The 57,671-nt window shown below is 53.8% G+C and carries 51 protein-coding genes and 1 pseudogene (2 of these 52 cut by a window edge); 16 read left to right on the forward strand and 36 right to left on the reverse strand.

The genetic code is table 11. The features are described from left to right. Together AC6RNO_RS11925 and AC6RNO_RS11930 are read right to left on the reverse strand one after the other, a co-directional pair. Nucleotides 1–1,670, reverse strand: partial view of an AAA family ATPase gene (locus AC6RNO_RS11925; RefSeq protein WP_497105562.1) — the 5' portion only. The gene continues 1,585 nt to the left of window position 1, outside the view; only the first 1,670 of its 3,255 coding nucleotides appear in the window; it begins with the start codon at nucleotides 1,668–1,670; its stop codon lies beyond the left edge, outside the window. After that, nucleotides 1,667–2,932, reverse strand: a complete 1,266-nt coding sequence (locus AC6RNO_RS11930; protein WP_497105563.1) for a metallophosphoesterase — start codon at nucleotides 2,930–2,932, stop codon at nucleotides 1,667–1,669. The genes AC6RNO_RS11925 and AC6RNO_RS11930 overlap by 4 nt, the downstream gene beginning before the upstream one ends. 255 nt (nucleotides 2,933–3,187) lie before the next feature. Between AC6RNO_RS11930 and AC6RNO_RS11935 the strand changes: the two are divergent. Beyond that, a pseudogene (locus tag AC6RNO_RS11935) lies at nucleotides 3,188–4,298 on the forward strand (LLM class flavin-dependent oxidoreductase); the annotation flags it as partial. Nucleotides 4,299–4,326: 28 nt separating this feature from the next. Next, on the forward strand, nucleotides 4,327–4,944 hold the full coding sequence (locus tag AC6RNO_RS11940; RefSeq protein ID WP_497105564.1) for an RraA family protein: 618 nt from the start codon (nucleotides 4,327–4,329) through the stop codon (nucleotides 4,942–4,944). 68 nt (nucleotides 4,945–5,012) lie between these two features. Here the strand turns inward: AC6RNO_RS11940 and AC6RNO_RS11945 are convergent, their stop codons facing one another. Further along, a complete protein-coding gene (locus AC6RNO_RS11945; protein ID WP_497105565.1) occupies nucleotides 5,013–5,294 on the reverse strand; it encodes a hypothetical protein in 282 nt (93 codons plus the stop codon). 160 nt (nucleotides 5,295–5,454) lie between these two features. Continuing rightward, nucleotides 5,455–6,585, reverse strand: coding sequence for a glycosyltransferase (locus AC6RNO_RS11950; protein ID WP_497105566.1), 1,131 nt, complete (start codon nucleotides 6,583–6,585; stop codon nucleotides 5,455–5,457). A gap of 173 nt (nucleotides 6,586–6,758) precedes the next feature. On the opposite strand from AC6RNO_RS11950, the gene AC6RNO_RS11955 reads away from it, so the two are divergent. The 5 genes from AC6RNO_RS11955 (at nucleotide 6,759) to AC6RNO_RS11975 (ending at nucleotide 10,958) form a co-directional block, all read left to right on the forward strand. Further along, nucleotides 6,759–7,895, forward strand: coding sequence for a diguanylate cyclase (locus AC6RNO_RS11955; RefSeq protein ID WP_497105567.1), 1,137 nt, complete (start codon nucleotides 6,759–6,761; stop codon nucleotides 7,893–7,895). Continuing rightward, nucleotides 7,895–8,665 carry a hypothetical protein gene (locus tag AC6RNO_RS11960; protein ID WP_474679385.1) on the forward strand — a complete coding sequence of 257 codons (771 nt, stop codon included), beginning with the start codon at nucleotides 7,895–7,897 and terminating at the stop codon, nucleotides 8,663–8,665. Before AC6RNO_RS11955 ends, AC6RNO_RS11960 begins: the two co-directional genes overlap by 1 nt. Nucleotides 8,666–8,728: 63 nt before the next feature. Continuing rightward, on the forward strand, nucleotides 8,729–9,115 hold the full coding sequence (locus AC6RNO_RS11965; protein WP_497105568.1) for a hypothetical protein: 387 nt from the start codon (nucleotides 8,729–8,731) through the stop codon (nucleotides 9,113–9,115). A gap of 90 nt (nucleotides 9,116–9,205) precedes the next feature. Continuing rightward, nucleotides 9,206–10,114, forward strand: coding sequence for an effector binding domain-containing protein (locus tag AC6RNO_RS11970; RefSeq protein ID WP_497105569.1), 909 nt, complete (start codon nucleotides 9,206–9,208; stop codon nucleotides 10,112–10,114). Nucleotides 10,115–10,664: 550 nt separating this feature from the next. Continuing rightward, nucleotides 10,665–10,958 (forward strand): hypothetical protein, encoded by a 294-nt coding sequence (locus tag AC6RNO_RS11975; protein ID WP_488434804.1) that lies wholly within the window; start codon nucleotides 10,665–10,667, stop codon nucleotides 10,956–10,958. A 30-nt stretch (nucleotides 10,959–10,988) separates the two neighbouring features. On the opposite strand, the gene AC6RNO_RS11980 is transcribed toward AC6RNO_RS11975, so the two are convergent. Continuing rightward, nucleotides 10,989–11,201, reverse strand: coding sequence for a helix-turn-helix domain-containing protein (locus tag AC6RNO_RS11980; RefSeq protein WP_474679389.1), 213 nt, complete (start codon nucleotides 11,199–11,201; stop codon nucleotides 10,989–10,991). A 1,042-nt stretch (nucleotides 11,202–12,243) separates the two neighbouring features. Beyond that, entirely contained in the window at nucleotides 12,244–13,092 is an 849-nt protein-coding gene (locus AC6RNO_RS11985) for a helix-turn-helix transcriptional regulator (RefSeq protein ID WP_474679390.1), read from the reverse strand. 106 nt (nucleotides 13,093–13,198) lie between these two features. On the opposite strand from AC6RNO_RS11985, the gene fabF reads away from it, so the two are divergent. Together fabF and AC6RNO_RS11995 are read left to right on the forward strand one after the other, a co-directional pair. After that, on the forward strand, nucleotides 13,199–14,434 hold the full coding sequence (gene fabF / locus AC6RNO_RS11990) for a beta-ketoacyl-ACP synthase II (protein WP_497105570.1): 1,236 nt from the start codon (nucleotides 13,199–13,201) through the stop codon (nucleotides 14,432–14,434). 140 nt (nucleotides 14,435–14,574) lie between these two features. Continuing rightward, on the forward strand, nucleotides 14,575–14,976 hold the full coding sequence (locus tag AC6RNO_RS11995) for a helix-turn-helix domain-containing protein (protein ID WP_474679392.1): 402 nt from the start codon (nucleotides 14,575–14,577) through the stop codon (nucleotides 14,974–14,976). Between the two features lie 122 nt (nucleotides 14,977–15,098). On the opposite strand, the gene AC6RNO_RS12000 is transcribed toward AC6RNO_RS11995, so the two are convergent. The 10 genes from AC6RNO_RS12000 to queD all read right to left on the reverse strand — a co-directional run bounded on the left by AC6RNO_RS12000 (nucleotide 15,099) and on the right by queD (nucleotide 28,940). After that, nucleotides 15,099–17,603 carry a hypothetical protein gene (locus AC6RNO_RS12000; RefSeq protein ID WP_497105571.1) on the reverse strand — a complete coding sequence of 835 codons (2,505 nt, stop codon included), beginning with the start codon at nucleotides 17,601–17,603 and terminating at the stop codon, nucleotides 15,099–15,101. Nucleotides 17,604–17,676: 73 nt separating this feature from the next. Further along, the gene (locus tag AC6RNO_RS12005; RefSeq protein ID WP_497105572.1) at nucleotides 17,677–17,913 is read right to left on the reverse strand and encodes a hypothetical protein; all 237 of its coding nucleotides are present in this window, start codon (nucleotides 17,911–17,913) and stop codon (nucleotides 17,677–17,679) included. A gap of 689 nt (nucleotides 17,914–18,602) precedes the next feature. Then, a complete protein-coding gene (locus tag AC6RNO_RS12010; RefSeq protein ID WP_497105573.1) occupies nucleotides 18,603–20,363 on the reverse strand; it encodes a hypothetical protein in 1,761 nt (586 codons plus the stop codon). 34 nt (nucleotides 20,364–20,397) lie between these two features. After that, nucleotides 20,398–21,690: an efflux RND transporter periplasmic adaptor subunit gene (locus AC6RNO_RS12015; protein WP_474679395.1), complete on the reverse strand. Its 1,293-nt coding sequence runs from the start codon at nucleotides 21,688–21,690 to the stop codon at nucleotides 20,398–20,400. 17 nt (nucleotides 21,691–21,707) lie between these two features. Continuing rightward, complete coding sequence (locus tag AC6RNO_RS12020) at nucleotides 21,708–24,824, reverse strand: efflux RND transporter permease subunit (protein WP_497105574.1); 3,117 nt, start codon at nucleotides 24,822–24,824, stop codon at nucleotides 21,708–21,710. Between the two features lie 145 nt (nucleotides 24,825–24,969). Beyond that, nucleotides 24,970–26,367 carry a sensor histidine kinase gene (locus tag AC6RNO_RS12025; protein ID WP_474679397.1) on the reverse strand — a complete coding sequence of 466 codons (1,398 nt, stop codon included), beginning with the start codon at nucleotides 26,365–26,367 and terminating at the stop codon, nucleotides 24,970–24,972. After that, a complete protein-coding gene (locus tag AC6RNO_RS12030) occupies nucleotides 26,364–27,041 on the reverse strand; it encodes a response regulator (RefSeq protein ID WP_497105575.1) in 678 nt (225 codons plus the stop codon). Before AC6RNO_RS12030 ends, AC6RNO_RS12025 begins: the two co-directional genes overlap by 4 nt. A gap of 1 nt (nucleotide 27,042) precedes the next feature. Further along, nucleotides 27,043–27,759 carry a 7-cyano-7-deazaguanine synthase QueC gene (queC, locus tag AC6RNO_RS12035; RefSeq protein WP_488434811.1) on the reverse strand — a complete coding sequence of 239 codons (717 nt, stop codon included), beginning with the start codon at nucleotides 27,757–27,759 and terminating at the stop codon, nucleotides 27,043–27,045. A gap of 27 nt (nucleotides 27,760–27,786) precedes the next feature. Then, nucleotides 27,787–28,467 (reverse strand): 7-carboxy-7-deazaguanine synthase QueE, encoded by a 681-nt coding sequence (locus tag AC6RNO_RS12040; protein WP_488434812.1) that lies wholly within the window; start codon nucleotides 28,465–28,467, stop codon nucleotides 27,787–27,789. Further along, the gene (queD, locus tag AC6RNO_RS12045; RefSeq protein ID WP_474679401.1) at nucleotides 28,467–28,940 is read right to left on the reverse strand and encodes a 6-carboxytetrahydropterin synthase QueD; all 474 of its coding nucleotides are present in this window, start codon (nucleotides 28,938–28,940) and stop codon (nucleotides 28,467–28,469) included. Before queD ends, AC6RNO_RS12040 begins: the two co-directional genes overlap by 1 nt. Nucleotides 28,941–29,085: 145 nt before the next feature. On the opposite strand from queD, the gene AC6RNO_RS12050 reads away from it, so the two are divergent. After that, complete coding sequence (locus AC6RNO_RS12050) at nucleotides 29,086–30,447, forward strand: RsmF rRNA methyltransferase first C-terminal domain-containing protein (protein ID WP_497105576.1); 1,362 nt, start codon at nucleotides 29,086–29,088, stop codon at nucleotides 30,445–30,447. Here the strand turns inward: AC6RNO_RS12050 and AC6RNO_RS12055 are convergent. Next, the gene (locus AC6RNO_RS12055) at nucleotides 30,420–30,692 is read right to left on the reverse strand and encodes a hypothetical protein (protein ID WP_474679403.1); all 273 of its coding nucleotides are present in this window, start codon (nucleotides 30,690–30,692) and stop codon (nucleotides 30,420–30,422) included. The genes AC6RNO_RS12050 and AC6RNO_RS12055 overlap by 28 nt on opposite strands. 219 nt (nucleotides 30,693–30,911) lie before the next feature. Here AC6RNO_RS12055 and AC6RNO_RS12060 point away from each other — a divergent pair, with 219 nt between their 5' ends. Further along, a complete protein-coding gene (locus AC6RNO_RS12060; RefSeq protein WP_488434814.1) occupies nucleotides 30,912–31,544 on the forward strand; it encodes a nitroreductase family protein in 633 nt (210 codons plus the stop codon). Between the two features lie 69 nt (nucleotides 31,545–31,613). Here the strand turns inward: AC6RNO_RS12060 and AC6RNO_RS12065 are convergent, their stop codons facing one another. The 4 genes from AC6RNO_RS12065 to AC6RNO_RS12080 form a co-directional block, all read right to left on the reverse strand. After that, on the reverse strand, nucleotides 31,614–32,684 hold the full coding sequence (locus AC6RNO_RS12065) for a hypothetical protein (protein ID WP_497105577.1): 1,071 nt from the start codon (nucleotides 32,682–32,684) through the stop codon (nucleotides 31,614–31,616). A gap of 175 nt (nucleotides 32,685–32,859) precedes the next feature. After that, nucleotides 32,860–33,660 (reverse strand): Cof-type HAD-IIB family hydrolase, encoded by an 801-nt coding sequence (locus AC6RNO_RS12070; protein WP_497105578.1) that lies wholly within the window; start codon nucleotides 33,658–33,660, stop codon nucleotides 32,860–32,862. Nucleotides 33,661–33,797: 137 nt separating this feature from the next. After that, nucleotides 33,798–34,565 (reverse strand): pseudouridine synthase, encoded by a 768-nt coding sequence (locus AC6RNO_RS12075; RefSeq protein WP_497105579.1) that lies wholly within the window; start codon nucleotides 34,563–34,565, stop codon nucleotides 33,798–33,800. 6 nt (nucleotides 34,566–34,571) lie between these two features. Then, complete coding sequence (locus tag AC6RNO_RS12080) at nucleotides 34,572–36,092, reverse strand: RsmF rRNA methyltransferase first C-terminal domain-containing protein (RefSeq protein WP_497105580.1); 1,521 nt, start codon at nucleotides 36,090–36,092, stop codon at nucleotides 34,572–34,574. Nucleotides 36,093–36,248: 156 nt separating this feature from the next. On the opposite strand from AC6RNO_RS12080, the gene AC6RNO_RS12085 reads away from it, so the two are divergent. After that, the gene (locus AC6RNO_RS12085) at nucleotides 36,249–36,758 is read left to right on the forward strand and encodes a thioredoxin family protein (RefSeq protein WP_474679409.1); all 510 of its coding nucleotides are present in this window, start codon (nucleotides 36,249–36,251) and stop codon (nucleotides 36,756–36,758) included. 549 nt (nucleotides 36,759–37,307) lie between these two features. Here AC6RNO_RS12085 and AC6RNO_RS12090 read toward each other — a convergent pair. From AC6RNO_RS12090 to AC6RNO_RS12115, 6 genes are read right to left on the reverse strand one after another with little or no spacing between them, the layout of a single operon-like run. Then, the gene (locus tag AC6RNO_RS12090) at nucleotides 37,308–38,093 is read right to left on the reverse strand and encodes an ABC transporter permease (RefSeq protein WP_474679411.1); all 786 of its coding nucleotides are present in this window, start codon (nucleotides 38,091–38,093) and stop codon (nucleotides 37,308–37,310) included. Nucleotides 38,094–38,139: 46 nt separating this feature from the next. Further along, nucleotides 38,140–38,955 (reverse strand): ABC-2 family transporter protein, encoded by an 816-nt coding sequence (locus AC6RNO_RS12095; protein WP_497105581.1) that lies wholly within the window; start codon nucleotides 38,953–38,955, stop codon nucleotides 38,140–38,142. Next, on the reverse strand, nucleotides 38,952–39,971 hold the full coding sequence (locus tag AC6RNO_RS12100; protein ID WP_497105582.1) for an ATP-binding cassette domain-containing protein: 1,020 nt from the start codon (nucleotides 39,969–39,971) through the stop codon (nucleotides 38,952–38,954). Before AC6RNO_RS12100 ends, AC6RNO_RS12095 begins: the two co-directional genes overlap by 4 nt. A 4-nt stretch (nucleotides 39,972–39,975) precedes the next feature. Beyond that, a complete protein-coding gene (locus tag AC6RNO_RS12105; protein WP_488434818.1) occupies nucleotides 39,976–40,395 on the reverse strand; it encodes a DUF309 domain-containing protein in 420 nt (139 codons plus the stop codon). A 4-nt stretch (nucleotides 40,396–40,399) separates the two neighbouring features. Beyond that, complete coding sequence (gene yjbM / locus AC6RNO_RS12110; RefSeq protein WP_474679836.1) at nucleotides 40,400–41,203, reverse strand: GTP diphosphokinase; 804 nt, start codon at nucleotides 41,201–41,203, stop codon at nucleotides 40,400–40,402. 28 nt (nucleotides 41,204–41,231) lie between these two features. Then, entirely contained in the window at nucleotides 41,232–42,329 is a 1,098-nt protein-coding gene (locus AC6RNO_RS12115; RefSeq protein ID WP_488434967.1) for a quinone-dependent dihydroorotate dehydrogenase, read from the reverse strand. A 261-nt stretch (nucleotides 42,330–42,590) separates the two neighbouring features. Here AC6RNO_RS12115 and AC6RNO_RS12120 point away from each other — a divergent pair, with 261 nt between their 5' ends. After that, nucleotides 42,591–42,725, forward strand: a complete 135-nt coding sequence (locus AC6RNO_RS12120; protein WP_474679415.1) for a hypothetical protein — start codon at nucleotides 42,591–42,593, stop codon at nucleotides 42,723–42,725. 120 nt (nucleotides 42,726–42,845) lie between these two features. Here AC6RNO_RS12120 and AC6RNO_RS12125 read toward each other — a convergent pair whose 3' ends face one another. Continuing rightward, nucleotides 42,846–44,426 (reverse strand): L,D-transpeptidase family protein, encoded by a 1,581-nt coding sequence (locus AC6RNO_RS12125; RefSeq protein WP_497105583.1) that lies wholly within the window; start codon nucleotides 44,424–44,426, stop codon nucleotides 42,846–42,848. Nucleotides 44,427–44,678: 252 nt separating this feature from the next. Continuing rightward, nucleotides 44,679–44,906, reverse strand: coding sequence for a hypothetical protein (locus tag AC6RNO_RS12130; protein ID WP_497105584.1), 228 nt, complete (start codon nucleotides 44,904–44,906; stop codon nucleotides 44,679–44,681). A gap of 592 nt (nucleotides 44,907–45,498) precedes the next feature. On the opposite strand from AC6RNO_RS12130, the gene AC6RNO_RS12135 reads away from it, so the two are divergent. Further along, nucleotides 45,499–46,374 (forward strand): EamA family transporter, encoded by an 876-nt coding sequence (locus AC6RNO_RS12135; RefSeq protein WP_497105585.1) that lies wholly within the window; start codon nucleotides 45,499–45,501, stop codon nucleotides 46,372–46,374. 71 nt (nucleotides 46,375–46,445) lie between these two features. Here AC6RNO_RS12135 and AC6RNO_RS12140 read toward each other — a convergent pair whose 3' ends face one another. The 6 genes from AC6RNO_RS12140 to AC6RNO_RS12165 all read right to left on the reverse strand — a co-directional run bounded on the left by AC6RNO_RS12140 (nucleotide 46,446) and on the right by AC6RNO_RS12165 (nucleotide 54,434). Then, nucleotides 46,446–48,068 carry an NHL domain-containing protein gene (locus AC6RNO_RS12140; protein ID WP_497105586.1) on the reverse strand — a complete coding sequence of 541 codons (1,623 nt, stop codon included), beginning with the start codon at nucleotides 48,066–48,068 and terminating at the stop codon, nucleotides 46,446–46,448. Between the two features lie 33 nt (nucleotides 48,069–48,101). After that, complete coding sequence (locus tag AC6RNO_RS12145; protein WP_497105587.1) at nucleotides 48,102–50,312, reverse strand: FecR domain-containing protein; 2,211 nt, start codon at nucleotides 50,310–50,312, stop codon at nucleotides 48,102–48,104. A 13-nt stretch (nucleotides 50,313–50,325) separates the two neighbouring features. Beyond that, nucleotides 50,326–52,182, reverse strand: a complete 1,857-nt coding sequence (locus AC6RNO_RS12150; RefSeq protein ID WP_497105588.1) for a CHASE2 domain-containing protein — start codon at nucleotides 52,180–52,182, stop codon at nucleotides 50,326–50,328. A gap of 143 nt (nucleotides 52,183–52,325) precedes the next feature. Further along, the gene (locus AC6RNO_RS12155; protein WP_474679422.1) at nucleotides 52,326–52,559 is read right to left on the reverse strand and encodes a ferredoxin; all 234 of its coding nucleotides are present in this window, start codon (nucleotides 52,557–52,559) and stop codon (nucleotides 52,326–52,328) included. A gap of 59 nt (nucleotides 52,560–52,618) precedes the next feature. Next, complete coding sequence (gene mobB / locus AC6RNO_RS12160) at nucleotides 52,619–53,122, reverse strand: molybdopterin-guanine dinucleotide biosynthesis protein B (protein WP_497105589.1); 504 nt, start codon at nucleotides 53,120–53,122, stop codon at nucleotides 52,619–52,621. Nucleotides 53,123–53,126: 4 nt separating this feature from the next. After that, nucleotides 53,127–54,434 carry a DNA polymerase IV gene (locus tag AC6RNO_RS12165; RefSeq protein ID WP_488434825.1) on the reverse strand — a complete coding sequence of 436 codons (1,308 nt, stop codon included), beginning with the start codon at nucleotides 54,432–54,434 and terminating at the stop codon, nucleotides 53,127–53,129. 214 nt (nucleotides 54,435–54,648) lie between these two features. Between AC6RNO_RS12165 and cimA the strand changes: the two genes are divergently transcribed. Further along, complete coding sequence (gene cimA / locus AC6RNO_RS12170) at nucleotides 54,649–56,268, forward strand: citramalate synthase (RefSeq protein WP_488434826.1); 1,620 nt, start codon at nucleotides 54,649–54,651, stop codon at nucleotides 56,266–56,268. Nucleotides 56,269–56,321: 53 nt separating this feature from the next. On the opposite strand, the gene AC6RNO_RS12175 is transcribed toward cimA, so the two are convergent. After that, nucleotides 56,322–56,864, reverse strand: a complete 543-nt coding sequence (locus AC6RNO_RS12175) for a redoxin domain-containing protein (protein ID WP_497105622.1) — start codon at nucleotides 56,862–56,864, stop codon at nucleotides 56,322–56,324. 124 nt (nucleotides 56,865–56,988) lie between these two features. On the opposite strand from AC6RNO_RS12175, the gene AC6RNO_RS12180 reads away from it, so the two are divergent. After that, on the forward strand, nucleotides 56,989–57,671 hold the 5' portion of the coding sequence (locus tag AC6RNO_RS12180) for an MFS transporter (RefSeq protein ID WP_497105590.1). Its footprint extends 622 nt past the window's final position; the window shows 683 of its 1,305 coding nt (coding positions 1–683); its start codon is at nucleotides 56,989–56,991; its stop codon lies off the right edge, out of view.

Genomic DNA, 57,671 nt, shown 5'->3' on the forward strand with positions numbered 1-57,671 from the left:
CTTTTCGGGGAATCCGCACGGCTGCCCATCAGCAAATAGATCGACAATGCGGCCAAAAGAACGAAGGAACCGATGCCGGCGACCGGGCTCCCGTTCCTTAGAAACCAGAGGGCAAGCGCGACAGCCGCTAAAGCCGACACAGCGGACATGCGGCGCTGCAGCCGTTTGGCCGATTCTTTGCTTTGAGCGGCGGCTTCCGCTACCGCCTGCGCATACCGCTGCCGTTCCGCCTCGCGCTCCTTCAAATGTCCGGCATCCCGGACCAGGAGCTGCCAGCGCGAATAGTCTTTGGCCAGCCGCTGCAAAGCAGCCCGTTCCTCCGCTTCGTTCCAGCCCGCGGCAGCGGCAGTACCGGCGGCCGCCGGTCCGCCATATTTCTTAAGCTCCTGCTCCAGAGCCTGGATATGATCCCGCTCTCTGCGCATTTGCAGCCGCAGGCTTTCCAGCTCGGTTTGCAGCCGCAATTCCTCCGTCCGGTCGTCCTGAAAATGTTCTTTAAACGCCCGCACCTGCTCCCTAAGCGATATCGACACCGGAAAAGCAGCCAGCGTAGCGATATCCCAGGCGGCATCGATTTGTCCGAGCAGCCTGCCGAGCCGTTCCCGCTGATGGTCCAGCTCGACATCCAGCTGCGTCAGCATGCGGCCGTTTTCCTCATATATGGAAGCTTGTTCCAGCAAAGCATTCAATTCGATTTGATGGGCGAGCGCTTCCGGCTGAATGTCCAGCGCGCCCAGCTTGTTCTGCAGCCCGCGCTGCTTCAGCTCCAGCCGGGCGAGCTCCCCGCGGAGGCGCTCCAGCTCCGCCTCCAGCGCTTCCAGCCTCGCCGAGGCGTGCTCGGGGAAGCTTTCCAGCTGCGGCAGCGCCGCCAGCTCCCGGCCGATCTGCTTCAAGCGGATCCATCCGCTTCTCGCCTTCCCGGCCAGGCCAAGCTTGTGCAGCTCCGCGCGCAGCGCCTCCTGCTGCCGCTCGGCGGCGGCAATGCGCCGCTCCGCGGAGCGGCGCTCCTCCTGCAGCCGGTCGTAGTCGGCTGCCTGGCCGCGGCTGCGGCGCAGCGCCTGCTCCAGCCCCTCCAGCTCCTTCAGGAGACCATTGATCTCCTGATTGCGCCCGCGGGGCTTGTACAGGCTCTCGGCCTGCGCCGTCAGCTTCCGTTCGGCCTCCATGATGGCCGAACCGCTCACGCCGAGACCGGCGCTGTACAAGTAGCCGCTGAGCTCTTCCGTCTGCAGGGTGCGCAGCTCCTGCAGCTCGGTAAGGCCAAAAGCGAACAAGCTGCGAAAAAGGTCGGCCGAAAGGCCGCCCAGCAGCGTGTTCAGCAGTTCCTCGCCGCCGGCGGAGCCGTCGCCGAGCGTGACCAGGACGCGCCCCGCCGAGGCGCGTTTGCCGCCTGCGGCGGGCGCGTCGTAGCGCTCGACGCGAATGCGCCGGCCCTGCTCGTCCAGCAGGGTCAGCGCTCCGCCGTGGACGCCGCCGCCCGGCGGCTCGTAGCGTTCCGCCGCCCGGCTCGACCGGGGCGGGAAGCCGAACAGCACCGCGCGGATGAAGCCCATCAGCGTGCTTTTGCCCGCTTCGTTGGGGCCGTGGAACAGCGTCAGCGGGCTGTCCGTGTCAAGTGTCCGCTCGCGGAGGACACCGAAGCCTTCGACATGGATGGAGGTGATTCTCATCCATCCCACCCCCCGTCCGCGGCCAGCAGGTCCGCGGCAAGTTCCTCCGCTGCGCGCAGCCATTCGCGCAGTTGTTCGGGCTCTGCGCCGGCCGCGTGCGGCAGACCGTGCAGCGCGGCGAGCGCCTCGTCCGCGAAGCCGGCAAGCGCGGCTCCGTCCTCGCGCAGCGCGCCGGAGAGGCGCAGCAGATCGCCGAGGAAGCTCTTCTGCCGGCGCAAAGCTTCAAGGTCGATCTCGCTGCCCGTGCGGTCCTCGATCGACTCGATCCAGACGAAGCGGCTCCGCTCCGCTTCGTCCTCGCGCAGCTCGGCGGCCAGCTCGTCCAGCGCCCGCCCTTTGCGCAGCAGGCCGTGCACGGCGCCGCGGCCTTCCAGCACGATGCGGACGACGGCGTCCCGCCCGTCCGCTTCCGCTCTCAGCCGGTCGAGCAGCTCTCCGAGCCGGTCTTTGAGCTCCTGCTCCGTCCGCATGCCGGAGACGGATACATGCTCCTGGAACCAGCGCACGCGGTCCAGAGCGTGAAACGCAAGCTCAGCCTTCGCATCTTCGCGCACATCAACGATGTAGCAGCCGCGCGGGCCGGTCTCGCGCACGCTTCTCCCCTGCGGATTGCCTGGATATACGATAGCGGGCTGCTCATGAAGCACTTTGCGGGTATGTACGTGGCCGAGGGCCCAGTAATCGATGCCGCTTGCCAGCAGATCCGCTTTGGAGCACGGCGCATAATTGTCATGTCCCGGATCGCCGTCCACATTCGTGTGCAGCAGTCCGATCTGATATACCCCATTGCCGGCTGCCTTGAACTTGACCGCCAAATTGTCCGTAACGGCGGAAGCGGCGTAAGATATGCCGTGAATGTGGGCAATGACGCCGAGGTCCGGTTTGGACACCTCGAACGTCTCCACCCGGTCGGACGCAAAAAAATGGGCGGCGTCCGGCCAAACCAGTTTAGCCGCGCCTCCATCGTCCGGGTCGTGGTTGCCATGAATGATATAAGCGGGAATGCCCTGCGACGAAAGCTGTTCCAGCGCTTTTTGGAAACGGATTTGCGCGCGCAGCGACCTGTCGGACAAGTCGTACACGTCCCCGCTGATAAGCACAAAATCGACCTGCTCCCGAACCGCGAGCAGGACCAATTCTTTCAGCGCTTCGAAGGTCGATTCCCTGACCCGCTCCCGAACCTGCTGAGGAAGCGCCGTCATTCCTTTGAACGGGCTGTCCAGGTGCAGGTCGGCCGCATGCAAGAACCGCAGTTTTTTCATTGGTTTAACGCCTTTCCTGTCAAAACTGTTTGATTACTAATAGACAGTTTACCATGGGAATGCCCGCTGTGGTGAAATGTTTATGTATTGACGTATAAAATAACGAATGTTGTATTATCCACAGTAATTTTATGTGAATTAAAATATTTATTCCATATATAATTTTTTCTTATCCACATGCAAACTGCCGATCAGTCGACTGAAGGACAGCGCAGCCTGCATATTCGTTGCGGGCTTCCCTTCCTCAGCCACTGGGTCAGCGCGCGTCTTGAGCCGATTACGCTGCTCTCCGCCCTCTCGACGGTTACGGAACGGATCGGTTTGGCGGTTACGGCAACGACGACGTACAACGAACCTTTTCATTATCGCGCGCATGTTTGCGTCGCTCGATCATCTTAGCGGCGGGCGTGCTGCGTGGAACGTCGTGACCTCCTCGACCGAAGCGGAAGCGCTGAATTTCGGCAAGGAAGAGCATCTGGAGCATTCGCTCCGTTACGAGCGCGCGCAAGAATTCGTGGAAGTTGCCCAAAAGCTTTGGGACAGCTGGGAAGACGACGCTTTGCTGATCGATAAGGAATCCGGCTTTTTTGCCGACAGGGACAAGCTGCATCGCATCGACCATACCGGCAAGCATTTCTCGGTACGCGGCCCGCTCAATTTATCGCGGCCTCCGCAAGGCTATCCCGTCATCATTCCAGCCGGATCGTCCGATTCAGGCAAAGCTTTCGCGGCCCAAACGGCTGAAGTCGTATTCACCGCCCAGCCGACGCTGGAGAGCGCGCAATCTTTTTATGCGGAAATCAAAAACAAAGCGGCCGCCCTCAGGCGATTGCCGGAGCATGTCGTTGTCATGCCGGGCGTATTCCCGATTGTCGGGGCGACGGAGCAGGAGGCCAGACATAAGTACGACGAGCTGCAGGAGCTGATTTTGCCTTCGGTCGGGCTCGCTCTGCTCTCGCGCAAGCTCGGTTTCGACGTCTCCGGTTACCCGCCGGACGGTCCGCTTCCGGACATTCCCGAAACGAATGGCGAGAAAAGCCGGTCCAAGCTGCTCGTTGATATGGCGCGTCGGGAAAATATGACGATCCGGCAGCTTTATTTGCACATTGCCGGGGCGCGCGGTCACCGGATGATTTTCGGCACTCCCGGGCAAATTGCGGATCAGTTGGAAGATTGGTTCGTTCAAGGGGGAGCCGACGGCTTCAACATTATGCCGCCTGATCTGCCCGACGGCCTGGAGCAGTTCGTAAATTCGGTCGTTCCCGAGCTGCAGTGAAGAGGCTTGTTCCGGACAGAATATGAAGGCAGTACGCTGCGGGAGAACCTGGGGCTGCCCCGCCCGCTCAACCGCTATGCCGGTCTCTAATCATTTTGCCGATAAGGAGGACGAAAAAATGAGTCAACTCGAAAATGAATATTTGGCGCTGCCTGCCACGGCCATTTCCGACGCTTTGCAAGGGTTGAACAATCTGGACCCCGCCATCAAACCGCTAAAGGACAGCTATAAAATCGCGGGACGCGCCTTTACCGTCAAAATTCCCGTAGGGGACAATCTTGCGGTGCTCCGCGCCATTCGGGAAGCAAGGCCCGGCGACATTGTGGTGATCGACGCCAAAGGGGACACCTATCGCGCAGTCGCCGGCGATTTCGTCATCGGCCTGGCGCAAACGCTCGGCATCCAGGGCTTCGTTGTGGACGGCGCAATCCGCGATGTGCAGGCCATTAAGGATTTGAACTTTCCCGTGTTTTGCAGGGGAACGACGGTTGCCGCCAGCGGCAAGGCAGGGTCAGGCGAGACGAACGTGCCGATTTCCTGCGGCGGAGTCAGCATCCAGCCCGGCGACATCATCGTAGGCGATGTAGACGGCGTTGTAGCGGTCCCACAAACGATAGAGCGGGAAATTCTCCGCATCGCGCTGAACAAGCTGGACAAGGATCGCCAGCGCGAGCGGCAAGTGGCGGGCAGCCGCGAAGCGGCGCTCCGGTATTTGGACGATATTTTGGCGAAATAATTCGTCATAACGGAAAACAGGCTGCCGAATGGCAGCCTTGAATGGCTCGACACGCTGTCATGGGCGTTTCAGAGACGACCTGTACCTGTACCTGCACCTGCACCTGGCCGGCGCCCGGCAGAACCTGCAAAAGCGGCCCGTTCCGGCAAAAAGCCTGCGATTGTGCAGGCTTTTTCCATAAAAGCGGCCCGTTTTGGCGAAAAGCCTGCAATTGTGCAGGAATTTCCGGCCATTGTGGCTCCGAGTGCGAGTTTCGGCGATAAAACCTGCAGTTTTGCAGGAATATTTCGAGGGAAGCGGTTATGCGGGCAAAAAGCTGCACTTTTGCAGGCTTTCTCCGCTCTTGCCAAACAGTTGAGCTGTCTCCTGGCGGGTGAGTTTCTTGGGCAGCATTAGGCTGCCCTTTGGCATTTAAGCGACCCGCGCTCTGAGCGGGACACCTTTCGCACCGCGCGCAGCTACCGACGCGCTGCGCTGCGCTGCAAGACGCCCATCGCCTATACGCTTCCGTTATTCCTTCGCCTGATATCTTTCGTATACGCCTTTCAACTGCTGAAGCACGCGGTTCAGGGAGTACGTCTTTTTCGCTTTTTCCCAGGCGGCGCGCGCCATATTGTATCGATAAGTCGGATCGATGATTACTTTTTCCAGCGCATGGCTTAGCGCATGAGAATCGCCTACCGGCACGAGCAGGCCGTTATGGCCGTGCTCGATTTGCTCGGCGATGCCTCCCACATTCGTGCCGACGAGCGCAAGCCAGCACAAGGCCGCCTCGGCAAAAACCGAGCCGAAAGCTTCGGCGCGCGACGGCAGCACGAAAACGTCAAAAAACGGCATAAATTCCTCAGGATGCAGCATATATCCATAAAATATCGTATCTTCGTAGATGTTTTGCTCGATGGCCAGCTTTTCCAGTTCTTCCCGATTTGGGCCGTCGCCGATAATGTGCAGCACAAACGGATGACCGCGCCGTTTCAGGTCGCCGCATGCGAGCAGGAGCGTATCGAGCCCTTTGGCCGGCACGAGACGGCATACCGTAATAAATTGCGTCACTTTATTTTCGTGCGAAATGGGCCGGAAACGCTTTTCGTCAAAACCGTTGGGAATAACTCCGATCCGCTCGCTGTCCTGCACAAATTCCGCCAAATACTGCTTGAACGAGTTCGATACGGTAATCATCTGATCGACTTTCGCTTCCAGTTCGCCGTAGATCAGGGTCAGAAACTGGTGCTCAATCCCGTGTTCCTGTATACGTCCGTTCAAAACCAGCTCCCGTTCAAAGCTGGAGTGGACGGTCATGATGACCGGCACGTCCGGATACAGCTGCTTCATGACGAGCCCGGCGATCGGGTGGTGCGCATGAATCAAATCGTACCGTTTCTTCAGCCGCAGTTTTGTCCACCATACGTAATCTTGGTAAGTTTGAATGTATTTATCTACGATCGGGTTGCCGGCAAATTTCCGCCAATCGAAGGTCGTAAATTCCACTTCTTCCGTCCCTTTGCCGCGAATCCGCTTCGGCAGCGAAAATAAATCCATTTCCCAGCCCTTTCTATTGAAACGGTCCAAAATATAAGGAACCATGGATGACACACCACCCGGCTGCTCCGGGGGAAAAAACAATGCTTGCAAGATGTTCATTGCATGAGCCCCTCTCTCAAATCCTTGAGCTTACTGTACTTATTGTAACTGGTGCGGACCGTTTAGAAAAGAGAACAGCGTCACGCCCGCCAAAACGATTCTATCCCTCCCCATCATTTTCCTTTATAATAGAGATGTCCAACTACGTTCAGGCATTTGGAGGAAAGCTCTGCATGAAACTTTCGGAATTGCTATACGACAACACGGCATCCATTTTATCCCATACGGCTACGCTTGTCATTTTATCGATTATGTTTGTCGTTTCGCTGAGGCTTTTTTTGGACAGGCGAAAAAAAGGCTACTTGTCGATGACGATCTCGCTGCTCATCTTGGGCGCTCACGATATTTTGCAGCTCTATCTGGTCTTTACTTCCCTGGATACGAGTCTTCTGGCCTACTCTTCGCTCATGCTGAAAATCGTCTCTTTCGTGCTGGTCAACATGGGCATTTATCAGCTGTACAACCGGACGCACAGGAAGCAGTACGTATTTTTCTACGGACTTATTATTATGGGATTTGTCGTGTCTATTTTACATTTTTATGTTCCGCAGTGGTACAACGGTGCGCCGCATCAGGTTCGTCTGCTTCAGGATATCGGTCTGGAGCTCTATATGTTCGTGCTTATTTTTCTCTGTTTCTATATGATTCCCCCGTACATCGGCCAGCAGGTCAAGTATCAGATGGGGTTGATGGTATTTTTTTTCATGCAGGCCGCACACGTCCTGAATTCGTATTTGTACGGGGAAGTAAAGCCGTGGCTGACGATTGCGACCTACGTCCTGCCTATCGTGTACTACTTTTTACTGTTCCTGCTGCTGTTTGAAAGAGTCGTCGAGCTGATGCAGGCTATTTATAATTCATCGATAACGGACGGGCTTACGCGGCTGTACAACCGCAAATTTTTTTACAACCGGGTCAGCCAATATGTGCAGCGGCACATTCCCGTGTACATTTTGTTCAGCGATATCGACAACTTCAAAAAATTGAACGATACGAAAGGCCATCAGATGGGCGACGACGTGCTCAAGCAAGTTGCGCAAATTTTGAAGGAAGAGGCGGAAGAATGCGGCATTGCCGGACGATACGGCGGCGAAGAAATGGTCGTCATGGTCACCGATCCGAAGGTGAAAATGGATGCTTTTGCCGAACGCGTCCGCAAGCGCATTGAGGAGGAAACGATCGTCACGGCCAGTCTCGGCTACAGCAAATACAAAAGCGGGCTGAGCGCCGAAGAGCTGATCAAACAGGCGGACGAAGCGATGTACAAAGCCAAGACGACCGGCAAAAACAAGGTGGTGAAATACGGTTAATGCACAAATACCGCGCAGCAGCGCTATGGTTGACATTCCCTTTTATCGGCCTATTGATTTCCGTCATTGTATACCCTCTTGCCATACATAACAGCAAGCTTCCACATGCCTACACTTACTACAAATTTAAAGCCGCCAATGGCGTAGTGCTGCATGCGCTCAAAACGACGCCCGACAATATCGCCCTCAAGGCGATCGACCGCAATGTGACGGAAACCGGCTTATACGGGATTAACGGCGGTTTCTTTTACAACGGCGATTTGCTCAGCATCGCGGTTACGGACGACGCCCCGGCCAAAGGCGAAGCCAACGACTACGGGACAGGCTGGTACAACACGGACGTGCCGCGCGGCACGCTGGTGTGGGACGGTGCCGCGCACAAGTTCGGCATCCAGAACGTCATGCATGCAGGCGAACTGCAGGTTACGGACCGCAAGCGCTATTGGGCGCAGGGCGGCGTAAGCATGAAGCTGGCCGATCCGGCCGGCTGGGAAGCGCAAATGATCGCGGAAGAAATGCCCGCTTATGACGAAAACAGGCTGCGCTCCGGCGCCGCGTACGATACGCAAGGGAACGTCTGGCTGATCGTGACGCCGACTCCCTGCACCGTCGAGCAGTTCCGCAGCGCCATTTTGCAAAAAGTCGTACCGGGCAGGCTCATAGACGGCATTTTCCTCGACGGAGACGGTTCTTCCCAGTTAAACAGCCGCCCAACGAAGCTCAAAGGCGACGGGCGCGAAGTTTATCAAATGCTGCAAATTGTCAAATGAGCGACCATTCGTCCTGACTGTAGTACAATATAGGCAATCCCGGTTAAAGGAGATGGATCAAGCATGGACCAAGAGCTTAAAGTAATGCTTCAGACGATACTGGAGAGTCAGCAATCGCTGATCAACAATCAGGAAAAATTTCAGCAGGAACTTGAATCAATTAAAAGGAATCAAGAATCGTTCCAACATGACCTTGAACTTGTTCATCAAAATCAAGTAACGTTCCACGACGCAGTCCATGCAAGGTTCGACAAACTGGACAATGAAATATACGGCATACAAAAACAACTTGAAAGAATAGAATCCAACAGCAACCAGGATATTATAGCTATGCTTGAAGTCATAAACGGGCGGTTGGAGCATACGGCAACTAAGGAGGATATTGACTTTTTGGCCGGAAAACTGGGACAGCACGATCTGGAAATAGACAGGCTGAAGCGGATTAAATAACTGCAGGCCTGCAATTAGCAAGAAAGGTCAAGAATCGGGCTCGAATCCGGTTTACAATGGGGATAGCGCAAAAGGGGGCCGCACATAAGTGTGAAAGTGGACTACTTAAAGCAGATTCAAGCGACGATCGATTACGTGGAGGCACATTTGGCCGATGAGCTGTCATTGGCGCGACTGGCGCAAGTCGCGAAGCTTTCCGACTTTCATTTTCACCGGGTCTTCCAGTCCATGGCGGGAGAAACGGTAATGGAATACGTGCGCAAACGTCGTCTGGCTCGGTCGGCTTATCAGGTAGCTTACTCGGATTCGCGGCTGCTCGACATTGCGTTGGAGAACGGCTTTCAAAACCATGAGACGTTCACCCGCGCCTTTAAGCGCATGTTCGAGATGACGCCGGCCGATTACCGCAAAAAGGGAATCAAACCGCCGACATACTCGAAGCTGAATGTGCTGCAGCGCAAATACAATCCTTATTTGGGAGGCATTCGCATGGAATACCGTATCGTAACCAAACCCGCATTCAAAGTCATCGGCTATGAGCTTCAAACGTCGACGCATAATGGAGAAAACTTGCAGCAGATCCCAAGCTTTTGGCAAGATTATATTCAGAACGGCTGGTCCCGCCGCATTCCGAATCGTGTCCACCGCGATAGTCCGGTAGAACTCGGCATTTGCCACAGCTTTGACATGGACGCCGGAACGTTCACGTATTTGATCGGCATGGAAGCGGAGCATTTCGAAGACGTTCCCGACGATCTGTTATGCCGCGAATTCGCTTCGGCCGAATACGCCGTGTTCACAACGCCCAAAGTGCCGCAAGACCAGTTCTCGCCCTCGATTCAAAGCACCTGGAAATCGGTGTTCCAGGAATGGTTTCCGCATTCCGGTTACGAGCACGCCGGAACGCCGGAGTTCGAGCTTTACGACGAACGCTGCCATTCGGACAAACAGGAAGTACAGATGGACATCTATGTTCCGATTAAACGTAAAAACGCCTAATATGCAGCAAAGGATGCAGCCTTATTGTAGGGGCTGCATCCTTTGCTTTGTACAGCTAGGAGCCAGGAGCCTGTCCCATGAACTTAGTATGCGAAATGACGGATGTTATGCAGGCGTTAGCGGCATAGAGGCAGTCATAGGTCGACCGACCGCCGTCAGGGAGCGCAAACACCGCACACTGGGAGCTGAGCGCAAATGCAAATCCGCCCGCCAGACTCCTAGCGATGTCGGAGTCACGCCGTAAGCCGCTCACATTGTGCAGGGCTGATTTTCGATGGCAGCCTCTTGCCATCGTTCTGGCCGGCGCTTCGAATTCTACGCTCCGCCGTATTGTTTTTGCTAGATTTGACTGATTTGCGAAACGGGTCTGTTCGATCGCTCTTTACAACTATTAGCGTTTTGGCCGATGCTCATGATCCTAAAAAAGACTGGATAAATACCAGAGTATTGAGAAAGCCGCAACGCTCTGTCAGGTCAGTTAGCCTGAGGAGGGCTAATTGGGGCTGCAGCCGTTCGTGAAGCGGCTTGGCAGCCCGTAAAGCCTGCGAAAGTGCAGGCTTTTTATGCGGATGAGGCCCGTTTTGAGAAAAAGCCTGCGATTGTGCAGGAATTCCTGATCAAAATGATCCTGAACCCATTTATTCGCGAAAAAAACTGCAGATTTGCAGGAATATTTCGCTGCTGGCATACCAACGAGGAAAAAGCTGCACTTTTGCAGGTTTTCCGCGCGCGTTCAAACAGACGGGCTTCCTCCTGCGTGCGAGTTTTTCAACAATCTGGTAAACACCCAGTATCATTAAAAAAGTTAATGCTTGCGGAAAAGCTGATATTCAGTTTTACTTAAACACCACTCTGTAATATAATAATTGTGTTCTCACAGCAGCTCAATTTGAAACAGCTCCTCCAGATCTTTGCCCAATACATCGCTCAATTTTTTGGCCGTCGCAGGTCCTACCGGTTTCATGGAACGTTCTAGTAAGCTGATATAAGCATGGCTTAAACCCGAATGCTTCGCCAGTTCTCTCTGGGTGTAGCCCTTAATAATTCGCGCTTTAATGAATGCATCGGACTTCGCCATAATTCTCATATCCCTGCAAATCCCCCGTTCTCTCTTTTGTTTACAACTGTTAATTCCATTGAACCGCTTTATTTCAGGTTAAGTGACTTTATATCCATTAGAAACCTTATTGCATCTCGGCTGCGTTGGCACTCAACCTCCGTTCTCATTTTGTTCCCCTGATTGACATTATACCATTATTTTCCGCTATTGCAATCAATTATGTTTACTTTTGTATATTTTTTTCTTGTCTGGCTTTGCTTTACTTTTGACAGCACAAAAAAGCCAAGTCCCGGCAGTACCGACTGCCAGGGCTAGGCTTTTTATCGAGAAAGTTCCTGAAAATTTCTTGTGCAGCCGGCAGATCGATATGGAGACGGTACGGTTCTGTCCCCACGCAAGCTCGCCGCCGCCCAAAAGCGATAACATGACTTTTCGCGTACGCCAGAATGAGCGCAGCCGCCCATCTGCTGGAGTCGACCGACATGCCGATCAGCCAAATCGCGCAGCGGGTCGGCTATTCGATTGTTGAACGCTTGGCGACGCCTTCAAGTAATATAACGGCCCCCCGGCAAGTCTGTCCTCGTTTCGCACAAAGTATCGTCCGCTCAGCTTGCTCCCGAGCATGAGTTCACCCCGAGCTGACAAAAGCGCCGTCGGACTCGCGCCAGAAAGCCTGCAAAAGTGCAAAAGTGCATCTTTTTTGTTCGCAGATGCGCGTGCTTCGAAACATTCCTGCAAATGTGCAGGTTTTTTAACAAATATGCGAGCTCGAACACATTATGAGCCGGAATTCCTGCACTTTCGCAGGCTTTTCCTCCAAACGAACCACTTGCACGGAAAATACCTGCACTTTTGCAGGCTTTGCGGACTGCCTGGCCGTTGAGCAGACTATTAACCGCTGAGCCGGGACTGTCGAGCCGCTGAGCGGACTGCCATGTCGCTGCGCGGACTGCCGAGCCGCTGAACGGACTGCCATGTCGCTACGCGGACTGCCAAACCGCTGCGCGGACTACGACCCGCTTGGCGGAGCCCCGGAGCCCTGGCCCCCCGGCCTACCGGAGCCCGCGGCTTATTTTAGCTTGTCCAGCTTGTTCATCAGCAGCCGGATTTTGGCATCCGTATCGGACCCCTTCGACGGCGTGTACACGCTGCAGCGCAAGTCCGACCGCCCCTGCACCTGCATCGTCGTTAAATCGAACAGCATTTTTCCGACTTTGGCGTGGCGAAACTCGATGAATACTTCCGGTGCAGAGCTGACATCGTTGTGGTTCCAAAACGTCCGGAACTCCGGATTGCGCTCCCCGATTTTTTGAATAAATTCGCTGTACCAGTTGTCTCCCGCGTACTGCCCGTAGTAGGAGCGGAACATCCCCAAAAAGCCCCTCACAAAATCGCTCCAATTCACCGCCAGCGCCTTCAGCTCTTTGCGCGTAAACAGCAGCCAGATCATGTTGCGTTCTTCCGCGGGAATCCGTTCAAAATCGAGAAATACCCCGGCCGCCGCCTGATTCCAGCCGACAATGTGGCACCTCCGGTCGAAAATAATCGCCGGGCACTCCCGAAGCTCAGTCAAAATCCGCTCCAGCGCCGGGCTGATCGTCGGCGTACTGTCGACAACGGCGGTTGGCGCCGGCTGCTCCAAAGCCAGCAAAAACATATATTGACGCTCATCTTCGCTGAGCTGCAGCGCAAAAGCAATCCGTTCCAGCACCTGGACGGACATTTTGATCTCTCTTCCTTGTTCCAGCCACGTGTACCAGGTTGTGCTGACGCCTGCGATCTGCGCGACTTCCTCTCTCCGCAGCCCGGGCGTGCGTCTGCGGCTGCCTGCCGGCAGGCCAGCGTCGCTCGGCAGCAGCTTGGCCCGGTGCGCCGTCAAAAATTCGGATAACGCTCGCAAACGTTCTTTCGAATCCATCAAAAATCCCCCCATCATGTAACTCATTATACCAGTATAAACCATAACTTGTAATAGGATAATTCTTATGCCAAACTATTAAAAAAGCTTAGGAGGGATCATCTGTATGAAACGAGTAGTCATTACGGGAATGGGTGTCATTAGTCCGATCGGACAGGATGCGGAAACGTTCTGGAAGAATTTGGTCGAGGGACAGTCGGGTATTTCACATATTGACACGTTCGATACCTCGATCTACAAAACGAATGTTGCCGGGGTCGTCCGCGGCTTTGACCCGGAAGCCGCCATCGGCGGACGCGATGTGCGCAGAATGGACCGCTACTGCCAATTCGCGGTCGCGGCAACCAAGCAGGCGCTGGAGGATGCCGGCCTCAGCATCGATGAGACGAACGCCGAGAAGGTCGGCGTCTATATCGGTTCAGGCATCGGCGGCATCCAGACGATGCTGGACAATTACCGGACGCTGCTGGAGCGCGGTCCGGGACGGGTAAGCCCGACCGTTGTGCCGATGATGATCGCCAACATGGCCGCCGCGCAGGTGAGCATCCGCTATGGCATCAAAGGCCCCGTGCAGGCACCCGTCACCGCCTGCGCCACCGGCAATAACGCCATCGGCGAGGCGTTCAAGCTGATCCAGCGCGGGGGCGCTGAGGCCGTCATCGCCGGCGGAGCCGAGGCGACGGTCACCGACCTCGCGCTCGCCGGCTTCGGCAACGCGACGGCGCTTGCGGGGCGTACGGACGCGCCGGAGAAGGCCAGCCGCCCGTTCGACGCGCAGCGCGACGGCTTCGTCGCCGCCGAAGGCGCGGGCGTGCTCGTGCTGGAGTCGCTCGAATCGGCCGAGCGGCGGGGGGCCCGCATCCATGCCGAGATCGTCGGCTATGGCACGACTTCGGACGCCTACCACATCGTGGCGACCGATCCAGAAGGCGATGGGGCGTACCGGGCCATGCGCATCGCTCTTGACGACGCCGGGCTCGCCGTGGAGGAGATCGGCACGATCAACGCGCACGCGACAAGCACGCCGGCCGGCGACCTGTCGGAGACACTCGCCATCAAGCGGCTTCTCGGCCGCAGAGCTTACGAGGTGCCGATCAGCGCGAACAAATCGATGCTCGGCCATATGATGGGCGCCGCCGGCGGCGTGGAAGCCGTAGCGCTCATCAAAACGCTGCAGGAGCAAGTCATACCGCCGACGATCAATCTGGAGCATGCAGACCCGCAGTGCGATCTGGACTATGTTCCTTTGAAAGCAAGACCCGCTCAGCTTCAAATCGGCTTGTCCAATTCGTTTGGCTTTGGCGGCCACAACGCGGTTGTCATTTTCAAAAGATTTTCATAAACATTTTTCCGGCCTCATCCTCGCGATCCAGTTATTAGTATATGAATCCTCCCAAAGGGATTGTAATAACTAAAGTAAACTGTTAATATATTAATGTTAACTTATGTTTACTTATGGATCGTTCGTGAGGGTGATGAAACGTGTATTTTTACGATAAATTAAAAGATATGCGCAAGTTGAAAGGTTTTACGATCCGCGAGCTGGCCGACCGTTCGGGAGTTTCTGCGGCATACATTTCCCAATTGGAGAACGGTAATCGCGGCGTGCCGTCGCCGGAAGTTTTGATGAAGCTGTCCGAAGGACTGAACACTTCGTACTCGGAACTTATGGAAATTGCCGGATATTTGGAGTCCGCCCAGCCCGTTCAGGAATATCAAAGCGATCCCGTCAATCTGCGCCGGTTTATTCGCGAGAATGAGCTTATGTTCGACGGAATTGTGCTGACTCCTGTGGACAAAGAATGGGTCGAGCGCATGCTCACCGTGCTGTTCTGGAAGGAGCGCAAGGCGCGCGACGCCGCAGAACAGCAGGAGAATAGCTGATGAACAGCAATCCCTTTGAAATGACACCCTAAGTCCGCTCCGCTGGAAATCGGGTCTTTCGAGGATTTTCGTTAAACCAAAAAAGGGATTCCACGGTCAGCCGCGGTATCCCTTTTTGATGTTTATTCCAAGCCGCCCTGCACATTCAACTTGTAAACGACCAACCGGTCCGGAGCGGAATCTTCCTTCGAATCCGTTTGCGATAATAACCGCAATTCTCTGTCCTTCGTGATCGAATCCGTCGTGTAATTCCCGGAAAGCCGGTATCTCGTCGCCTTCCCCGAGCCGGTATCGATTGCGACAAGCTCCTCGTGATCCGTCGGCAGTTCGCTTCTGCCTCCGGGCCGAAGCGTAAAATACAGCTTCCCCCTGTCCGACAGCAGCTTGCCCATGTTGGCTTGAAGCTGCCAGAATAAGGTGCCGACCGTTCCTTTGTCCGGCTCAATGCGCAGCAGCCTGTAGCCTTGGATCAAGTAAAGCGCGCCAAGCTCTTTATTAAACGTATAGGAATTTTCGCCTGTCGGGGTAGCATCGTAAATCCCGTCCGGCTGCGACCGGGGGAACGAAATTTCCTTTTGCCAATTTCCGTGGCTGTCAAATACATGCATCCGGTCATCCAGCAGCAGGAGCACCTGATTGCGATACGGAATTAGCTTGGCGGACCCGCTCATGTTGGTCATTGCGCCAATATAATGCGTTATTATCGTATGTTTGCGGGTATCGTACAAGTAAAGCCGGTCCATAAGGAAAACCCATAGCATATGGTTCGCAGCTTCGTATACAGCTTCCGGGGCGGCGCTGACGTCGACAAGAGGCAGTTGCCCTGTCTCTTCCGCACGGGACGGCTGGAGCGAAATCTGCTTCAGTTGCCGGTTCATAAGCAGAACGCCTTGCAGGCTTTGAACTTCAAGCTCTTTTTGAGCTGTTACGGTGAGCCGCGAGGGCACCGGAACGCTCGCTTCATCCACCAGCTTCCACTCTCCGCTCAGCTTTAAAACCCGGTTGCCCACCGTATCGGCCACATACCAGTACCCTTCTTCTTGCGCAAAATCAGCCGCTGTCGCGCACGTGACATAACTGCCTGCAGAGCAGCGGACTTTCACCGGCAATCGTCCGGCCGTTTTGAATCCAGCCGCAGTATCCCACGTTTCCATCGTATCGTTGGACAGCACGTACCAGACGCCTGCAATCTGCCGGATCGTGCGGCCTGCGCTGCTGTCCCCGCTTCCGCTGTTGTCCCGCCGCCGCAGCGCCTCCTGCAGTTCCGCGGGAATGGAAGACGCATCGCTGCCCGCATGAAGTTCCGGAAAAGAGAAAGTCAGCTCTTTTTGCGGATTGTGCCGTTTCTTTTCTTCGATCGTCTGCCCCTGGGGAAGATCCCTCATCCACAGCGCGCTAGTGTCTTCCTGCTGCCGTACGTTCATCAAATCGCTAAGCGACAAATAGTGCCGAATCCCGTCTTTCGTCGCAGCTACCAGCTTATTGTGCCGCACGATTTCGGAGAAACCCGCCAGCGATGCGGCAGCCGAATGCGCCTCCTCCTGAGAACGGGCCGGCGAGGCCGGCGGATAAGACAACGTTTCTATTCGCTGTGCGCTTGTTTTTACAAAACTTTGCCCGTCAATCAACGTCCAGCCCTGCTCCAAAAGCTGAGGCGAAGGTGTGAACAAAACCGGGCTATAGGATGGAAGCAGGACGCCCTTGGAAGTTTTGTCCCCGGCGCTTCTGACTAGAAGAAGGAAGGCGTCCTTACCGGAATAAACCGGCTGCAGCTTGAGAACCGGGTCCGTCGGAAACGGCATGATTTGCTGGAACTTATATCCCGACAAGCGAAAAATTTGCGGGCCGCCCCCTCCCGCCTGATAGACGAGCAAACCCAGGTCATCTTCCATCATGTAGGCGCCGTCGTGCTCTTGAACGTTATCAAATCCGTCCTTGCCGAAAACGGGCTGACCTGACGCGGCAGACGCCTTTTGCAAATTCGGAGAGTAATCGTTCACATAAAACTGTTCCCTCGCCTGCCCGCCGATCCAGTATTCCTGGTACAATTCATCTTTATTTTCGAGAAAAAGCGCGCCCGCCGGTTTTTTGGAAAATGTAACTCTTTTGACAGACTCAGGGGCGAGCTGGATGTCCCCCAGCCTTTTCAACGGATTGCCGGTCAATGCAGCGAGATTGATTTCATACCAATCCCCTTTGCCTTTTTGAACGGAAAGCCCGATATAGGCGGTCGTCCCGCTTCTCCATATGTAGCCTTTTCGCACCGCAGGGAAATTTAAAGGGATATTTTGATAATTGGCGCCGCCGATCCAATCGTAACGAATTTGATTGTTTTGGACGTAAACGACCTGCTTATCGTTGCGCAGCAAAATCAGGGGCTCTTGCGTATCCGTTGAAAAACCTTGCTCGGCCGTCTTCCAAGCGTTTATTTCCTGCAGCTTTCGTTCGATATCGGCGGAAGTGTGATCCGGCTTCGCCGCCAAAGGTTCCGGGGAAACGGACGGATCGGCTCCACGGAGAACATCCTTCAACCGCTCCTCCGGACGTCCGTATGCAAAATAGCTGACGATCAGAATTATTCCGACAAGCAGGCACGCGGCGCCACTCATCCAAATCTTTCTATTCAACCGGTCTCCTCCCTCCCGCCGGAATCTGCGAAGCTTGTCTATCAACTAGGCTAAGAGCGCTTACAGTCAAAACCTATTTTATTTTACCATAGTAAAAGAAAGAAAGAGTATACAAATCCAAAAAGTCATCGCAAAAAAGATAAAACAAGCGGGACTTGGGGCCTGATCCCTGCGATCCCCACTTGCGCAGCAGCAGCATTGCCGCAGCCAAGGTAAATATTGGATGAATTACTAAAAAATTATCAACACCGAGGGCATCTTTCCGTGCCGCGAAATGTGCCGTCACCTCTGCCGAAACGATGTACTGCATCGTTCCTTGTGGGATAGCTAGGTGGCACTGCTCTTTAGCAGCCCAAAGGCCCGGCAGCCCAAAAACCTGCGAAAGTGCAGGTTTTTTTCACAAAAGTAGCTCATTTTGGCAAAAAGCCTGCAATTGTGCAGCAATTTTCGATAAAAATGAGTCGGAACCCATGCTCGCGGCGAAAAGCCTGCACAATTGCAGGAATATTTCGTAGCCAGCGCATCTATGAGCAAAAACCTGCACTTTTGCAGGTTTTCTTCACGTTACAAGGTAGATTGAGCAGGAATGTCCGACCAAGACAGGTCATAAACTATATTCTAGCGAAAAAACTGTATTTTCCCATAAAATGTTCGAAACAAGCGCACCAATGAGCAAAAACCCCCCACTTTATACGAAAATATAACGCAGTAGACCTGGTTAATTTCACACTGTGGGGGTGACGCCCACAACGTTATAGGAGTTTTTTCAAGTTTTCTTCGTGCAGCCAGGCAGATTGTGCGCCGGCTCCGGCGTGTGGGTTTCTAGCAGCCTGGCTTCTGAGGATGTTCGGCACTGCGCGTTGCCTGCGATATGCCCCCGGCCGGCCGCAGGTTTTTCGGGCGATCCCGCTAGCAAGCCGACATAGACGCGCAAAAAAAACAGGCCGCCCCCTCCGGCAGAATTCAGCATTCATCTGCTTTGGGAACAGCCTGTTTATGTTATTTTGCGTTGGCGAGCAGGCGTCTCGCTGTGCCGTTCTCGGTTTCGATCAACTCGTAAATGTTAACCGATACCGGAGTGACGAACTGCTGGGAAGTGACGTTGCTCGCATCGATGATCTGGGTGCCGCTGATCAGCTTGTTCGCGCCTGTAAAGGTAGCGTCTTTGGAACCGAGCACGCGACCCGCACCATCGACAATTTCAAATCTCAGCTTGGAGAAGTTGTTGTCGACGACGACATTTTCCTTTTGCGTAATGTCCAGATCCAGATTGATTTTATAGGAATATTGCGACTGGGCATAAGTGAAAGCGACAAATGCGCTGTTCAGCTTTAGATCAAACGGATATAAAGAGTACGTATTGCCGGTTTCTTCGGTTTGAGCCTTCGTTTGCAGCGAAGCGACCGTTGTCGTGTAAGGCGCCGCCGCCTGCGCGTCCAGCAGCTTCATGGAGAACGTGTCGCCTGTTTCCGACTCCGGCACATTGTAAGAGTAGCTGACAACGTAGCTGAGGCCCGGATTCATTGTAGTCGTTACCTTCGCTTGCCGGGAGCCGCGGTAAGTGACCCCTTTGCCGTTGGCCAATTCCGTTTGGAATGCCGGAACGTCTGCCGGCACATCGCTTTTGTTCGTCAGCTTGAATTTGGCGACGACCGTTTTGAAGCCTTCGCCCGGATTCTCGTGAAGGTGCAGCTCCATCAGCGACACTTCGGTTTTGCTGTCCACCACTTTCGTCATAGGGTCGAAAGCGATCGGAGTGCCGATCGTGTAAGCCGTGCCAGCCGCATTTCCTTGTCCGGCAGCCGGCCAAGCGAAGCCAAGCTTGCCCGTGTTGATCGGCGTTGCCTGCGCGCCCGCTTTGGCGATGAACGAATCCGTGGTGACCAGCAGGAGGTCGGAAACCGTCGCACCGTTGTCAATCGGAATGGCGAAGTGAATGTATTTCTTTTCGCCTCCGTCCAAAGTTACGGCATCCTGCTCCGTTCGTTTGCCTTCGAACGTTTTTTGAGCGGTTTGGGCATCCAGACGGAAGGTCGGAACCGTTTCCCGGCCGCTTCCCGGATTTTCGGCAAGCAGTGTAACTACGACCGCCCGGCCGCCGCTCGTATTTTGTGCAGCCGCTGCAGACGACGTGTTTTGCGCAGCTGCTGCAACCGGCGTATTTTGCACAGTCGCTTCAACCGGCGTGTACACAAGCCCCGAGTTCAGCCCGGGAATCGTGAACGCCTGTCCCCAATTGAGCAAATCAAGCTTTTGCAGCGCCGCGTTGCCGGTTCCGTACCATACGGAGCTTGCCGGCATCGTCAGCAGCGTCGTTTCCTGCTTCGGATACGAATAGATGTCCACGTTGACGAAGGAGATCGAGTCGATTTTAGTCAATTCTTTGCTGTCAACGACCGCCATGTAGGTCAGTTCGCCGATTTCTTTCGGCTGCAGAGCCGCCTTGTTGCTCACGCTCGGCTGAAGCGTATAGACGAGGCCTTCCGCCGTCCGCACGCGAAGCTCATGCTCCGGCAGGCGGTTTTGCGTCTCGCCTCCGTTGTATACCCTAACGGTTGCCGATATTTGCAGGCCGTTCGCCGTAGATTCGACGGCGATATTTTTAATCGCCGCGCGAATGTCGCTCGTCAGCCCGTAATTGGACGACGGAGCAGCTGCGACAACTGCCGCAGCGTCCGCAGCGAACACCGGAAGCCCTCCTTGAATGATCATCGTACCGATGACTAACGCGGTAAAACCCGTTTTCCATGGTTTTTTCATGCTCGTGTACTCCTTGTTCTGAGATTTGCGTTTCTTATTTGGCTGCCGGAGTCGCCGATGGCGAAGGCTGGGCCGCTTCCGCTTTTTGCCCGTCCTTCAATGTGTTTTGCCCGGTTACGACAAGCTGTTCGCCGTCCTTCACACCTTCAAGCACCTCTTGAAACTCCCCGTTGATGCGTCCAAGCTTCACTTTGCGTTTTTGATACTGGCCGTCCTGCAAAATGTACACATAGGTGTCCGATTCCTCGCGGACGACGCTTAAAGTAGGCACGGAGACGACTTGTTCTTCTTTTTCCGTTGTCAGTTGGACCATGTAACGCGTGCCCGGCTGCAGCTGATGGTCGGGGTTCGGGACCTCAAGCTCCAACGTATACGTTTTGGTCGTTGCGCTCATGATCGGCGCCAAATAGCTGATTTTGGCGGTTCCCTTTTTATCGGGGGCGTCCGGATTGTAGTATACGAGCTCCTGCTTGCCTTTGACAAGCTGATAGTTCGTTTCGGACAGCTCCGTTTTGATTTTAATCGGGTCAACCTGCTGTACCTGGCCGACTTTTCCCGCCGCTGCGGAAACGCTCTGTCCGACGACGATCGTAAAGTCGGTCAAAATGCCGCTGCCCGGCGCTTTTACGCTGTAGTTCTCCAGCGAGCGCGTTGCGTCATCCAGGGCAAGGGCCGATGATTCGGCTTGCGTTTGTATCGACGATATCGAATCGCTTGAATCGAAAGCCGACAGCTTGTTTTGAACGGATTCGAGATTCATCTGCGCCGTGTCGAGCGCCTGCTTCGTTTGATCGACCTGATGCTGGGTTACGAGGCCCGCGTCGAAGTCATTGCGGATCTTGTTGTAATCCTGCTTGGCATTTTGCAAAGCAGTCTGCGATTTTGTCACGTTATCCGCCAAATCTTTGCGGTTGTTGACTTTGTCTTTTTGGGCTTGCGACAGCGATTCCTGGGCGCTGCGCAGGGCGAGCTCGCTCTTCTGTTTGGCCGACACCGCATCTTTGCTGTCGATCACGAACAAAACATCGCCCTTCTCCACGTACTCGCCGCGCTTTTTCAAAACTTCCGTGACCTCGCCGTTCGCTTTGGGAATGACGTCCAAAGTCGTGCCGGCCGCTAAGTCGGCCACCTGTTCAATAGGACTGCTGATCGAATGCTTCGCGATCGCATCGGTTTTTACCGGTCTCGGCGTTATTTGCGTGGTTGCCGCACCGCTCCCGCCCGGAGCCGAGCAGCCGGCGGCCAGAAGCGCAGCCGCAGTCAAGAGAGCGAACACTCCTATAGTTTTACGTTTGTATTTTTTATTTTCCGTGCTAACCTTTTTCATCTATGTGCCTCCCTTAATTAAACCTCGACTGTGCCCGGCGATGCGTTCTCGCTGTTTTTGCCGCCTCTTTTGAACATACGGGAAACTCTGCTTTTAAAGCTTTCGATCAATTCGTAGACGATCGGCACAACAACCAGAGTCAAGATGGTCGATGTGGTCAAACCGCCGATAACGACGACCCCAAGCCCTTTGCCGATCAGGCCGCCTTCTCCGGAAATGCCCAGAGCAAGAGGGATAAGCGCCATAATCGTCGCGCCGGCTGTCATAATGATCGGGCGCAGACGAACTTTTCCCGCTTCAATCAGCGCATGCCGTACCGTGTAGCCTTCTTCGCGCAGCTGTTGAGCACGGTCCACCAACACGATCGCATTCGTAACGACGATCCCGATCAGCATCAGAAACCCGATCATGGAAGTTACGGTAAGCGGCTCTCTCGCTATGACGAGTCCGAGCAGGCCGCCGATGACGGCGAGCGGAAGCGAGAACAGGATGGCGAACGGCGCGCCGGCGTTGCCGAAAGCGAGCACCATGATCAAATAAACGACGAATACGGCAGCCGCCATGGCGACGAACAATTGCGAGAAGCTGCTGTTAATATCGTCCGATACCCCGCCGGCTTTCGTCGATACGCCATCAGGCAGCGTCACTTCAGCCAGCGCCTGCGACAGTTTCTGGCTGACGCCGTTTTTATTACTGGAATTGATTTTGGCCGTCACTTTCACAAGCTGTTGGCGGCCTTCCCGGCCAAGCGAAGCGGCGCCTTTGATTACATTGATTTTGGCGACTTCCTTCAGCAGAACCGTGGAGCCCGTGGAAGTAGTGAACGGAATATTGCCCAGCTTTTCCAAGGTGTCTTTATCTGTTTTATCCAGCGACACCGTTGTGGTGTATACGATATTGTCGAACTTCATATCGCCAAGAGCCTGTTTCTGGATCCAGGCGCGCGCGGTATCCCGGACTGTCGCAGCGTTTAGACCGTAAGCTCTCGCTTTTTTCTGGTCGACGGCGATTTCGACTTCCGTCTTCGCGTCGCTCAGGTTATCTTTGACTTCGCTGAGCTCAGGGAACGTGTTCAGCTTCGCTTTTACCAGACCGGCGGCTTTTTCCAGCTGAATCTGGTCTTCCCCTTTCAACGTGTATTCGAAGTCGGTTGAGGAGACTCCCATGTCGCCTTCCATCGATTTGGGCTCGACTTCAGAACCGGCCGGAAGCTCGGAAAGAATGTAATTTTTGACCTGATCCTTGACTCTATCCGGCGCTACGCTGTCGTTGACGCTCACAAATATTTGCGAAGCGTAAGGCGTACGCTCATCATTATTGCCCGCATACCCGACGAGCCCCTCCACATACGTAAATACCGGCTGGCCTTTAGAATCTTTCGAGTTCATCAGCTCAGTTTCAATTTCTTTCGTTTTGGCGTCCGTTGCATCGTAGGAAGTCTCATAAGGCATCTTCAATTGGAAGTACATCGTTTTGGACGGCTTAGAGCTTGGCAAGAACGAAACGGATAAGAACGGCATCGTAGCGACAATTGTAATGACAAAAATCAAACCTGCAATAAGCAACGACTTGATGCGGTTTTTCAAGCTCCACTGCAGCACTTTTTCATAGAACAAAGTGATTTTGCCGTGCTGCGACTCGTCGTGATGCGCTTTACCCGGCTTGCCTCGCAGCACGAGCAATTTGGCCAGCATCGGAATAACCGTGAGTGCGACGATCAGGGAAGATATGAGCGCGCACGCGATCGTTAAGGCAAACGGTCTGAAAAATCCGCCGATGATGCCGGTTACCAACGCCAACGGCGCAAATACCCCTACCGTCGCTAGTGTGGATGACGTAATCGCCATCGCCACCTGGCTCGTTGCCAGAGCGATAACCGATTCTTTGCGTTCCTGCGCTTTTTCCAGCGAGGCGTAAATATTTTCGATAACGACGATGGAATCGTCGACGACACGGCCGACCGCGATAAAAATACCGCCGAGCGTCATCGTGTTCAGCGTCAATCCCAGCTGCCCCATCAGCAATAAAGTAATGAGGATGGACAACGGAATCGATACGAGCACGATCAGCGTCATCCGGACGTTGCGCAAGAAAATCAGAATCATCAGCGAGGCCAGAACGGCGCCTACGACCCCTTCGCGAATCAGACCCGTGATGGATTCCTTGATCTGGTCTGCGCTGTCGTACGTATTTTTGAACGTTACGTTCGGCATCGACGATTTCCAGCCGTGAATCATCTTCTCGATGCCTCCCGAGAATTCGACGGCGTTGGCGCTGCCCGCTTTGTACATCACCATCGCGATAGCCGGTTTGCCGTCCAGCCGCCCGATAAATTTGGACTCCGTGACGGATTTGACTTTGGCCACCTGGGAGAGCTTGACGATATCTCCCTTGGGCGTCGTAATTTCAAGCTGTTCAAGCTCGTACAAGCTTGTAATGTTGCCCGTTACGCGGGCCATCTTGTCATTGCCGCTGATCTCAACGCTGCCAATCGGACTTTTCGCGACGGCGGCATTGATGGCGGCACTCAGCGACGATGGCGACAAGCCGTATACTTCCATGGCGCTTGCGTCCAGTTCGATATCAAGCGACGTATCGCGCGCGCCGACGATATCCATATGGTCGATGCCATTGATGCCCTCAAGCCCCGGCTTGATTTTGTCTTTGAACAAAGCGTCCAGCTCGGTTTGGCTCATGCCGTTTTCGGCGTAGGCGACTAAATAGTTCGTCGGGATGGATGCCGCGCCGAATGTGGATGCTTTTGGCGTTCCTGCGGCAGCCGGCAATTTCACCTCGGCAAGCAAATCCTGAACGTCCTGCTTCTTTTGTTTCGCCTCCACATTTTCTTTGAACTTCAAAATGATCGTCGAGAAATTATCGCTCGAGGTTGAGCTCATGGTATCCAGATCTTCCATGTTAGCCAATTTCTCCTCGATCGGATCCGTAACTTCATCCATAACATCCTTGGGCGCTCCCGCATAGGTTGTTGTTACAACAACATACGGAAAGGATACGTTCGGCATGTTCTCGACCTTCAACTGCGTAGACGTATAGAGCCCGCCCACAAAAAGCATGATCATGATGATGAACAGCGCCGACACGTTTTTCATGGAAAACTGTGTAATTCGATTCATTCCTGCACTCCCCTCGTAACAATCGTGTTGCACATTTGGATCAAAATCAAATGTTCGTATGCTCAAGATACCCGGTGAATATGAACCCAATATGAACTAAAAGAAAAACCTTGGAAAATATTTCTCCAAGGCTTCGCTTCACAGATTAATTTTTCGGATGGTGCATTACAATCGGCAGCGTGACCACGAATAACGTGCCTTCCCCCGGTTCGCTTCGCAAATCGATCGTTCCCTGATGCATCTCGACGATTTTTCTGACGATAGCCAGCCCGAGCCCGTTTCCTCCCTTATCGCGCTGTCTGGCCTGATCAGCTTTGTAAAACCGGTCGAAAATCCGCTCCTGATCTTCTTTGCGGATGCCGATGCCGCTGTCCTTGACCAGAACCCGTATCCGGTCCATCCGGGTCACAAGCTTCAAACGTATTTTCCCGTGCGGCGGGGTAAATTTGATAGCATTGCCGAGTAAATTGATCCAAACCTGATTCAACTGATCGGCATCCGCCGTAATTTTAACTCTGGGCAGCTCCAGTTCCATTTCCAGATGCTTCTCAGACCATTGAGGCTCGTAAAAAACGACGACTCTGCGCAGCTGTTCATCGAGGTCAAAGGTTGCAGGATGGAAAGGATGATGCTCGGATTCGAGGGAAGCCAGCTTTAACAAATTTTCGCTTAGCCTCGACAGCCTCTCGCTTTCCCGTTCGATAATTTCCAAATAACGGTGGCGGTCCTCCTCCGTAATTTCCGGTTGTCTGAGCGCCTTGGAAAAACCGCGGATCGATGTGAGCGGCGACTGAATCTCGTGGGATACGTTCGAGACAAAATCCTGTCTCATTTGCTCCAGCTGCTTTAATTCCCCGGCCATATGGTTAAAGCCTTCCGCAAGCAGTCCGATCTCGTCCTTCCGCTTGATCTTTACATTGACGTTGAAATTGCCGCGGGCAAGACGATTCGTCGCCAGGGTCAGCTTTTTGATCGGATTGACAATATACCGGGAAGCGAACAAAATAAGGATGCTTCCGATAATCAGGACGACCGCAAGTCCGGTCAAAACCGCAGCCCTCGTCTGCCCTTTGCCTTCCTCGGATATTTTGGGAGCGACAAATAAAGCGTACGTCCTTCCGTCCTTGACAAGAGGAATACCGACCTTGATCGTGGCAAGATCGCTCAGATTGTCGGTGTACCGCACGCTGTTTTTGTAAACTTCGCCTTGCAGCACTTGCTGCACCTCTTCGGGCTGAATAACGGGGAAGTACTTCTTGTCTTGAATGCCGTAAGTTTGAAAATTTCCGCTGTCTTTGAACAATGTTAAAGAAAATCCGTCGTTTAGTTTGGTGCTTGATTTCAATATATCTTCCAAAGGGACGGATGGAAACGTTTCGCTCATTTCGATAACCCGATTGCCTGCAGTAAGCAGCCCGGCCTGAATCTGCACGGAGATCTGGCTGGTAAAAAATATCATGGTCACCGGAAAGGCAAGCAGCACGCTGACAATGACGACGGCGGAATAGGTCAGCACAACCCGCAAATAAAGCGTTTTGATCATGACTTGACCTCAAGCCGATAGCCCAAACCGCGGATCGTCACGATCTGGAATTGGTCCGTTTCGTTCTCGAAGCGTTCCCGGATCCGTTTGATGTGCACGTCAACCGTCCGCTCGTCGCCCTCATAGTCGATTCCCCATATTTGCTCGATTAACTGCGCGCGTGTAAAAATTTGCGCCGGATAGCTGGCCAGCTTGTAAAGAATTTCGAATTCTTTAAGCGGCAGCACGACCCGTTGATCCTTTACGCGCACCTCATACTGCATGCGGTCAATGATAATGTCCCCGATTTGCACCGTCTGGGAGGAGGCGATCCGGTACCGCTTCAACAGCGCCCTCACGCGCATCACCAGTTCCACGGGATCGAACGGCTTGACGACATAATCGTCCGTCCCGAGCTTGAAGCCCTTCACTTTGTCGGCGGACTCGCCCTTCGCCGTAACCATGAGCAGCGGAAGATCGCTGTACTGGGCCCGCAGCTCGCGGCACAGCTCCCAGCCGTCCATAAGCGGCATCATCACATCGAGAACGACCAGATCGATCTGCATCGTTTCAACGATGGCGAGCGCATCCTGTCCATTGCCCGCCTCGATCACATCAAGGCCCTCTCCGGCCAAATAAACCCGGATCAGCTCGCGGATATCCAGATCGTCGTCCACAACCAGCACTTTGGCCATGTTATCCCCCCATATAGGCAATCGGGTCTGTCGAGCCCGCTTCCTCGAACCCTTTCAAGCGCAGCCGGCAGCTGTCGCATTCGCCGCAAGCTTCGGCCTTCCCGTTGTAGCAGGAAGTCGTCAGCTCGTACGGTACGCCGAGCCTCAGCCCTTCCTCAATAATTTGCGCTTTCGTCCACTCGATCAGCGGCGTTTCAATCGTTATTCCTTTGCCTTCGACGCCGACTTTGGTCGCCAAGGCGATGACTTCCTCGACTTTGCCGATAAACGCCGGACGGCAGTCCGGGTAGCCGCTGTAATCGAGCGCGTTGACGCCGATGTAAATCGCCTCGGAGCCGGTAACTTCGGCATACGAAGTCGCAATCGATAAAAAGAGCAGGTTGCGCCCCGGCACATAAGTGACGGGAATTTCCGGCTGCTCCTGAGCGGAATGCGCCGATTCGCCGGCCGCCGCATGCGGAACGTCAATGGAATCGTCCGTCAAAGCGCTGCCCCCGAAATCTTTCAAAAAATCCAGCTTGATGATTTTGTGCCTCTCGCTGACGCCGTAATGTTCGGCAACCTGCCTCGCATTTTCAAGCTCGATACGGTGTCTTTGCCCGTAATCGAACGTGAGCGGGTAAATCTCGTACCCTTTCGCTTCGGCAATGCCCATGCACGTCGTACTGTCCAGGCCTCCGCTTAAAATGACCACAGCTTTCTTTACCGGCTCGTTCATGCTATCCACTCCGTTTATTTATTGAAATTAAACCCCGCGCATCGCAGGGTCCCAAATGATTTTGTGCAGCTGCATGTTCAGCTTGACGTGCGCAAGCCCGCTTGCGAGCATCAGCTCGACCAGCTTGCGCGGCGGCATCGTCTCCCACACCGGGCTGAACATGGGCAGCGCCGCCGTCGGATGCTTGTCCAGCACCTCTACCGCGGTGCGGAAGTCAAGCTCGCTGCCGATGACGAACTTCAGCTCGTCCTGCTTGCGCAGCAGCCCGAGATTTCCGGCCAGCATCCGGTCCATTTCCCCGGAATCCGGCAGCTTGAAGTCCATGATGTACCGCACCTTCGGCGACTCGATCCGCTCGATGAACATCCCAAGATCGACCGCACCGTTCGTCTCGATGTGCAGGTCGTCGACCTGCTCAAGCGCGGCGAGCGCTTCAACCAGGGCGAGCGACTTCTCGCCGTACAGCAGCGGCTCTCCGCCGGTCAGGCAAATATGCCGCGAGCGGTACGTCCGTACCCGATCGACGATTTCACCGATCGTCATGACGAACTCGGCCTCCGCGGGCGGATAGCTGTACTTCGTATCGCACCACGTACAGCGCAGATTGCAACCAAAAAGACGGACGAAGACCGTCGGAAACCCGGCGCGGGTTCCTTCGCCTTCAACCGTCTCGAAAATTTCCACCATCGGAATACGCGTCTCGCGCATCAGTCTTCCTCCTCCATCATCCCGCGCGTCACCGCCGCGTAGCTGGTCGGAGTTTCCCACAGCCGGATCTCCTCCAGCCGGATGGCCGGATACAGCAGCTCCTCAAGCAGCGCTCCATGGATTTGCTCGTACATCCAGACGACCATGTTTTCGGCGGTTGTATTCATCGGCGGCAGCACGTCGTTCAAATACCGGTGATCCAGGCGATCGACAATGCGTTCCTTGGCAATGCGCTTGATATCTCCAAAATCTATGGCGATTCCCCGGCTGTCCACTTTGCCGCTCATGATAACTTGCAGCTTGTACGTGTGGCCGTGCAGATTTTTACATTTTCCCTCATAACAATGCAAATGATGCGCACTGTCAAACGTAAATTCCTTGGACACCAGTACGGTTTTGCGATGATATTTCAATTGATGCTCTTCGATGTCGCGTCCCAATACCTGTACGTCCTTCGGTATTTCATAGCTCATAGCTTTCACCTCGTGTATGAAAAAACAAGTACTCCCCATTATATCACGGCAAACGTTCTTCTCACAATCGGTTCAAAAAGGTATAATAGGGCAATGCTCATCTTATCCGCTTCAACCGACAATCGTAAAAAAGGAGCTTGAACCCGTGGTGCAACTGCCTGCCGCTTATATAGAACAGATGAAACGCATGCTTGGCAAAGAAGCCGGGCTGTTTTTGCAAACGTATGAACAACCGCGAACCCAGGGATTGCGCTTGAACCCGTTGAAGCTTTCGCCGGACAGCGCGGCGGCCGAACGGGTTGCCCGCTTGTTTGAATTGGAGCCGGTGCCCTGGTGCGGCACGGGTTATTACTATGACGAACGGTTCCGTCCCGGAAGGCATCCGTGGCATGCGGCCGGACTTTACTATATCCAGGAGCCGTCGGCCATGTCGGCCGTTGAGCTGCTGGCGCCGGAGCCGGGCGATACCGTTCTCGATCTTGCCGCCGCGCCAGGGGGCAAATCGACGCAAATCGCCGGCAAAATGCGCGGCAAAGGGCTGCTCATTGCCAATGAAATCCATCCGGCCAGGGCGAAAATTTTGTCCGAAAACATCGAGCGCATGGGCATCGCAAACGCGGTTGCAACGAATGCCCCGCCGGATCGGCTGGCGCAGCGGTTCCCGGCTTTTTTCGATAAAATTATGCTGGACGCTCCTTGCTCGGGCGAGGGCATGTTCCGCAAAGACCATGACGCGATCGCCGAATGGTCCCCCGATCATGTCGCGATGTGCGCGGCAAGGCAGATGGACATTTTGCCCGATGCCGTCGCGATGCTCAAACCGGGAGGCCTCTTGGCCTATTCGACCTGTACCTTCAATAAGGTAGAAAACGAGCATACCGTCGAAGCGCTGCTGCGCCAACTCCCGATGCTGGAGCTGATCCGGACGGAACGGATATGGCCGCACAAGCACAAGGGCGAGGGTCATTTTGTCGCGCTGCTGCGCAAAGACGGCGGCAGCCGCAAAGAAGCGCAGGACACGGGACGGCGGCCAAAAAGCAGCGGCAGGCCGGACAAAACCGCCGCCGAAGCCATCCGGCAGTTCGCCGGCTTTTGCAAAGATGCGCTGCCGGACTTCCGGCTGGAAGAGGGCGAGCCGCTGCTGTTCGGAGACCAGCTCTATATGCTGCCTTCTGCAGTTGGCTCGGATTTCGGCAGCCGCGATCTGGACGGCCTCAAAGTGCTCAGGCCGGGGCTGCATTTGGGCGAGCTGAAAAAGAACCGCTTCGAACCGTCCCACGCGCTCGCCCTAGCGCTCGATGCCGCGGCTATCGCCACAGCCAAGACGTATACCGCGTCTGCGGATTCCGAAGAAGCCGCAGCTTACTTGCGCGGCGAAGCGCTAACGACCGGCCGGGACGTCAACGGCTGGGTGCTCATGACCGCAGACGGGTTTCCGCTCGGTTGGGGCAAAGAAAGCGGCGGCCAGCTTAAAAACCATTACCCCAAAGGGTTGCGCCGGGGTTGAGGCCAGTCCAGATGGCCGCGTATTTCCTGGATGCGCTCGTTCTCATCGCGCAGGTCGGATTCGATCAGGGCGGTCAGCCGCCCGATCTGATCCACTACCGAATCGGGAAGATCAACCTCTTCCACCGATTTTACTATATAAAGCAAACATTGCAGAGTCTCGTGCATGAGGCTCTTTTTCTTGCCCGTCAGCACAACTTCCGTTAAAAAAACAAGATGGCTCAGTTCCTCCTGGGTCATTTTCATCAGGGACATCCCCTTCCTTGCTCCCATTATCCAACATTTTTTGACAGTCCGAAAGAGCCATTGACATCGGCGGAGATAAAATTTAGAATTAAAGTAAAATGTTACTTTCATACTTGCAGTTAAAAGCATGGAAATATGCCAATTTTTCCAAGCGAACGCGACTGTATGCTTTACCGCAGCAGACAGCAAACTAAAAAAAATTTGTGGAGGGATTCTCAAATGAGTCAACAATCCGTACAATCCGAAGTTTTAAAAGTTTTGGCAGAGCGCCACTCGGTTAAGGAATATCAAGCCGGGCACAAAATGCCTAAAGAACATCTGGAGCAGCTGCTGCTGTCCACTTCCCAGGCTCCTTCCTCATGGAACTTGCAGCACTGGAAACTCATCGTAATTGAAGACCAAGCCTACAAAGAAAAGCTGCTTCCGATCGCATACGGCCAAAAGCAAATTGTTGAAAGCTCCGTTGTCATCGCAGTTCTCGGCGATCTGGAAGCGAACAAAAACGTAGAGCCCGTATTCGGTCCGCTCGTAGCTGCCGGCCATATGCCCAAAGAGCTGAAAGATACGCTTGCCGGACAAATCGAAGGCGCGTACCAATCCGCCCAGGTTGCCCGCGACGAAGCGATCCGCAACGCTTCCCTCGCCGCCATGCAGCTGATGATCGCCGCCAAAGCGCTCGGCTACGAAACTTGCCCGATGGGCGGCTACGATCCTGTTCGTTTCGTCAAAGAATTCAACGTGCCTGAGCGTTATGTGCCGGTCATGCTGATCAGCGTAGGCTTGCCTGCGAATCCGGCCAGACCGTCCACAAGACTTCCTTTGGAGCAAATTACCGTATCCAACACGTTTTAATATACCGGACTCGTCCACACAAAAAGGCATGCAACTCCCGGCTGCGGGGGTTCCATGCCTTTGTTCGTTTTAATGCACCTGATCGGACTCAAACAAAATCTCGTCGATCAGCTTGTTTTTGTGCAGCATCGATAAATTGACGGTTTCGTAGTCTTTTTCCTTATCCAGTTCTTCCAGCAGCAAAGTCGCAATCAGCTCCCGGTCGTCGGAATTGCCGGGCTCGCGCAAATCGACGAAGCCTGTCAGTTGACGCTGGCTAATATCTACAGTCGCCGTACCGATGGGGTGATTTCCATAGGACGGCTGATAAATCTCGTAAGTAAGCGTATCTCCGTCGTCTCTGACGAGTACGACCTGATAGTCGTCACGCCCGGGCTGCAGAAAGTCACTGTCTGCGTCCTCTTCCTCATCCAGCAAATCGACATGCGCCAGCTCGATCGTATCGATGGGTTCTCCCTTGTAGTTCATATGAATTACGAACGTATCGGTCAAATCTTCATCAAAATCTTTCACGATCAACTCGGCAGCGCAATCCATTTCCACTTCAAAAGGCTCGAATTGCCACTCGACGGCCCCTACGACATCGGAACCGTAGATATGCACGGAAGCCTCTGCGACAATTTCCGCTTCCTGATCATAAATATGGTACTCCACCCGGTTCCTTCTTTCGCCGACAATCACAAGCTCATACTCCGGGAGCTCGTTCCGGTCCGCCGTCATGCCGACTTCATCGGCACCTTCCGGATCGATATCGTCAAAACGCGATTCGTCCCTGATCCACTCATAGTCCGCTTCGTCGTCGCCGTACAACGACGCATCCGGTTCCCGGTCCGGGTAGGCCGACTGCGCCGCGTGATCGGTAGCGATCACGAAATCGAAATCGCTGTATGTGACGAGCACCTCGCATTGCTTGATCCCCAAAGCGTCAATCAAATACTGCATATGAGATTGCATAAACGCGTAAATCTCCTGCTTGTCCGCTTCCGGCAAGGAATGCCGCTCAAGCTGTATGGAGCCGGACAACCGGTCCGCTTCCCTGTACACCAGCGTTAACGTGCCGACAAACTCCCTGTTACACATAATATCGCAAACTTCGCCGCCTGCCGTTTTGAGATCGGGTCTTAACAAGATATCGGCCATGGGTTCGCCCAGCCTCCTCTACGAATCGTTGTTCATTCATTCGTAGAATGTCCCGCATTTGCCTAAAATATGAATGGTCGGGCGGCGCCCGATGCAATAGGATAAGGCCCCTTTTGAACCCCCAAATACGACAAAAACCCTCAAAAATTGAGGGTTCAACCGCCTGTTCGACCGTCTATAAGGCATATTTTAAAATAGCTTCATGCACGCCGTCCTCGTTATTGGACGCTGTAATCGCGTCGGCGGCGGCTTTGACGTCTTCCGGCGAATTGTCAACCGCAATGCCAAGTCCGGCGTACGCCATCATTTCCAAATCGTTATAATAATTGCCGATCGCCATAATTTCGCCGGAATCGATGGCAAGCGACTCGGCCAGCGCGCGCAGGGCGTTGCCTTTGTTCGCCTCGGCGCTCATCACATCGATAAACAGGTCGCCGCTGCGTATCATCCGCAGATCGCCGTACAGCTTCTGCTCATCCCACTCCCGCTGCACCCGGTCGAGCACTTCCGGCTGACCGAACAGCGTAAATTTCACGATCGGCAGACCGAGCTCCGCCACATCGGTTACGAGTTTGGGGTTGATCAGAAATTTTTTGTACATCTGCTTCTCGTATTCGCCGATCCGTTCGATGTACATGTTAAAAGGCGTACACACGTCAAAGTGAATGCCTTCCCTTCGGGCGTAATCGAGCATCGGATGTATGGCATCAAGCGAAAACGAGAATTCATGAACCAGCGTCTGGCCCCGCTCGTCCGCATGAATGGTCGCAGCACCGTTGTGCGTAATCATCGTTCCTTCCAGCCCGAGCTCCTGCAAAATCGGCAGCGTGCTGGCAGGCGCCCTTCCTGTGCAGAGTACAATCTCGCTGCCCGCTTCGTGAATTTCCCTTATCGTTTGCTTCGTTTGTTCGGTCAAAACATACTGATCATTGAGTAAAGTGCCGTCGACGTCCAACGCGATTAATTTGTATTTCACTGTACAACCGCTCTCCTGTTCTCCTCATTTTCGTCATATTGTACCATATGAAATCATGGCCCGGGACCGCTTTACAAGAAAAACAATTCGAAAAACTCCCGCCTGCGGCGATTCGGCCGGCTTGACGCGCGGCATGTCTAGGTGTCTCGCGTACCGCTTTCCTGCTCGTGCGCGGAGCGTAAAGCAAGCAGTTCTTCTTCGGTCAGCTCCCTGGACTGGCCCGGCTTCAAAGTCTCGTCGAGCCGAAGCGGCCCCATAGACAAACGTTTCAAATACACGACCATTTTGCCCACAGAATGGAACATTCGTTTCACTTGATGAAACTTACCTTCCATAATCGTCAGCTCAATCTGCGATGGCCGTCCGTCCTGGCGGCTTCCGGCGTCCACAATGTTCAGCACTCCCGGAAGCGTTTCGTAGCCGTCGTCAAGGGTAACGCCTTGCGCGAATGCGTCGATGTCCGCCTGCCCCACTTCCCACTCCACTTTGGCAAAGTACGTTTTGGGCACATGCTTGCGCGGAGACAGCAGGTTATGGGCCAGCTTGCCGTCGTTGGTCAGCAGCAAGAGCCCTTCCGTATCTTTGTCCAGCCGGCCGACGGGGAACACCTCGAAGGAAGCGTACGCATCGTCCAGCAGATCGACCACCGTGCGGTCGCGATTGTCCTCCGTGGCGGAGACGACGCCCGGCGGCTTGTTCATCATAACGTATACGAATTGTTTATACATGACCGGCTCGCCGTTTACCGTGACGACATCTTTGTCCGGATGGATCTGCATGCCGCTGTCTTTCACCTTGGCGCCGTTAACGAACACCGCCCCGCTCTTGACAAGGCGTTTCAGTTCGGAACGCGTGCCGATGCCCATATGGGCGAGTATTTTATCGAGCCTTTGCGTTTGTTTCATACGCGATTAAGTCCACCTCCAACCGGGCGGGTATTCGTTTTTGAGCATTCCGTCGTGCCATTTGCCCCAGCCGACGGGAAAGCCGTCTATGCAAACCAGGCAGTAGCCCTTGGCCGCAGGAGTGTCCCCGGGGTCGCGGACGATCTCGTCTTCCGCGACCTCCAGCGTCTCGCCCTTCAAGTACCGAAGGGCGCGCGCATCGTCCGAAGCGAGGCTGATCGCCCGCTTCGCTTCGCTCATGCGCAGTCCCATGGCGAGCGCATGGGACGGTTCGAACCGGCCGCGGTGCAGCGCGCCGATGTACCAGCCCGGCCGCACGACTTTCAGTCCGTGCAGCTCGGGCAGGCCCGCCGGCGGCGCGTACGCGTGCTCGCCGTAGCAGACGAGCCGCCCGGCGGCGAAGGGCTCGCTGCGCAGCAGCTCGCGCGCGAACGCCTGCAGCGGCTCCAGGCTCACGGCCGCGCGCGGCGGTTCTGCGCGGCCCTTGCCCTGGCGCAGCGCCTCGCGGCCGCTGCGCTTTGCAGCCGGTGCCGGCTCTGCGCCGGCACCGATCGCGGCATCCGCCGCCGCAGGCCCGGCGGATGCGCCTTCGCGCCGCAGCACCGCGGCGAAGTGGCCCTCGCCCTGCAGGCGATGGGGCCACAGCCGCGCCGTTGCGGCGACGGCTTCGCGGGCGCGCGGCGAGAACGCGCCCGGGTCGGCCCACGGCGCCCGCAGCCAGTCCGGGCGCCCCCGGTCGAACGCTGCGGCGTCGACCACAGCGAAATCCTCTCGCCGGTCGAGAAACGCGGCGATTTGCGCCTCGTTCTCCTCCGGCGAGAACGTGCACGTCGAATAGACCATCGTACCCCCGGGAGCGAGCATCTGCGCGGCCTGGTCGAGCAGCTCCCGCTGCATGAGGGAGCATTCCGTTACGGAATGTCGCTCCCACTGCGCCGTCATGTCCTCTTCCTTGCGGAACATCCCCTCGCCGGAACACGGGGCATCGATCAAAATTTTATCGAAATAGCCGCGAAAAACGGAAATCATCCGCTCCGGCTTCTCGTTCAGCACAACCGCGCCTCTGACGCCGGACAGCTCCAAATTTTTCACTAGCGCTTTAACCCGATCCGAATGGATGTCATTGACGACCAGCACCCCTTCGCCCTGCAGCTTGGCCGCGATTTGAGTCGACTTGCCGCCCGGTGCCGCGCACAGATCCAGCACCCGCTCCCCGGGCTTGACATCCAGCAGTTCAACCGGCGCCATCGCGCTCGGCTCCTGAATATAGTACAGCCCCGCATGATAATAAGGATGCTTGCCGGGCCGGGCGCCTTCTTCGTAATAAAATCCTTCGGCCGCCCAGGGCACAGGGCTAATCGCAAAAGGGGACTTGCCCTCGAAATCTTGGGCCGCGATCTTGACCGCATTCACGCGGAGGCCGTACGTTCTCGGCCGTTCATAGGAATCCAGAAATGACTCAAATTCATCCCTGCCCAGCAAATCGCTCATCTTGTGTAAAAAACCGGCAGGAAGCTTGCTGCTCATGCTCGTATCGATCCCTTTCCGCAATCATTGTCCTGTAATATATCGGTATTATAGCCGACTTGTCACGAAACAGCCAATTATTTTCTTGAATTGAAGAGGAATTACTATTCTTTTTATAGAAGATGTTAGGAAGTAAATTATTAAAAGAGGTGCATAATGAAAAAGCTGTTCATCTATCTCGGTATCGTCGTTATTTTATTTGGAGGTCTTTACTGGGTCAACCAACAATCCAACAAATCGGCGGATAAAGACTATCCGTACAATCCATACGGAGTTTCAGTCAGCAAACTGCATCCGGAAACCGTCAAACAGCTGAACGATCCGAACTATCAAAACATCATTTTGCCGAAAGACCTGGATCAAAGACTTAAAAACAAGGAAACGTTTTTCCAGTACTATTTCGCCTCGACCTGCCCGCACTGTAAAGTGACGACGCCTGTCCTTGTGCCGATGGAAAAAGAGCTCGGCATCGATGTCAAGCAATTTAATCTGGAAGAGTTTAAAGACGGCTGGCAAAAATACAACATCCAGTCCACTCCTACACTCGTGTATTACAAAAACGGCGTAGAAGTGGCGCGTATGGAAGGCGGCATTCCCGAAGGCGATCCGAATGTCGGGAACAAGCCGGAACAATTCAAAGCATTTTTCGAAAAATACAAAAGCTGATTGACGCAGCAACCCCCTGGCTCCGGTTTCCCGGAATAAAAGCCAGGGGGTTTGTTTCATCCGCCGTTTCGCGCACACTTCCATTGTGTTCGCCCACCGGACTCCTATGATAGTTCCTTTATTTTCTAGATCACTCCAAAGAAAGTCGCGACGCTTTGTTAAGGTCAGAGGAACCGGAATAATTTAGGGGACAGCCGCTTTTTCCCAACTTGTGCCTCTCCCGGAACTGTGCAACTGGGCAGAAAGCAGCTCGATAGAAAAAATGCCTGCGAAGGTGCATGTTTTTTCTGCAAAATCGGCTTATTTTGGCAAAAAACCTGCAAAAGTGCAGGAATTTTCGGCGAAAGTGAATCTGAGTCCATGTGTTCGGTGAAAAGCCTGCACTTTTGCAGGAATTCATCGCAGCCAGCGGTAAAGGACGCAAATTCATGTATTTTTGCAGGTTTTCTTCGTATAGTCAGGCACATTGAGGCTATTTTGTTCATGCCTTCTACTCAGTTCACCCACCGAACCCTAGAGTCTGGCGGGTGGAGTTGCTTTTATGCATACCTAACTGCTTGCGCTAGTGTAGCGCCTGAGTGCAAACATCCAGAACCATCTGGCCAGCCCGAAGAACACGGCCGCTATCCCCAAGCTCAAGCCGGCTTGCAGCCATGTCAGCTTGCCGATTATGGCCGCTGCAGGGTACGTAGTGATGAAGGCGATCGGAAAAATATAGGTGAGCGCGAGCCGCAGCAAACCTTTGTACACCGTAACCGGAAACCGCGCCGTTTCAAACACCGAGCTGAACAGGAACGACAAATTGTCGACTTTCACCGCCCAGAACGAAAATATCATCATGCCCATCCAAAGGGAATAGACGACGACGAGCGACGCAGCGAACACGACCACAAAAATGGCCGTCTGCCCGGCTGTAGGCACGGCGCCCATCCGCCACAGCGCAAACGCGACCAAGCCAAGGCCGAGCACCACATCGGCCAGACGCCAAAACACCAAATGCCTGAAGCTGATATAAAATTGGCTGTCCACAGGCTTGGTCAGGACGAAGTCCAGCGTCCCTTTGCGGATATGGCTCACAAGGCGGGACATATTCGGCTGCAGAAAAAATTCGATAAACCCGTGTATGGCGTTGAAAATGCCCAGCAGCACGAGCACTTCGTAAAATCCCCAGCCGCCGACCTGCTGCGTCCGGTAAAAATAAAGCTGAACCGTCAGCACGGCCATCCCGAGCCAAAAGACGGTACCGAGCAAATTCGCGGCAAAATTGGCCCTGTACTCAAACTCTTCGACGAGGCAGGCCCGTAAAAATTCGCGAAACAGCCGCACATATTTCATCGCTGTCCTCTGACCTCCTTCGATGCGCCTATTTGTAACCGTCCGACTATCCGCCTACGGCTCCGTACTTCCGCAATCCGCGCCTCCATTCCCAGCGGTAGACGGCAGCGAGCACAACGAGCCACGCAAGTTGAATCGCAAATTGCTGGAATACGGCGGCGGAGCCTGCTTCCAGCTTGCCTGTCAACAGTTCGACGGGAAAACCGACCGTTCCGTAAAAAGGCAGCCATGAAGCGGCTTCTTCGATCCAGGACGGGAACATGGTAAGCGGGGCAAGCCGTCCCGCCAGAAACAAGTGGATGCCCTCAAACAGCGCGTAAATCGCCGTCGCCCGATTCGTCCAGAACGCGAGCAGCCCGAATTCAAACCCGATCAGGAAGCGCAGCGCCGAGGAAAGCAGGATCGCCAGCGCCGTGAGCAGGTAAGTTGCCGGAGTGCCGTCCGGCCTGAGCACAGGAAACAGCCAAGCCAAAACAATCCAGGCGGGGATGAGGAAAACGGCAAAAAACAGCTTATACACGAGATTTTGCGCAATGCTCCAATGAATCGGATGAAACGGCCGAACGAGTTTGGAAGACAAGGAACCGTCCTGTATACTCGCATCCAGCTCCCATACGTCCCATGTGCTGGTCAACCGGTCAACGAGCAGCACGCCGAGAAAATACACGATATAATCGTGGGCGTCGTAGCCGGCGACAGACCCGCTGCCGCTGATGGAAAGCCAGACCGCTAGACTGACCAGCGGCTGAACGAACGCTCCGACCATCCAGATGACGCTTTCGCTCCGGTAGGCGAACATGACCGCCCATTCCATCTTCAGCAGCACTTTATATTTGCTCCAAAACAGCCGTACAGCGTTCATCGCGCCCCACCGTCTTCTTCCGCTTCCGGCTCCGCTCCCGCTTCGAAAGCTTGCGAAATGACCGATTCCATCGACGGGTCCTCAATCGTCAGGTCAAGCACCTCAAAGTGCGTCAACAGATGTGCGGACAGCTCCGACACCTGCTCGCGGGGCACCTCCAATTCGGCTTTCGGAAAATCGTATGTAACGAGCCTGCCGCCCGAACGCTGCGCGGCATCGTCGATGTCCGGCCGCTGAACATGCCGGGCGAACTGCAATTGTATGCGCTTGTTCGGCGCATATTTGTCGATCAATCGGGCGATAGCTCCGTCGTAAAGCAGCCTGCCCCGGCCAATGACGAGCACGCGTTCGCAAAGCGCAGTCACGTCGGCCATGTAGTGGCTGGTCAGCAAAATCGTCGCTTTGTACTTGCTGTTGTAATCCTGGATGAAGCGGCGCATCACTTCCTGCATATTGACGTCGAGCCCGATCGTCGGCTCATCCAAAAAAACGATGCGCGGGCGATGCAGCAGAGCCGCAGCCAGCTCGCATTTCATCCGCTCGCCGAGCGACAGCTGTCTCACCGGCTTGCGGATCACATCCTGGAGCTCAAGCAGCTGCACCAGGTCATCCAGCGTTTCCCGATATTCCTGCTCGGGAATTTCGTAGATCACTTTGTTGACCAAAAACGTTTCCGCTGCCGGAACGTCCCAAATCAGCTGGCTCTTTTGCCCCATGACCAGGCTGATCTGCTTTTTGAATTCCTTTTTGTGTTCAAAAGGAACGAAGCCGCCCACCTTCACGTCGCCGCCGGAAGGGTGGAGCAAGCCTGCCAGCACCTTCATCGTCGTCGTTTTCCCCGCCCCGTTCGGCCCCAGGAAGGCTGCGATCTCTCCTTCCGGAATGTGGAACGATACGTCGTCAACCGCCTTGACTGTCCGGAATTTGCGGTTAAATAAGCTTTTGAGGGACGCCGCAAAACCCGGCTCCCGCTCATGCACCTGATAATGCTTGCTCAGCCGGTGCACCTCAATCATCAAATCATCCCTCCTCGCCCGGAATAGGCGGATTTCGTTTCAGTTCCTCCAGCAGCTCCTGAAGACGCTCATCGACGATGCGAATGTCCAGATCATAAGGCTCGAAAGGCTCCTCCCGAATATGCAGCAGCTTGACCAGATACGTATGGCTGTCGCTTCTCAACCGCTGCAGATCGATGCCCAGGCTGTGAGCCGGGTAAGTTTCCAACTTATCCAGCCCGGCGGTGAACAGCTTGATGGAACCGCTTACGTTTCCGTTCGCATGATGATAGAGGCCTACCGCAATTTGCAGCAGACCTTGATAAAGAGGATTTCGGCCTTCTTCCAGCCAAAGCTCCTCCATAACCTCATGGCATTCAAAATAGTCCCGGGCTTCGTTAAAGTAGTACAAATATTGTACATATAAACGGTCGTAATGATTCATCGGATCAGGAATACTCCCCTTTTTTGGCTCTTGCGATGGCTGCCTCAAGTTCCGCCGACAGATCGCTTAAACGCCATACGTCCTCGTTTTCCCAAATTTCGTTGAAACGCAGCTGGAATTGCGCGGCTTCGCGGACCCGGTGATAAAAGTAAAGCTCCTGGATATGATTCAACACTTTGTTGACCAAGTTGGAATTATCCTCGAACATCAGCTGGGCTTCCACGATTTCATCGCGGATCAGGGACATTTCCCGATCCAGCAGGTATGCCGCCTCGGCGGCTTTGCTCAGACGGTTTCTGACATCCTCCGGCAGCGTTTCTTTATATTTATAATTGAGCGAATGCTCGATAGTCGCCCAAAAGTTCATCGCCAATGTGCGAATTTGCACCTCGGCGAGCACTCTCTTCATCCCCAACGCCGTTTGCACCGGATATTCGATAATAATATGAAAGCTTCTGTAGCCGCTTGGCTTTTTGTTCGTTATATAGTCTTTCTCGTACACGACAGACATATCCTGCCGGGCCCGAATCAAATCCGCCAACCGTTCGATGTCCTCCACGAATTGGCACATAATCCGAATGCCTGCGATATCTTCAATCCCGGATTCCAGCTGATCCATGGACACATTCAGCCGTTTGGCTTTCTCCAAAATGCTCGATATTTTTTTGACGCGCCCGGTCACGAATTCGATGGGAGAATATTCTTCTCTGCTTTTGAGCTCGCCACGGAGCGTCTTGAATTTAACTTTCAACTCTTCCACCGATTGTTCGTAGGGGAGTAGAAATTTTTTCCAGTCTCGTCCATCCATCATACACTGCCCTCCATTCGTGATGAAGTCACTTATGATCCGCGCCTATTGCCTGGGAAATATGTGTGAATCCGTCCTTCTTAAGAAGTGCCTGCAGCCCTGTATTCAGACGGCTCAACAAACCCGGACCTTCATATATCATCGCGGTGTACACTTCCACGAGGCTGGCTCCGGCCCGTATTTTGTCATATGCATCCTGTGCGGAAAAAATTCCCCCGGAGCCGATGATCGGCAGCTGGCCCTCCGTCAGCCGGTATACGCGGCGCACCACCTCGGTCGAGCGTTCGGTTAACGGCTTGCCGCTCAAGCCGCCGGACTCCAAACGTTTCGGATGGTTCGTCCCCGCTCTGCTCAGCGTCGTATTCGTCGCGATAATTCCGGATACTCCGCTGTCCCGGATCGTTTTTACTGTAAGCTCCAGTTCGTCGTCCGAAAGATCCGGAGCAATTTTGACCAATACAGGTTTGCCCGGATGGCGGTGCTTTTCCTGCTGCATCTGCATCTCATCGGTAACCGCATCCAGCAGCCTGCATAAATCGTTCCCATGCTGTAAATTACGCAAATCCGGCGTGTTTGGTGAGCTGATGTTCACCACAAAAAAATCGCCGTAAGGATACAGCGCCCGGATGCACGCCCGATAATCGTCCTCGGCATGCTCGTTGGGCGTTGTTTTGTTTTTGCCGATATTAATAGCTACCGGAATATCCCTTTTTCCCGCTTTCTGCAAGTTGCGGGCCATTTCTTCCACGCCGACATTGTTGAAGCCCATCCGGTTGATCAGCGCGTAATCCGCCGGCAGACGGAACAAACGCGGCTGCTCGTTGCCCGGCTGCGGCTTCGGCGTAATTGTGCCTACTTCCATAAAGCCGAAGCCAAGCTGGGAAAATCCTTTTACAGCCTTGGCATTTTTATCCAGACCTGCAGCCAGCCCGACGGGATTCGGAAAGTCGATCCCCCACAAATTTTGCGCCATCTGCGGCGCATAGCCGACGCCCCATACGGCCTTCAGCATCTGCTTGCCGCCGGGAAAAGCGCCTACCCCGCTTAAACCGTTAATGATCAGGTGATGCGCACTTTCCGGGTCCATCCGGAACAAAATCGGTTTGCCTAACGCTCGATACAACATGTCCATACACTCCGTTCTCCAATGACTCTAACAGTCAGTTTATCCGACAATGTCCATTTATGCAATCAACAGAACGGTTACAAAACCGTTTCTCGGGCCAATTTATGTTCACAAACAAAAATTCCCCGCAGCCGCACAATCTGCAAGGAACCTCATTTTACTCAAACTATAGCGCTAACCTAAAACTTTCATATTCAAAGAATCGGGATTTTTGTGATAAAATAGGCATACGCTCAAAATCCAGAAGAAACGGGTGATCGCATGTCAAAAAGAAAAACCGCTTATGCCGGACGGAAAGCCAAAGACGAGGTGAACAAAAAAGCCATCATTTGGACAGGCTCTATCCTGCTCGCTGTTATTATAGCAATGACGGTGCTGCTTATTGTAAACAAATAAGCCGTTCGTTCGCTTATATCGATCCATTGATGCCTCACTTTTTGCAATCGCTTACTCAAGCTCTGCGGCAGAAGGTCCCTCTTTCGGAACTTCTGTCTGTTTGATTTGCCGGCAAGCCGATTAATCCAGCCATTTGTACTTTTTATTCGGATTGGAGTCATTCGTCTGCAGCGGGACACCGAACGCTTTGCCGGGGTTCCCTCTTCCCGCTCCGCCCCCTGAGCCATCGTTCACGGAGCCGGGGGTATCGTCCGGGAGCAGCCCTTTTCCGATCGTTACTTTGGTTTGCTGCGGCGCCATATCGTACAGTTCCTCCACATCCGCCTGCAGCATTCTCACGCAGCCGTGCGATTCGTCCTTCCCGACGCTGGACGGCTTGTTCGTGCCGTGAATCGCATACAGCGTATCGGAGAGGGTCATTCCTCTGCTGCCGAATTCTCCGTTCGATCTCCCGTTGGGATTGCGCACTTTTTCACTGATGACGAACTCGCCTTCCGGCGTTTTGTCGCCACCGAGCCCTACCGGGTAGCTGCGGAGTATGTAATTCCCGCTAACCAGCGCCAGGCGGTGTTTGTCCGTGTCGATCACGATGCTCACCGGCTCTTGAAGCGGCGAAGTGGACGCTTGCTCAAGCGGCGTGCCGGCCGGGCTTTGAGACGGAGCGGCGGTTGGAGTCGCGGCAGGCTCCACGGGCACCTGCTTCTCAGGCTCGCTCCCGGAGGGCTTCGCGCCGGCGCCGGCCCCGGCCAGTTCGCTTACGGTTTTCGGAAACATGGACTGCATCTCAGGCGTAATTCCCGGCAGCAAATTATCCGGATACGGTTGGGCAAGCTGTTCCGCCTTTACCGGCAAAGAGCCGGTCTTTTTTTGATACGCCAGGATCGCGCTTTTCAGGACGATGGCCTGCTCGCTCGATTGCACCCAGCCGTCGATCACCGGAGCCAGACGGGTGCCGTCGGATAATTGGCAGGAGCAAACTTGCGAGCTGTAATATCTCATGACGGCGCCGTAATCGCCGCTTCCCGAATTTTCGACGCCAACTACAGGCTGCAGCGGTTTATTCCACTGGATCCATTTGCCGTCCGGACTTTTGCCCGCTTGTACGATGAAGGACTCCGCCGCTCCTGCTCTTGAAGCGGACAGCATCTGTTTCATTTTCCCGCCCCAGTCTCCGTCGGAAAAATAAATTTTCATGTTCAGCGACGGCGTCTCGCCGGCAGCGGGATCCGTCTTCTCCCCTCCGGCTTGAGCCGGGATCGGGACCGGAGCTGGGGCTGGGGACGCTTGAACGGCGGCCGGAGACTGAACGACGATCTTGTTCTTGGCCGCATCGAAAGACTCCGTCACTACGATGAACGCCAGCAGCACCAACAGAGCGGCCCATCGCTTCTTGAACTTCATCGTACCGGCTTCGCCGGCTTTTTTATCGGCCTGCGCGGCTGCAGAATCGCCCACAGTCGGAAGGGGCCCTTCCAGGACGATTTTCTGGCGCTCGAAAGCTTCGTAAATTTCCCCGGACTGGGCGAAACAGTATGCGGCTTTACCCGCTTGCCCCTTCGCGGCATACTCTCTACCCAATAAATACCAAGCCATTTTATGATCGGGATGCTCTTTTACGTATTTTTTCAAGTACAGAGGATCTTCGAATGGATTATGCTGGAAAAATCGTTCGACTTGATCATTCCGATGATTCCCTTTCAAAGAGTTTTCCTCCTTTTTCTTCAAATAACTTTTTTCGAAACCGTTGAGAAAAATCGTCCGCTGGAGCAGTCTATCGCGATTTACGCGCTGAAAACCTGCGACTGTGCGGAAATTCCGATAAAAATAGGGCCGAACTCGTGGAGCAGCTAAAAAATACATTTTTCAGGCTGCCCTAAACTACATGCGCTGAAACCGGTCGCGCCATCTGCCTGATTGAGCGAAGAAAACCTGCAAAAGTCTGGAGCTCGCACGCTAGAGGCAGCAACTGTTTGGCAAAGCAGTGAATGCCTGCAAAAGTGCAGCTTTTTTAGCGTTGATGCGCCGGCCACGACATATTCCTGCAATTGTGCAGGCTTTTTGCCGCGAATATGGGCTCAGGTTCATTTTCATCAAACATTCCTGAACAATCGCAGGCTTTTCACGAAAATGAACCATTTTCAAGGAAAAAACCTGCACTTTCGCAGGTTTTCTCCCTGTCAAGCCGCCTAGCCCCCCCTCTACTTCAACTCAACAACCCGCGCAGGAGGGGGTGGCCTACTTCTGCTCCGCAACCCGTGCAGGAGGGGCGTGGCCTTCTTCTACTCCGCGAACCGTGCAGGAGAGGTGTGGCCTTCTTCTATTCCGCAACCCGTACAGGAGAGGCGTGGCCTTCTTCTATTCCGCAACCCGTGCAGGAGGGGCGTGGCCTTCTTCTACTCCGCAACCCGCGCAGGAGGGGCATTAGTCGGGAAAGAGCGGCTGTGTCCCTTAACGCGAGAGTTCCCGTATGCCCTGGACAGTGGCCAGGGCTTTCTCAACAACTTCTTCTTCCTGATTTATCGGCATCGGCCCCCGTAAAGTGAAGAAAAAAATGGGTATTGGCAATTTGTCTATTCAACAGGGTTGTTATTTGCTACTATTAAGCAATATTATTGCAGCTAAACTCGGACCAGAGGTGAAATCAAAATGTTTAAGGCTCCATTGTTTGAAAACGATGTACCAGCAGCACCTTTTCGCCCTTAGTGGAGTTAAGGTGACTGCATCTCTCCGTTAGGGGCTTCTTGACCTTAATTAAAAACGGAGGGTACAAAACATGAAAAATACCTTATTCGGTTCTATTTATTTAGCTTTAGCCGCCAGTATTTGGGGTGGCATGTACGTTGTTGTGAAAATTGTAGTATCAGTCATACCGCCACTGGAACTGGTTTGGATGCGCTATTTAGTGGCTATTGTCGCACTGCTCGCGGTCGGCTTGATTACACACCAGAAATGGCGGATCTACAAACGTGATTTCTTAATCATCATGGCTATCGGGGTTGTTGGTAACACGATTTCGATTGTTGCTCAGGAAATAGGTACAATGTTATCCTCAGCACAAATGGGAGCCATTATCACTTCGTCAACACCGGCATTTATGGTTATTTTTGCCCGCTTACTCCTTAAAGAACGGTTGAGTTTAAAAAAGGTGCTTTCTGTTTGTCTAGCTACAATGGGGGTTTTCCTCATTGTTGGATTCGGTCATTTGGAGTCGCCCAGTAAACTTGGCGGTATTTCTCTTCTTATAGCCGCTTTAACATGGGCACTCATGTCCGTACTTGTAAAGCGTGTGCCGAGTGATTATTCGCAGATTGCGGTAACTTTCTATTCCATCTTGGTAGCCCTAATTGTGCTTACTCCTTTTGTTTTGCCACGGTTACACGCATTGAATATCTCTCAACTGACTCACCCTGTTATTTGGGGAGGAGTCTTGTATTTGGGCGTTGTCTCAACCGCAGGTGGATTTTTACTGTGGAATCGTGGATTACAAATGCTTAACGCCTCAAGCGGGGGGCTATTTTTCTTCTTCCAACCCATGGTTGGAACATTACTTGGATGGCTTATTCTAGGGGAGAACATAGGTGTAACGTTTTGGATCGGCTCGATCTTAATTCTCATTGGAGTTTTATTCGTTATCAAAGAGAAAAAATAATATTTAAAAACCCCTTCAATTACGGTTGAAGGGGTTTTGCTTATGACGGGAATTGCCCTTTGACAGCACCGCTATTCACTGTAAGACTTCGTACGCAAAATGACCGTTTGATTGGCCTGATCCCACTGCACGTCGAGACCGATTTGTTCGGCAAAGAACCGAACAGGAACATACGTGCGCCCCTGCTTCATGTATGGCGCCGCATCCGTCGCCTGGCTGACAGCCGGTTCATTTTTGACGATGCGCCTGACTCCCGTTTGTCCGAGCGCAAGCTCTACGGTTACATCGCCCTTGACCAACTGGACCGTCGATTGGCCGTTTTGCTCCGCATATTTGACCTCATAGCCGAAAGCTTCGCCGATCGCTCTGACCGGAACCATCGTCCGGCCGTCCGCAAATTCAGGCTGAGCGTCAAAATCGATCCGTTTGTCCCCGTTTACGACTTTGATAGCCTCAGTGCCGTGAAGCCCTTGCGGAAGGCGGTACGCCGCCAGTTTGCGGATTTTGTTGTTGTAAGCGTCCGCGATAACGACATTGCCCTGGGCAGTAACGAACACACCTGTCGGATTGTAAAAGGCAGCCGCGCTCTCCGTGCCGTCCGCTTCGCCCGTCTTCGCCGTTCCAGCGAGCGTCGTCACTTCGCCGCTGCGCAAATACCGGATCGCCTGATTCAAACTGTCCGCGATCAGCAAACCGCCGTCAGGCGTTACGGCCAAGCCTTTAGGAAAATTAAACTTCGCTTTCAGCGCCTGTCCGTCCGCGTAGTCCCCCGCTGCATACAGCGCATCCTTCTCATACAAGGCACTGTCGCTCGCAGGTGTGGAAGTTCCCGCAATCGTCGTGACGGTGCCGGCGCTCAGATCGATATATCGGATGCGCTGATTGCCCGTATCGCTCACGTACAGGTTGCCTTTAGCGTCCAGGGCAAGACCCGACGGCTCGTTAAACTTGGCGGCGGACAGGCTTCCGTCCTGATAATCTCCCGCAAAGGAAGCTTCGCCCGGCCTGATCTGAAGCGTGCGCGCCGAGGCCGCATTCAGCGTTGTCACCGTGCCGTCCGGCGCGATTTTGCGGATCGCATGATTCAACGTGTCCACCACGTAGACAGTGCCGTCCGCAGCAGCAGCGATTCCGCCCGGCCGATTGAACTGCGCCTCTGCGCCTTTGCCGTCCTTGCTGCCGAGCGCCCCGCTGCCGGCCAAAGTCGTTACCTGGCCGTTCGTATCGATTTTACGAACGGCATTATTGCCGGCATCCGCTATGTACACATTCCCTTTCGCATCCACGGCTAAAGCCGCAGGTTCGCGAAAAAACGACTCGGACGCCTTGCCGTTCACGAACCCGCCTGTCGGAAAGCCTTGTCCGTCTTTCGTGACGACAAGCTCCGGACCGGCGAACGTTGTGACTTGCCCGTCTTTAATTTGACGGATCAAATGGTTGCGCGTATCCGCCACAAGAATGCTCCCGTCCGGAAGCTGCGCCACACCGCCGGGAGAACGAAATGCGGCCAAAGCCGCTTTGCCGTTATGATCCGCAAAATCGCCGATGCCCGCAAGGGTCGTCACGTCGGCCATGATGCGCCCGTTGTCGGCAGCGATAGCATCGGCGGGCCAGCCGTCCGCCCAAGCCGTGGTGCCCGTCAGAAGAGCGGCGACGGTTATGGATGTAATCATAATCTGTTTTAGGGGTTTCATAGGCTTCTCCTTATCCGTTCGAATAGTGAATCGTTATCTCGGAAACTCGTAGTCTCTGCCGGTACCGATAGGAATGTACAAAGGCTGAATGCTGATGTCCCTTACGGCATCCGTAGCGTCTTTTTTAACCACTTTAATGTATCCTACCGCAATTTTCGCCAGTTCGTTATTAGCTCCGAGCGGATCGCTTCCGTAATTGACCCCGCGGAAAGGTATGCTGACCAATGTTTTCGCGCCGTCGACCGAAATGTTGTCGGGACCGGTGCCGAAGTTGGTCACGGCATACACCAATTCTTTCGTATACGTATTCGTCGCCGAATCGAACTGAACATATTCTTTGGCCGATTCCGCGCTTGTCGCCGAATTAAAGATGCTGGTGCCAGCGGGATGTTCGACTGGCGAATTGCCGGATGAAATATAATGGATTCCGCTGTAGTCCTCCGATCCGGACGTGCTGACGGATTTGCTCTTATAGAGCAAATGCAGCTCTACCGCATAAATCGAATTCGTCCCGGTAAAATTGCTCATATCGACATTAACATTGAACAAACTAGGCACATTCGGATTGCTGACTTTCGTCAAAGTTACGGCAGGCGGGCTCGCGACAGGCGGCTTGACTTCTTTGGTTACCGGAGCGCTCGTATTGCCGGCTGCATCCGCTGCTGTCACAGAAACGATGTCCCCGGCGCTGAGCGTAAAGCCGGATAGCAGATACGCGTAGAAGTAACCGTTACTAGCCGCCGTGCCCTCGGCGATTTTAGTGCCGTCCCGTTTTACCGTAATCGTAGCGTTCGCCTCGGTTTTGCCGGAAATATAGGTCAGATTTGCATATACGTCATCGATCGATTCGATAACCGGCGGGGTCGTATCCGGGGTTTGCCCGCCTCCGCTGCTTCCGCCACTGCTTCCACCGCTGCCACTGCTTCCGGAGCTGTTCGATGGGCCGGACGAACCGTTCTTCGCATCGTCATACCGCTTGATTTCTTCGGTAGTTTTGTCTTTTTTCCATGCTGCCTCCGCGGCCGCCTTTTGCTCCGCCAAAGCTTTCTCATTCGCTTCTTTAATTGATTTGTTGGTCGCCTCGACCGTTTTCAAAATATCTTGCAGCTTCTGTAAAAGCTCTTTCATCCTTTCCGCTTCCTGCTGTTCTTTCAATTTCTGATTTTCCTCGGCCTGCTGCAAAGCAATCAGCTTTTTCTTCTCCAGCTCAGGATCGGTCCCGGCCGATTTATCGAGGTCTTTCACTTTCTCCAGATCGAGCTTGCGGATTTCCGTCGGAATTTTTTTGTTCGCCTCTTCGATGATTCCGTTCATCTCGTTCTTGAAAACTTTGTTATCCTGCACCGCTTTTTTCGCGAAGTTTCCTATTAGATTATCGAGGTTTTGAATCACCCTGGACAGTTCGTCGGCATTTTTGATGACGAAGCTTCCATCGTTTTCCACCGGCTTGCCCTGCTCAATCTCCTGCTTTTTCTTCGCTATGAATTCATCGTTCTCTTTGTCGATGCTTGCCTTGTCTTTAATGATAGCGGCAATGACGTTGTTCGAAGCCTGGGCGACGATGCTGTCGAGATTGACAAAATCGACTTTCACCGACAAATCGTCCACCTCGTCGCGCGAATCGAGCGAGATTTGCTGGGTCGGGTATAAGTAGGTCAGCTTTTTCGTTTGCGTGTTATCCTCATTCGTCGTTACGGTCGTAGCGGCGATTTTGCCCGCGGCTACCGCCATTGTCGTCTTGCCTGTTAGGGAATCCACATTGACAAAAAAATGAGTTCCGCGGACGCCCATGACGGCGGTCGGCGTTTCGACTTCGAATTCGTCATCGACGCCGGCGAGCGATTTGACTTTGACCCACATCGAGCCTGCCCATACCCGTAGTTTCGATTTCTTTTCGCCACTGGAGCCGCTCAAATCGGAAATATTCACTTCGGCGTTGCCGCCGATCGTGACTTCGCCGTCACCGCCACTCAGGTTTAAAGTTGCCGATGAATCGCTCCCCGTATACAGGGTGTCCCCTTCATTCAAGCTCATGTCCTGGTAGGCGTCGTACGTACTGGAGCCTCCGCCTTTCTTAACGGTTACATCGCCGCTAATGGACGTCACCACCGCAATGCGAACCGTTTTGGCTGCGGCGGGAATTGCCAGCGCCGATGAAACGAGCGCAAACACCATGCAAAAACTTACAAATAAAGCCATGAATGATTTCTTGTTCAACCGATTGCCCCGCATGTTCAACTCCACACTGATTTCCTCCTCAGTTCTCTAAATGACCCAGCACTTCATGCACCATTACAGGCTTTTCTTTGCCTTTCACTTTAATCTCGCCGACAGGCTCGATATGAAACAGGCTCTTGACTCTTTCATAAGTGTTCTCGCTGATCAAAATTTGACCGGGCTTGGCGTTCGACTCCAGCCGGGCGGACAAGTTCACGGTATCGCCGATAGCCGTGTAATCCAGCCGCAAATCTTCGGAACCGATGTTGCCGACGACGGCCGGGCCGCTGTTAATACCCAGTCCGAACTTGACGCCGATGCCGTACTTCTCGATCAGCTTCCGCTCGAGAATGTCCGCCTGCCCTTTCATCTCGATGGCTGCGCGGACGGCCATTTCCGGATGATTCCCGTATTCGATCGGTGCGCCGAACATAGCCATAACGCCGTCGCCTATGAACTTGTCAAGCGTCCCGTTGAATTTGAAAATCGCTTTGGTACATACGTCCAAATACTCGTTGAGCACCTGAATGACCTGCTCCGGCTCGAGCCGTTCCGACATCGGGGTAAACCCGCGTATGTCCACAAATATGAGCGTTATGTCTTTGCGGCTGCCGCCGAGCTTCACATCTTCACCGGACTGCAGCAGCTCGTCCACGACGGATTTGGAGACGAAGCGCCCGAAAATCCCGGTAACCCTGTTCCGCTCTTTGCGCTCAGCCAAATAGTGGCTCACTATCGAACCTATGTAAATAGTAACCAGGGCAAAAATCGGATAAATCATCGGCGCAAAAATCGAACCGATCGTATAGAGAGCAAACCACACTAAAATATACAAAATAAAGAGGCCGATAAAAATAAACAGCGCCGACTTCCCTCTGAATCTTTCAAATAAAACAATTGCCAGAATCGCCATGACGATAATGATAGCGACACCCGCAGACTTGCCGGTTTCCTTGTAAAACTTGCTCTCCAGCAAAGTCTGGATCATGTTGGCATGAATTTCGATTCCGAACATTTTGACGGAACTGACTGGGGTCGGGTACTCGTCCTGCATCGCGGTGACGTAAGGTCCGATCAGCACGATGGAGCCTTTCGGCAGCGGAATGCCGTTTTTGCTGTTCAGCAAGTCGATGAACGAAATCGTTTCGTATCCGGTATCCGTATCGATCGCCTGCCGCGGCTTCGAGTAATATTCCGTTGTCACCTGATTCCTTTCATTCGTCGGAATCACCTTATCGCCGCGCTTCCATTGCCCGGAAACGGCGTCTCTCTTGATTTTCTCGTTATCCGCAAGCACCAGATTGGCGAGCGCTGCGCTAAAGGCAGGTATGTATTGATTGTTCTCGTCAGGCAAGCCGACAGGCAGCATGCGCGCTTTTCCGTCTTTGTCCACGAAAACGTTAATATGTGCCATTTGAGTTTTGTTGGTAAATAAGGTGGCCGAGGGGTAATCGATCTTTTCCGGTACCAAATCTCCGGCGGATTGCTGTTTAGCGGGGTAATTAATTTGAATGGGCAGGATGACGTTATCGTATTTGGCGAGAACGTCGGCCAACGCTTTATCGTCAGCGGGGTTTTTGGAAGGTTCGGCCATGACGACGTCGACTCCGATTGCTGCTGCGCCGGACTGTTCCAGCTTCTCGATGGCCTGGGCGTATACGGAACGGTCCCACGGGAATTTCCCGATCGCTTTCAGCGATTTTTCATCGATTTTGACGATTTTGATCCGGTCGTCCGGTTCGCGTTCGTCCGTCGACTTCGTTTTTCGCAAGAAATCTTGCAAAGGCTCCTCAATGAATGCCAGCTTCCCGCCGGAACCGGCAGTATACAAATATGTCGATAATAGTATCAACACAAGACCCGCGGCCAGAGGCTGTATCCAATTCTTCTTGCGCATAAGTTCCTCCTGTAAGCGTACTAGCTTTATTGTAAGTTGCAGCCTCCGAATTGGCAATCAATTGTTAACGGCTTCTACAAAACGTATCATTAAAAAAACCCGATCCCATAACTGGAATCGAGTTTTTTTCGACATTTTATAAATTAGTTGAATGGAGAGTCGGCAACTTTAATGGAGTCCGTTGGGCATCCATCCTGTGCATCCTGCAGATCGTCGAACAGATCTTCCGGAATTTCCGTTACGCCTTTGTTGCCGTCGCCTTCAAAGATAACTTCAGCCAGACCTTCATCGTCGTAATCGTAGATGTCCGGTGCAGTTGCCCCGCAAGCGCCGCAAGCGATGCAGGTCTCTTTATCAACCCAAGTATACTTTCCCATATTTGAACTCCTCCTCAAAATATCCTCACAGTAAAATATAATATAAAACCTTCTAAAGTTCAAACCTTAATATTGCTCGTCTGAAAGTGGGCTACGATAAAATCCGTCACTTCTGCTGCGTCGTTCAGGTTCAATAGCGGCAAACCCGTTTGGATATCCGGCAAGTCAGTTGCTGCGGCAATAGGCTCAGGGTCCAGCTTCCCGACGATCCGGCTCTGCTCGGCCGTGCGGAAAACAGCGATCTTCCGATGCTTCTCCGTTTTGAATCCTTCTATTAAAATGTAGTCCACATCGGGCAAAGCCCCTATGATATCGCGCAAGCGGGGCTCCCGCTTTTTTTGGTACGTGTGCACCGCATCCGGCGATACGGTCACGACGGCATCGGCGCCCGCCCGGATAAAACGGCCCGAATCGGAACCTTCCGCTTCTTTATAATGTCCATGCGCGTCGTGTTTCAATACGGCCGCCGTATATCCGCGGCGCTGCAGCTCGCTCACCACTTTGGCGATCAAGGTCGTTTTCCCGCTGTTCGAATATCCGGCGAACCCGATAATATTGGCCATATGCCTAATCGCCCTCCTCCCGGTGAAGCGGATTGTTTTTCAAATGATCCATTTGCAGGGAAGTCCCGCGCCTCTTATGATTTCTGATTAGAGCGGAAGGATTGTCCCCGAGCATTCCCGCCGTCAAAATGGCGTCTTCGCCGTACTTGTCGCGCAGCTCGTCCATAATCCGGTTCAACTGGTCGCGGCGCGGCTGCTTCTCGTAATCGAACAAATCGAGCTGTATGGCCGTTTCTTCCTTGGCGGACAGACTTTGCAAAGTAATGCCGAGCAGACGGATCGGCCTGCCTTCCTCCCAATGGTGATCGAAAAGCTTGCACGCCGTCCGGTAAATATCGTCCATATGCTCGGTAGGCGTCTCCAACGTAACGGAACGCGTAATCGTCCTCATATCCGGATCGCGGATCGTAATCTGTATTGTGGATGAGACCAGCTTCTGCCTCCGCATCCGCCGCGCCACCTGGTCGGCGATGTTGAGAAATACGCGGTGCACCTCTTTGGGATCGGTAAAATCGCGCGGCAGCGTCGTCGTATGGCCGATCGACTTGCTCTGCTCCTGCTCCGGATTGACCGGGGAACGGTCTATCCCGCACGCCGCCTGCTTCAAATGCGGCCCCAAAATGCCGAAATGCTTGCTAAGCAGCTTCTCGTCCGCGCGCGCGAGCTGCCCGAGAGTGAGAATCCCCAGCTTCGTCAGCTTGTCCGCTGTCTTCCTCCCGATGCCGAACAAATAGTTGCACGGCTTGTCCCAGAGCACTTCGGGAACGTCGCGCAGCCTGATGACCGAAATCGCGTTCGGCTTTTTCAAGTCCGAGCCCATTTTGGCCAAAAGTTTGTTCGGAGCGACGCCGATCGAACACGGAAGCTGGAGCTCTTCCATAATGCGCCCCTGGATGCTCCGCGCTATCTCCATAGGAGTGCCGAACTGCTTGGAACCTGTTATATCTACAAAACACTCGTCGATCGACATCGACTCAACTAAGGGCGAATAGCTGTAGGCAATTTGCATAAACCGCCGCGAGAAGGCCCGGTACAAATCGAAGTCCGGCCGAATGAGCAGCAAATCCGGGCACAGCTTCAGCGCCTGTCCCACCAGCATGCCCGTTCTAACCCCTTGGGCCCGCGCCGCGTAAGAAGACGTCACAACGATGCCTTTGCGCAGCTCGACGCTGCCTGCCACGGCGATCGGCTTGCCTTTGTACAGCTCCGGCTCGACCGCTTCGTGAACCGAGCAGTAAAAAGCGTTCATATCGATATGCAGAATGACTCTGCCATTCTTGGGATAATGCTGATGAGGAGGAATACCGCTCATAATCGCCCAATCGCTCCCTCTTCCGCAAAATGGGGCATTTCCATTTTCTGCATTACAAAAAAAACAAATTTCGAAGCAAACGTAATTTTGTCAGGTTGTGTCCTAACTATAGGAATTATGCTATAATTGTACTATATATATTTAGCGCTTTAAAGCACATTCATTTGCTTGTAAAGCATCGTCAGCCAGCTTTCAGCTGTTTAAGGAGGAACCCATGTCAACTTCAGTTAAAATCTTCGATACCACGCTGCGGGACGGAACCCAAGGCGAGGGAGTCAGCCTGTCCGTCGAGGATAAAATCAAAATCGCCCGCAAACTTGACGAGCTGGGTGTTCACTATATTGAAGGCGGATGGCCGGGCAGCAACAGCAAAGACATCGAATTTTTCGACCGCGTGCGCAGCATGACGTTCACCAACGCCAAAATCACCGCTTTCGGCAGCACAAGACGCAAAGACTCCAGAGCCGAGGACGACGTCAACCTGAACAGGCTCGTGGAATCCGGCGTCTCCGTCGCGACGATTTTCGGCAAATCGTGGGATTTCCATGTGCATACGGCGATTCAAACGTCTCTTGAAGAAAACCTGGCGATGATTTTCGACTCCGTTCGTTTTTTGAAAAGCAAAGGCCTTGAAGTCATATATGACGCCGAGCACTTTTTTGACGGATACAAAAACAATCCGGATTACGCGCTGCAAACGATCCGCAAGGCGCAGGATGCCGGAGCTGACTGGATCGTGCTGTGCGATACGAACGGCGGCTCGCTGCCGGGCGAGATCACTGCGATCGTGACGGCGGTGCAGCAGGACATTACGGCGCCTGTCGGCATCCACGCCCACAACGACTGCGAGCTTGCCGTAGCCAACAGTCTCGCCGCCGTACAAGCCGGGGCCAGACAGGTGCAGGGCACGATCAACGGTTACGGCGAACGCTGCGGCAACGCCAACCTGAGCTCGGTCATCCCCAATCTTCAGCTGAAGCTGGGATACGAAGTCATTTCCGGCGATCAATTGAAATCGCTGACGCAAGTATCGCGTTACGTAAGCGAAATCGCCAACATGCATATGCCGGTCAACCAGCCGTTCGTCGGCAATGCGGCATTTGCTCACAAAGGCGGCATTCACGTTTCGGCGATTTTGAAGGCTGCCAGCACCTACGAGCACATTACGCCGGAGCTGGTAGGCAACAAACAGCGCGTGCTGGTATCCGAGCTTGCCGGACAAAGCAACGTGCTTGTGAAAGCCCAGGAGCTTAACCTCGATTTCAATAAAGAGAATCAAAAAACGAAAGAAGTCATAGAAAAGATTAAAGATCTTGAGCATCAAGGCTATCAATTCGAAGGCGCGGACGCTTCGCTTGAGCTGCTGCTGCGGGAAGCTTTCGAAGGGCTTGAGGAAATATTCACCCTCGAATCGTTCAAGATGCTCGTGGAAAAAACGGCCAACCAGGCCGTCGTCGCCGAGGCGATCGTCAAAGTGAAAGTGCACGGCGAAACGATCTACACCGCGGCGGAAGGCAACGGTCCCGTCAACGCCCTGGACAACGCGCTGCGCAAAGCGCTCGTGCAGTATTACCCGGACATCGAGCAAATTCATCTGTCCGACTACAAAGTGCGCGTCCTCGACGAAAAAGACGCGACAGCGGCCAAAGTTCGCGTGTTGATGGAATCCACCGACTTCAATTCGACCTGGAATACGCTCGGCGTATCCAGCAATATTATTGAAGCAAGCTGGTACGCTTTGGTCGACAGCTTGCGCTACGCGCTGCTGGGCCGAACAAGGGTCGAGCCGGTGAACAAAGAGCACCAGGAAAGACTCGGACTGGTCAATCACTAAAACAAGAAAGCTGCAAACAGCCTGATGATTCAGCGCTTTTTGCAGCTTTTTCTTTAGTTTTTGATCAGGCCTGCGATCTTTTGGTCCAGCTCTTTGGGCGATACGACATGGATCACCTCGCGAATAACGCCCTGCTTGTCGATCAAAAAGCTGGTCGGTATCGCAATAACCCCGTATGTATCCGCATTCGTCCCCTGCTTGTCGAGCAGCACCGGGAACGGAAATTTGTACTCCTCCACAAACTTCTTAATATTGTCCATCTTATCTCCGGGCGTTACGTTAACCGCATAAAGGTCGAACTGCCCCTTGTATTTGTTGTACACGTTCACCAAATCCGGCGCTTCTTCCTTGCAAGGCCCGCACCAGGATGCCCAAAAATTGACCAGCATTGGCTTGTCCCGTTGACCGCCGACCGTATATTCTTTGCCGTCAAGCCCGTTCAATGCGAACGGCGGTGCCAGAAAATTCGGTTTGGCCGCCTGTTCCGTAGGCAAAACCGTTTCCTGATTCGCATGATCTACGTTTTGATATACGGCAAATCCCGTCAGAAACACAACAATCGCGAGTATGAGCGCATTCCTTTTCAATGTTTGCACCTCCACTGTCTATATTATCTCCAATTGCGCCGAAATTCCAACATCTGAAAACGAAAAAAAAGAATGACATTGCCTGGACAAGGAGACAGTAAGATTACATTGTTGTACGGGAAGGAGTCGCATCATGGAAAAAACAAAAACAAGAAGGCTCAATATCGCATTCGAAAGCGAAGTTCCTGACCAACCGGTTCAGCGCGCCAAGCAGGACAGCGGAGGCGGCAAGCAAGCGCAGCAAATGAAAGGCATGATCTGGCAGTTCATCGCCATCGCGACGATCCCTTTAGTGCTCGTGCTCGGCAATTCCATGCTCGTCCCGATACTGCCGGAGCTGCAAAATCAGCTCGGTATCTCGCGCTTTCAAAGCAGTCTCGTCATTTCCCTGTTTTCCGTAACCGCCGGACTCATTATTCCGATTTCCGGTTATTTCTCGGATCGCTTCTCGCGCAAAGCCGTGATTATACCTTCGTTGATCATATACGGAGCTGCAGGCGTCCTGGCCGGCTTCGGAGCAATTTGGAAGTCATATACCGTACTTATTATCGCCAGGGCCATTCAAGGCTTGGGAGCCGCAGGAACAGCTCCTATCGCGATGGCTTTGGTCGGGGATCTGTTCAAAGGAGCAACCGAAAGCAAAGCCCTTGGCCTGACGGAAGCGTCCAACGGCGCCGGAAAAGTGTTAAGCCCGATTGCGGGATCGCTGCTCGCCCTGATCGTCTGGTACGCGCCTTTTTTCGCGTTTCCGGCGTTTTGCGCGTTATCTTTGCTTGCTGTCATTTTCATCATCAAAGAACCGAAAAAAACGAAAGA

This window comes from Paenibacillus sp. sgz302190 (assembly GCF_059820445.1).

Bases quoted from the DNA above. Each gene is read 5' to 3' on its own strand.
- AC6RNO_RS12150 (WP_497105588.1), bottom strand. From the start codon at position 52,182: ATGCGCAAGAAGAATTGGATACAGCCTCTGGCCGCGGGTCTTGTGTTG.
- AC6RNO_RS12055 (WP_474679403.1), bottom strand. From the start codon at position 30,692: ATGAAAATGACCCAGGAGGAACTGAGCCATCTTGTTTTTTTAACGGAA.
- queD (WP_474679401.1), bottom strand. From the start codon at position 28,940: ATGAGCTATGAAATACCGAAGGACGTACAGGTATTGGGACGCGACATC.
- AC6RNO_RS12085 (WP_474679409.1), top strand. From the start codon at position 36,249: ATGAAAAAGCTGTTCATCTATCTCGGTATCGTCGTTATTTTATTTGGA.
- AC6RNO_RS11955 (WP_497105567.1), top strand. From the start codon at position 6,759: ATGAAACTTTCGGAATTGCTATACGACAACACGGCATCCATTTTATCC.
- AC6RNO_RS12075 (WP_497105579.1), bottom strand. From the start codon at position 34,565: ATGAAACAAACGCAAAGGCTCGATAAAATACTCGCCCATATGGGCATC.
- AC6RNO_RS11980 (WP_474679389.1), bottom strand. From the start codon at position 11,201: ATGAGAATTATGGCGAAGTCCGATGCATTCATTAAAGCGCGAATTATT.
- queC (WP_488434811.1), bottom strand. From the start codon at position 27,759: ATGAACGAGCCGGTAAAGAAAGCTGTGGTCATTTTAAGCGGAGGCCTG.
- AC6RNO_RS12080 (WP_497105580.1), bottom strand. From the start codon at position 36,092: ATGAGCAGCAAGCTTCCTGCCGGTTTTTTACACAAGATGAGCGATTTG.
- AC6RNO_RS12155 (WP_474679422.1), bottom strand. From the start codon at position 52,559: ATGGGAAAGTATACTTGGGTTGATAAAGAGACCTGCATCGCTTGCGGC.
- AC6RNO_RS11940 (WP_497105564.1), top strand. From the start codon at position 4,327: ATGAGTCAACTCGAAAATGAATATTTGGCGCTGCCTGCCACGGCCATT.
- yjbM (WP_474679836.1), bottom strand. From the start codon at position 41,203: ATGGATGGACGAGACTGGAAAAAATTTCTACTCCCCTACGAACAATCG.
- AC6RNO_RS12120 (WP_474679415.1), top strand. From the start codon at position 42,591: ATGTCAAAAAGAAAAACCGCTTATGCCGGACGGAAAGCCAAAGACGAG.
- fabF (WP_497105570.1), top strand. From the start codon at position 13,199: ATGAAACGAGTAGTCATTACGGGAATGGGTGTCATTAGTCCGATCGGA.
- AC6RNO_RS12165 (WP_488434825.1), bottom strand. From the start codon at position 54,434: ATGAGCGGTATTCCTCCTCATCAGCATTATCCCAAGAATGGCAGAGTC.
- AC6RNO_RS12065 (WP_497105577.1), bottom strand. From the start codon at position 32,684: ATGGCCGATATCTTGTTAAGACCCGATCTCAAAACGGCAGGCGGCGAA.
- AC6RNO_RS11985 (WP_474679390.1), bottom strand. From the start codon at position 13,092: ATGGATTCGAAAGAACGTTTGCGAGCGTTATCCGAATTTTTGACGGCG.
- AC6RNO_RS12010 (WP_497105573.1), bottom strand. From the start codon at position 20,363: ATGAAAAAACCATGGAAAACGGGTTTTACCGCGTTAGTCATCGGTACG.
- AC6RNO_RS11965 (WP_497105568.1), top strand. From the start codon at position 8,729: ATGGACCAAGAGCTTAAAGTAATGCTTCAGACGATACTGGAGAGTCAG.
- AC6RNO_RS12105 (WP_488434818.1), bottom strand. From the start codon at position 40,395: ATGAATCATTACGACCGTTTATATGTACAATATTTGTACTACTTTAAC.
- AC6RNO_RS12095 (WP_497105581.1), bottom strand. From the start codon at position 38,955: ATGAACGCTGTACGGCTGTTTTGGAGCAAATATAAAGTGCTGCTGAAG.
- AC6RNO_RS11950 (WP_497105566.1), bottom strand. From the start codon at position 6,585: ATGAACATCTTGCAAGCATTGTTTTTTCCCCCGGAGCAGCCGGGTGGT.
- AC6RNO_RS11930 (WP_497105563.1), bottom strand. From the start codon at position 2,932: ATGAAAAAACTGCGGTTCTTGCATGCGGCCGACCTGCACCTGGACAGC.
- AC6RNO_RS12140 (WP_497105586.1), bottom strand. From the start codon at position 48,068: ATGAAACCCCTAAAACAGATTATGATTACATCCATAACCGTCGCCGCT.
- AC6RNO_RS11960 (WP_474679385.1), top strand. From the start codon at position 7,895: ATGCACAAATACCGCGCAGCAGCGCTATGGTTGACATTCCCTTTTATC.
- AC6RNO_RS12100 (WP_497105582.1), bottom strand. From the start codon at position 39,971: ATGATTGAGGTGCACCGGCTGAGCAAGCATTATCAGGTGCATGAGCGG.
- AC6RNO_RS12015 (WP_474679395.1), bottom strand. From the start codon at position 21,690: ATGAAAAAGGTTAGCACGGAAAATAAAAAATACAAACGTAAAACTATA.
- AC6RNO_RS12115 (WP_488434967.1), bottom strand. From the start codon at position 42,329: ATGTTGTATCGAGCGTTAGGCAAACCGATTTTGTTCCGGATGGACCCG.
- AC6RNO_RS12060 (WP_488434814.1), top strand. From the start codon at position 30,912: ATGAGTCAACAATCCGTACAATCCGAAGTTTTAAAAGTTTTGGCAGAG.
- cimA (WP_488434826.1), top strand. From the start codon at position 54,649: ATGTCAACTTCAGTTAAAATCTTCGATACCACGCTGCGGGACGGAACC.
- AC6RNO_RS12030 (WP_497105575.1), bottom strand. From the start codon at position 27,041: ATGGCCAAAGTGCTGGTTGTGGACGACGATCTGGATATCCGCGAGCTG.
- AC6RNO_RS12005 (WP_497105572.1), bottom strand. From the start codon at position 17,913: ATGCAGTACATCGTTTCGGCAGAGGTGACGGCACATTTCGCGGCACGG.
- AC6RNO_RS12040 (WP_488434812.1), bottom strand. From the start codon at position 28,467: ATGCGCGAGACGCGTATTCCGATGGTGGAAATTTTCGAGACGGTTGAA.
- AC6RNO_RS12020 (WP_497105574.1), bottom strand. From the start codon at position 24,824: ATGAATCGAATTACACAGTTTTCCATGAAAAACGTGTCGGCGCTGTTC.
- AC6RNO_RS12090 (WP_474679411.1), bottom strand. From the start codon at position 38,093: ATGAAATATGTGCGGCTGTTTCGCGAATTTTTACGGGCCTGCCTCGTC.
- AC6RNO_RS12135 (WP_497105585.1), top strand. From the start codon at position 45,499: ATGAAAAATACCTTATTCGGTTCTATTTATTTAGCTTTAGCCGCCAGT.
- AC6RNO_RS12025 (WP_474679397.1), bottom strand. From the start codon at position 26,367: ATGATCAAAACGCTTTATTTGCGGGTTGTGCTGACCTATTCCGCCGTC.
- mobB (WP_497105589.1), bottom strand. From the start codon at position 53,122: ATGGCCAATATTATCGGGTTCGCCGGATATTCGAACAGCGGGAAAACG.